The sequence below is a fragment of the Rhizobium sp. CF122 genome (assembly GCF_000282035.1).
Lineage (GTDB): Bacteria > Pseudomonadota > Alphaproteobacteria > Rhizobiales > Rhizobiaceae > Rhizobium.
Genome location: NZ_AKKA01000073.1, coordinates 1 through 54,567 on the forward strand (window position 1 = coordinate 1; position 54,567 = coordinate 54,567).

Sequence of the window (54,567 nt, forward strand, 5' to 3'; positions counted from 1 at the left end):
AAGGCATTCAGGGAGGAGTAGCGTATCGAACAGTGCAGACCTCGGAGACCGGGGTGGTGCCGACGATCGGGCACCTAGAGCGCTACCGCTGTCATCCGACTGTGGTTCGCAAGCGCGTGCGATGCGCATAATTTCAAATGGGAAGGAGTAGAATGGTGCCGCTTACGTGACTCGAACACGTGACCCCATCATTACGAATGATGTGCTCTACCGACTGAGCTAAAGCGGCAACTCTGTGGCCGAACGATGCGGCCCACGATTTGCATGGCGCTGATACAGGCATTGTTTGAAGATTTCAAGCGCCCTGTCATCTCTTCGGTAAAAAAGAAGGGCGCTGTGGAAATCTGCGGCCAGCCCCTAGAGCGACAGCCGCGTCCGGGCGGCTTTATACTCGGCCTCCAGCCGATCGACAAGCTTGCCGACGGGTTCGATCCCCTTGATGGCACCGATGCCTTGTCCGCTGCCCCAGATGTCCTTCCAGGCCTTGGCGCCGCCGACGGCCTGTTCGAAATCCATTTTCGAGGGATCCGCAACCGGCAGGTTGTCGGGGTCGAGGCCGACGGCCCTGACCGACGGCTTGAGATAATTGCCATGCACCCCGGTGAAGTAGTTAGAATAGACAATGTCGTTCGCCATGCCGTCGACAATCGCCTGCTTGTAGGCTTCCGAGGCGCGCGCCTCTTCGGTGGCGATGAAGGGAGTGCCTACATAGGCCATGTCGGCTCCCATCGCCTGCGCCGCGAGGATGGCGCCGCCATTGGCAATCGCGCCGGCAAGCAGCAGCGGCCCGTCGAACCATTCGCGGATTTCCTGGACAAGCGCAAAGGGCGAAAGCGTGCCGGCATGGCCGCCGGCACCGGCTGCGACGGCGATTAGCCCGTCAGCACCCTTGCGGATGGCCGAGTTCGCATGCCGGTTATTGATGACGTCGTGGAGCACGATCCCGCCGTAGGAATGCACGGCGGCGTTCACCTCCGGTACGGCGCCGAGCGACGAGATGACAACAGGCACCTTGTATTTGACGCAGAGCCTGAGATCGTGCTCCAGCCGTTTATTCGACATGTGGACGATCTGGTTGACAGCAAACGGGGCAGCCGGGCGTCCAGGGTTTGCGGTGTTGTGTGCGGCGAGATCCTCGGTGATCATGGCAAGCCATTCGTCGAGCTGGCTCTCCGGTCGCGCATTCAATGCCGGAAAGGCGCCGACGATTCCGGCCTTGCATTGCGCCAGCGTCAGCGCCGGGTGCGAAATGATGAAGAGCGGCGAGGCGACGACCGGCAATCTGAGATCTTGGGTCAGGATCGGGGGTAGGGCCATGGGACACCATAAGAATTGACGTTTACGAAAACGTCAATGTGATAGCAGAGACTTTGTCGGAGGAAAAGCTCGCTCTATCGATTCCACAAATATCGGCTATTCTTTGCAAGAACATAGGATGGCGTACGGCAACCCTGCGTTTTCCCCCGCCGATGCGGATTGCAGACATGGCGGAGGCTTGCGATTTGCCGTGGCAGCGGTTACCGCATTTACGAAGTGTTAAGGACAGGCCCAGTCTCAGAATAAAGGACCGGACGTGAGCGGATTAGAAACGGCTATCAGAACGGCGCTCAGCAATGCCGATCGCGACAATCCCGAAGTCCGTGCAAAGATTTACCAGTCCGCGCGTCAGGCTCTCGAAGCCGGTCTTCGCAAGCAGGACATCACCGACACGGAAGCGGTTGCCTATCACCGCCACCGGCTCGAAACGACGATTCACATGATCGAAGCGGAGGAGCGCGAGCGTCTTCATCCGCGCCAGGGACCGCCGGAGGTTCCTGTTCCACCCGTGGTGGAAATACACGAGCCTGTTGCCCATGTGGCAGCGGACGAGGCGACGAGCGTTTCGATCGGCGGAGAGACCCGCGAGCATTCGATCACGGACCCACGCTTCGACGACGAATCCAGCCTCGCTGGCGTCCATGCCGGCAGCGGTGATCATCTAGGCGTCGCGCCGGCTGCCGAGGCGCCGGTCGCGGAACGAAAGTCGGCCCAGATGGACTTCCGGCCGGAGCGCGCGGCCGTTCGCCGTAGACCTCGCAAGTTCTTCTCCCGGCTGCTGGTCGCCTGCGTGCTTCTCGCCTTCATCGGCATGGGGGCCTGGTGGGTGTACTCTTCGGGCTTGCTGAAGAGCGCCGCAGAGCGAGATACAAGCGTCGCCAATCCGCCGGCGAGTACCCAGCCGGAAGATTTCAATGGTGCCGACGACGGCAACGGCAATGCTGCCGCAGGTGGCAATGCGGCACCAGTTGCGATCGATCCTCAAAATTCGTTTTCTGCCGACTGGATCGAGGTTTTCACGCCGTCCGACGTGGATAAGATCAATGCCGGCCCACAATCTCAGATCCAGAAGGTCGCCGAAAACGATGGCCCGGCGGTGCGCCTGATCTCGCAGAGCAGCGGCGCCGACGGCAATGTCGGCATCAGCGTTCCGTCCGATGTGCTACAGCAACTGGCCGGCAAGTCCTCGACGATTGCCATCACGCTGCAATCCACCTCCGATGAGCCGACTCAGATTACGGTGGAATGCGATTTCCAGTCACTCGGCGACTGCTCCCGGCATCGCTTCTCCGTCACCCGGCAGAAGTCGGATGTGTTGCTTCAGGTCCGCTTCGATCGATCGCTGGCGCCGAACTCTGCCGGTAGTCTGATCATCAACAGCGACGTGGACGGCAAGGCGCGCGGCATCAACCTCTACGCCGTGCGGATCCTCCCGGGACAGTAGGCTATTTCAGGAAGCCGGGACCTGAACCGATGATCTTTTCGTCGAGCTTACCGACCGCATCTTTGTCCTTTCCGTCGTAGTCCATCGTTTTCAGCATGTGCCGAATGAGGTTCAGCCGGGCCCGGCGCTTGTCGTTGGCATGAATGACCGTCCATGGTGCGAATTCCGTATGGGTCTCCTTCAGCATCCGGTGGCGTTTCTCGCTATAGTCGCCCCATTTCGTCAGTGCCGCTATATCCATCGATGATAGTTTCCAGACTTTGAGCGGGTCGTGGCGTCGATCGTGGAAGCGCTTCAGCTGCATCTCGCGGCCGATATCGAGGTAGAACTTGAAGAAGAAGATACCCTCGTGGGCAATCACCTTCTCGAGCAGGGGCGCCTGGTTCAGGAAGTCTTCATACTGCTTGGGCGTGCAGAAGCCCATGACGGGCTCGACACCGGCGCGGTTGTACCAGGACCGGTCGAAGAGAACGAATTCTCCGGCTGTCGGGAACTGCGCGATGTAGCGCTGGAAATACCATTGCCCGGCTTCGCGCTCGGTAGGCTTGGTCAAGGCGACGACGCGGATAAGACGGGGATTCATGTGCGCTGACGAGGCGGAAATCGCACCGCCCTTGCCGGCCGCGTCTCGCCCCTCGAAAAGCGCCATGACGCGCTTGCCGGTGGCCTGCAGCCAGAACTGCACCTTCACTAGCTCGATCTGCAGCCTCTCCAGTTCCTCAAGGTATTCCTCTTCCTTGAGCTTTTTGTCGTAGGGATAGCCGCCGGATTGCAAAGCGGCCTCGTCAACCCAGTCCGGCAGCACGGGATCGTCGACATCGAAGACGCGCTTCTTTCCGCGGATGTCCAGTTCGACGGCTCTGCTCTCGACATCATCGGCCATGGCGTTCTCCCCGCTCTGAGTTTTGTTGAACACAGGCGACCATATTTCTCGTTAAAAATCAAATGTCTTGCAGTTTGCCGAAATTCCTGTGCGTTCCCATCATGGCTTTTGCGTCTGCTGGCTGCAGCCGAAAACTTCTGTCATGATTCACGGCTATCAGGCAGAGTTTGAAGATAGAAGTACGAGTCGAAATCGCGAGGGGCAGTTGCAAGACGAGACGCCATGGACACGAAGCCTGATTTTGCGCATTCGGCAGGAGTGCCCCGTCCTGCTCGTGGCGCTACTGATCGCACTGATCGCGCTTGCCGCAGGCGCGAACAAGTGGGTCGTGCTCGGTTTTCTGTTGCTGATGATCGTTACCGCTTTATGGCACTCGGTTCCGATCATCCGAGACGTCACGCCAGAACCTGTTCCCGAGACTATCGACCTCCCCGCCAGCCGCCTGGTCGAAGTTACCGCGACGCTAGCGGCGCTCGATATCCCGGTCATGGTGCTTTCCGATGATGCCTCGGTACTTTACCAGAACCATGCAGCCGAAAAGGCGTTTGGCGAGGCCACGATTGGTGCCCATATTTCCGCGCGCCTGCGCTCGCCTGGCGTCCTCGACATCATCAGTGAAACGATCGCGACCAATGCACCGAACCAGATCGAGCACTCCGAACGCCTGCCATCCGAGCGTGTTTACATCGTCCGCAGCGCGCCTGTGGATCTTGACGGGCAGCAGCCTGCTGATGAGCGTTTCTTCGTGGTTTCTTTTCGGGATATATCCGAAGTCCGCCGCATCGACCGCATGCGTTCCGACTTCGTCGCTAATGCCAGCCATGAGTTGCGCACGCCGCTTGCGTCCCTGCGCGGCTTTATCGAGACCATTCAGGGACCGGCAAAGAACGACGCGAAGGCGCAGGAGCGCTTTCTCGGCATCATGCTGGATCAGGCTACCCGCATGAGCCGCCTCGTGGACGACCTGCTGTCCCTTTCGAGGCTGGAACTGAAGTCTCATATCGCCCCGGACGAAAAAGTCGATCTGGTTCCTTTGCTCGGGCACGTCAGGGATTCGCTGGTGCCTCTTGCAAATGACGTCGGGGTCGAGATCGCTTTGCATCTTCCGCAGGGCAAAGCAGAGGTGCTTGGCGACCGTGATGAGCTGGTTCAGGTCTTTGAAAACCTCATAGAAAATGCCTGCAAATATGGGCAGGAGGGCAAGACCGTTGATGTCTTCCTTAAGAACGGTCAGGGCGAGCCGGTGGAAGTTACCGTGGTCGACAAGGGACCGGGCATTCCAGCCGAGCACGTGCCGCGCCTGACGGAGCGATTCTACCGCGTGAGCATCGAGGATAGCCGCTCGAAGAAGGGCACGGGGTTGGGCCTTGCTATCGTCAAGCACATCCTGACGCGACACCGGGCGCGCCTCATCGTCAAGTCGGAAGTCGGGAAGGGGACGAGCTTCACCGTGCGGTTTTGACATAAAACTGTAAACGTTTGCTATTGCAATAGAATTTTTATCAATAAATTCAGATCTTTAACCTGTCACAAATGTTTCGTCAAAATGACATAAAAGCTCTAGCCATCAGAGGCTAAAGAGAGCGGGCCGCTGACAGACGGCACCGCCAAGGGCCGCTCAAGGCCGCACTCAGACCGCTATATGCCCGGGAGATTGTTATGAACGCTTTTAAACTCACGGTCGCAGCACTTGCCGCTTCCGCCGCTTTCGCTGGCGCGGCCGTTGCTCGCGACCAGGTTCAGGTTGCTGGCTCGTCCACCGTCCTGCCTTACGCCAAGATCGTTGCCGAAACCTTCGGCGAAACCTTCAAGGACTTCAAGACGCCGGTCGTTGAATCCGGCGGCACGGGCGCTGGCCTCAAGGAATTCTGCAAGGGCGTCGGCCCTGATAGCATCGACGTTGCCAACGCTTCGCGTCCGATCAACGCCAAGGAACTGGACGCCTGCAAGGCAGCCGGCGTAACCGACATCCAGGAAGTCAAGATCGGTTACGACGGTATCGTCTTCGCAACCGACTCGTCCAACCCGGACGTTGCCTACGTCCCGGCCGACATCTACAAGGCTTTGGCCGCTCAGGTTGTCGTTGACGGCAAGCTCGTCAACAACCCGTACAAGAAGTGGTCGGAAGTTAATCCGAAGCTCCCGGCTGTTGACATCGCTGCCTACATCCCGGGCGAAAAGCACGGCACGCGCGAAGTCTTCGAACAGAACGTTCTCGCAGCAGGCTGCAAGGCCTCCGGCGCTCTCGACGTGATCGCCAAGGAAATCACCGACAAGGCTGCTCAGACCAAGGCTTGCGTCGCAGTCCGTAAGGACGGCGCTGCTGTCGACATCGACGGCGACTATCCGGAAACGCTGGCGCGCATCGCTGCCAACAAGACCGGCGTTGGCGTCTTCGGCCTTTCCTTCTATGAAAACAATGCTGACAAGCTGAAGGTTGCGAGCGTCAACGGTATCGTTCCGTCGACCGAAACCATCGCGAACGGCACGTACCCGGTTTCCCGTCCGCTGTTCTTTTACGTCAAGAAGGCACACCTCGGCGTCATCCCGGGTCTCAAGGAATACGTCAACTTCTTCGTTTCCGACCAGATGATCGGCCCCGACGGCCCGCTCGCTGAATACGGCCTCGTTGCTGCTCCGGACGCAGAGCGCGACGCGATCCGCAAGGGCGTTGAAGACGGCAAGACCATGTAATGACCTTTGCCGGCGCGATCACCAGATCGCGCCGGCATTGCCTTGTTCCGCCAGTTGGGGACGGGGTTTGAACTTCTCCAAGTTTGAGAGCCGGATCGGTCCGCCTGCCGTTTCCGCTTTTTGGGGTCAAAGGGCCTGGGGACCTTACGAATGAGCACATCCGTCATACTCCTGTGCCTCGTGGTGCTGGGCGCCGCTGCCTTTCTGGCAGCCCGCAGCCGCGCTACGGCACTTGTCAAAGGCAAGTCCTCTGCGTTGCATTCACGACCGGGTTACTATGGCGCCTATGCGGCGATCTGGACAATCCTGCCGGCACTGATCGTGCTGTGCGCCTGGTTGGCAATCAGCCCTTCGATCATTGAAGCCTCCGTCCGCGGATCGTTTCCGGACGACATCAAGGCGCAGCCCGCTGCGCAGCAGAATTTGAACTACGGCATGGTCAACGCCATTGCGCGCGGCTTGCCGCTGCTCGCTCCGGAGGAGATCAGCGGTGCTGCCAGCGATCCGGCTGGCCTCCAGGCAAAGCTTGCTGCGAAGGGTGTTCCGCTTGCTGGTCAGCCACAGCCCTACATGATCGATGCGGCGCAGATGCTTAACGCGGAATCCGGCTCCAGCCGCCTCGTCATGACGGCGCTGGTTCTCGTTCTTGCCGTTGCTGGCGCATTTTATGCGCTTCGCGAAGTCGCACCGCGGTTCCGTGCGCGAAACCGCGTCGAACGCGTCATGCTCTGGGGCCTGCTTCTGGCGTCGTCGATCGCCATTCTGACGACGATCGGTATCGTTCTGTCGATGCTGACGGAAGCCGCCCACTTCTTCGCGACCGTTCCTGCCGCAGACTTCTTCTTCGGAACGGTCTGGGATCCGCGCTTTGCCGGTGCCGGCAGCTCGTCCTTCGGGCAATTCGGCCTGATCCCGCTGTTGCTCGGCACGCTCTACATTGGCTTCGTGGCGATGCTCGTCGCGGTGCCGGTCGGCTTGTTCGCCGCGATCTACATGGCGGAGTATGCCGCTCCCAAGGTCCGCTCGATTGCAAAGCCGCTGCTCGAAGTTCTCGCCGGTATTCCGACGATCGTCTATGGCTTCTTCGCTCTTGTCACCGTCGGCCCCTTCCTCCGCGACCTTTCCTCGCAGGTCAACGGCCTCCTGACCGGCAACTATGCGAACTTCATTCAGGCGCAGAGCGTTCTGACCGCCGGTATCGTCATGGGCATCATGCTGATCCCGTATGTTTCGTCCCTGTCTGACGATATTATCACCGCAGTCCCGCGCGCCCTGCGGGATGGTTCGCTCGGTCTCGGCGCCACGCGCTCGGAAACGATCAAGAAGGTCGTGCTTCCCGCAGCGCTTCCCGGCATCGTCGGCGCGCTGCTGATGACCGCCTCGCGCGCCGTCGGCGAAACGATGATCGTCGTGCTTGCGGCAGGTGTTGCCGCCCGCATCCAGATCAACCCGTTCGAGCCGATGACGACGGTGACGGTCAAGATCGTCAACCAGCTGACTGGCGACCTCGAATTTACGTCGCCGCAGACGCTTGTTGCCTTTGCTTTGGGCATCACGCTGTTTTTCATCACGCTTTGCCTCAACATCTACGCGCTCTACATCGTGCGCAAATACCGGGAGCAGTACGAATGACGGATATTGTTTCTCCGGTTCAGGGTGTCGTTGTCTCCAAGGCACCCGAACGCCGCGATATCGGCCTCAAGCGCCGCTATGCCGCCGAACGCCGCTTCCGCGCCTATGGCGTCGCGGCAATCTCCTTCGGCCTGATCTTTCTGGCGATCCTGCTCACGAGCGTCATCAGCAAGGGCTACACGGCCTTCCAGCAGACGGCGATCACGCTGCCGATCGAGTTCAGCGAGAAGACGATCGACCCGAACAACAAGCGCGCCACCGATCCGTCGGTGCTGGTTGCCGCCAACTATCCCGTGCTCATCCGTGACGCGATGATCAAGGCGCTGAACCTCAATGCGTCGAGCCGTCCAGAGGTCCGTGACGCGACCGCGATGATTTCCAAGGGAGCGCCCATCCGGTTGCGCGACATGGTCATCGCCGATCCATCGCTGATCGGCAAGACGGTCAATGTGACGCTGCTTGCCGACGCCAACATCGACTCCGCCAACAAGGGTCAGATCGATCTGAAGGTGGACGAGAAGAACCGCAAGGTGAACGACAGGCAGGTTGGCTGGATGAACCGGCTGGCGGAAAGCGGGACGTTGCACAAGACGTTCAACACCGGGCTCTTCGTCAACGGCAACTCCAGCCGTCCCGAGGCCGCCGGTCTCGGCGTCGCCCTGATCGGCTCGCTTTACCTGATGTTGATCGTGCTCGTACTTTCGCTGCCGATCGGTGTTGCCGCTTCGATCTACCTCGAAGAATTTGCACCGAAGAACAAGCTAACGGACCTGATCGAGGTCAACATCAACAACCTCGCAGCCGTTCCCTCGATCGTCTATGGTCTGCTCGGCCTCGCCGTCTTCATCAACTTCGCCGGCCTGCCGCGTTCCGCATCGCTGGTCGGCGGTCTGGTGCTGACGCTGATGACCTTGCCGACGATTATCATCGCGACCCGCGCAGCGCTTCGCGCAGTGCCGCCGTCGATCCGGGCGGCTGCTCTCGGCCTCGGCGCTTCGAAGATGCAGATGGTGTTCCATCATGTGCTGCCGCTGGCCATGCCGGGTATTCTCACCGGCACGATCATCGGCCTGGCGCACGCGCTTGGCGAGACCGCACCGCTGCTCCTCATCGGCATGGTCGCCTTCGTGGCCAATGCACCGAGCACTCCGCTCGATCCGTCGACGGCTCTGCCGGTGCAGGTCTACATGTGGGCCAACGAAGCCGAGCGCGCCTTCGTCGAGCGTACCTCTGGCGCTATCATCGTCCTGCTCCTGTTCCTGATCGTCATGAACCTCGGAGCCATTCTCTTGCGTCGTCGCTTTGAGCGCCGCTGGTAAACGGAGTAGACATTATGAACATGTTGACGGAAGCAGCAGTTGAGAAGGCTCTGGATCAGAAGATGAATACCGTTCCCTATAAGATGATCGGCCAGGACGTCTCGGTTTACTACGGCGAGAAGCGCGCGCTCTTCGACGTGAAGCTGAACATTCGCGAAAACACGGTGACGGCGCTGATCGGCCCGTCAGGTTGCGGCAAGTCTACCTTCCTGCGCAGCCTGAATCGTATGAACGACACGATCGACGGTTGCCGCGTCACCGGCAAGATCACGCTCGATGGTGATGATATCTATGATCCTGACATCGACGTCGTGGAGCTCCGTGCCCGCGTCGGCATGGTGTTCCAGAAGCCGAACCCGTTCCCGAAGACGATCTACGAGAACGTCGCCTACGGCCCGCGCATCCACGGTCTCGCCAAGTCGAAGGCCGACATGGACCAGATCGTCGAACTCAGCCTGCAGCGCGCCGGCCTGTGGAACGAGGTGAAGGATCGCGTTCATGAAGCCGGCACTGGTCTTTCCGGAGGCCAGCAGCAGCGCCTTTGCATCGCCCGCGCTGTTGCGGTGAGCCCTGAAGTGATCCTGATGGACGAGCCATGCTCGGCACTCGATCCGATTGCGACGGCAAAGGTCGAGGAACTGATCCACGAGCTTCGCGAGAACTACACGATCGTCATCGTGACGCACTCGATGCAGCAGGCCGCCCGTGTTTCGCAGCGCACGGCCATGTTCCACCTCGGCAACCTCGTCGAAGAGAACGATACCGACAAGATGTTCACCAACCCGGACGATCCGCGCACCCAGGACTACATCATGGGTCGCTTCGGTTGATCGCCGGCGTCGGCAACCCTCACCATACTCAAGGATGAGCCCTATGGCATCGACACATATCTTTTCTGCCTACGACGACGATCTGAAATTCCTGTCCCGCCGTATTTCGGAAATGGGCGGCCTTGCCGAGCAGATGGTTTCGGATGCCGTTCGCGCTCTCGTCAACGGCGATACGGCCCTGGCCCAGAAGGTCATCTCCGACGACGTGATCCTTGACCACGCTGAACGCGAGATCGGGGACAAGGCGATCGTGACCATCGCCCGTCGCCAGCCGATGGCGGCCGACCTTCGCGAGATCATGGGTTCGATCCGCATTGCGGCCGATCTCGAGCGCGTCGGCGATCTCGGCAAGAACACCGCCAAGCGCGTCATCGCGGTCCAGAGCGCCGGCGTGCCGCGCAAGCTCGCCCGCGGCCTCGAGCACCTTTCCGAACTGGCGCTTGTCCAGCTCAAGGAAGTGCTCGACGTCTATACGAGCCGTGCTGCCGACAAGGCAAAGTCGATCCGTGAGCGCGACGAGGAAATCGACGCGATGTACACCTCGCTGTTCCGCGAGATGCTCACCTACATGATGGAAGATCCGCGCAACATCACCAGCTGCACGCATCTTCTGTTCTGCGCCAAGAACATCGAGCGTATCGGCGACCACGCCACCAACATTGCCGAAACCATCTATTACATGGCCACCGGCGCTCAGCCGGAAGGCGAACGTCCGAAGGACGATACCGCCAACACCGTCGGCGCCGTTACGGAATAATCGTTCCGCGACCGCGCCCCCAGGAGACCGAAACGAATGATACCAAAAGTAGCTGTCGTTGAAGATGAAGAAGCACTGAGCGTGCTTCTTCGCTATAACCTTGAGGCTGAAGGCTTTGAGGTCGACACAATCCTGCGCGGCGACGAGGCCGAGATCCGGCTGCAGGAACGCACGCCGGACCTTCTGATCCTCGATTGGATGCTGCCGGGCGTATCAGGCATCGAGCTCTGCCGTCGCCTGCGCATGCGGCCGGAAACGGAGCGCCTGCCGATCATCATGCTGACAGCCCGCGGCGAGGAGAGTGAGCGTGTTCGCGGCCTCTCCACCGGCGCCGACGACTACGTCGTCAAGCCGTTCTCGACGCCGGAGCTCGTCGCCCGCGTCAAGGCGATGCTTCGTCGTGCCAAGCCGGAGGTACTTTCCACGCTGCTGAAGTGCGGCGACATCGAGCTTGACCGCGAGACACACCGCGTTCATCGCAAGAGCCGCGAAGTCCGCCTCGGTCCGACCGAATTCCGGCTTCTCGAGTTCCTGATGGCATCCCCTGGCCGTGTCTTCTCGCGCTCCCAGCTGCTCGACGGCGTCTGGGGTCATGACATCTATGTCGACGAGCGTACCGTCGACGTTCATGTCGGGCGTCTGCGCAAGGCGCTGAACTTCTCCAACATGCAGGATGTCATCCGCACCGTTCGCGGTGCCGGCTATTCCATGGAAGCCTAAAGCTCTCCTGAGAGGCATCCACACCGTCCAACGAAAAACGGGCCCGCGAGGGCCCGTTTTCTTTGTTCCTTATCCGGCTTCCGGGTCAGGCGACCCGGTTGGCGGCCTTGCGGCGCTCGTTGACCGGCTGATAGGCCATGCGCTGGTGATAGGTGCAGTAAGGGGAGGAGTCTGGGGATTCGCAGCCGCAGAAGTGGAAGTCGTCCTTCAGCGGATCGCCGACCGGCCACTTGCAGGTGCGCTCGGTCAGTTCCGTCAGGCCGAGGCGGCGAGAAATCGGAACGACGACGTTTGCGGCCGGACGGTAGCTGATTTCCGCGATGGCATCGATTTCGATCTCTTCCTTGAGCATCGTCGCACCCTGCTGGCGGGTGACGGTGCGCGTGGTGACGCGAGATGCATAGTTCGGAGCGCGCGGCGCGGATGTCGTGCGCTTGGGCGTTCTGACAGTGGTCGTCGAGCCTCCGGCCTTGGCGCGGCCGGGCAAACTCAAACGGTGGACTTTGCCAATGACGGCGTTACGGCTTACACCGCCAAGTTGCGCTGCGATCTGGCTGGCGCTCAGGCCCTCGGACCACAGCTTCTTCAGTTTTTCAACGCGCTCGTCTGTCCAGTTCATGCCCCTGTCTCCGCCTTATTAGCGTTGGTGTAGGCAGAATCCCTCACCATTGCCCCGGACGTATCCGAGGCAAGAAACGCTTGCTCGATTTTGGTGACTAGTTCCGCCGCATGCAGTCTAGTAATTGAGTTTTAACCTAGTGTGAGGCTGACTCCGTGACAAGAGTCGGTTGAATCTCGGCGAATCGAATTTCAAGTTTTCCCCAACTTGCTGGGCGAGAGAGTCATTTCTGCAACATTAGTTGTTGATAGCTCCAGCGCCTCCGGATGGCGGCTTGACGCATGCAGGAAAACCTCAGTTTTGTTGACATTGCAGTGCGAAAAGTAAATAGTGCTGCTCGCCGCCGAAAGGCGGCATTTTTAATTTTCCGGACCCGCTTTCCTTAGCCGGAGTCCGGCCGCTTGTGGTCAATGACAGGAGATCGCGCCATGGCTGAAGCCGCGCTTTACGATACCTACTCTCGTGCCCCGCTGCGGTTCGAGCGAGGCGAGGGCGTATGGCTGATCACCGAAACGGGCGAGCGATATCTTGATTTCGGCGCAGGCGTTGCCGTCACCTCCGTCGGCCACGGCCATCCGCATGTGGTAGGCGCGCTGAAAGAGCAGGCCGACAAGGTCTGGCACCTGTCCAATATCTACGAGATCCCGGGTCAGGAAACGCTCGCGAAGCGGCTGACCGAGGCGACCTTCGCCGACAAGGTGTTCTTTACGAACTCCGGCGCAGAAGCCCTGGAATGCGCGATCAAGACCGCGCGCCGCTATCAGTTCTCAAAGGGCCATCCCGAGCGGTTTCATATCATCACCTTTGAAGGTGCCTTCCATGGTCGTACGCTGGCGACGATTGCTGCCGGTGGCCAAGAGAAGTACCTCGAAGGCTTCGGCCCGAAGGCGCCTGGCTTCGATCAGGTTCCGTTCGGCGATCTCGATGCCGTTCGCAGCGCCATCACCAGCGAGACGGCCGCGATCCTCATAGAGCCTGTTCAGGGCGAGGGTGGCGTCCGTGCGGCGGCCAACGAGTTCCTGAAGGCGCTTCGTGCGATCTGCGACGAGCACGGCTTGCTGCTGATCTTCGACGAAGTGCAGACCGGCATGGGTCGCACCGGCAGGCTCTTCGCACATGAATGGTCCGGCGCCACCCCCGACATCATGGCAGTCGCCAAGGGCATCGGCGGCGGCTTCCCGCTCGGCGCCTGCCTTGCCACGGCTGAGGCCGCTTCCGGCATGAAGGCTGGCACACATGGCTCCACCTATGGCGGCAATCCGCTTGCCATGGCTGTGGGCAGTGCCGTGCTCGACGTGATCCTCGCAGACGGCTTCCTGCAGCAAGTGCGCGACGTCTCGCTGGTTTTCCGTCAGGGCTTGGCCTCGCTCAAGGATCGCTATCCTGATATCATCGAGGACGTTCGCGGCGAGGGACTGCTGCTCGGCGTCAAGGCTGCCGTGCCGTCTTCCGAGCTGCTGCAGGCAATCCGTGACGCCCATCTGCTCGGTGTTCCCGCAGGCGACAACGTTATTCGTCTTCTGCCGCCTCTGGTCGTCACCGCTGACGAAGCCCGTGAGGGCCTTGCCCGCCTAGAACGCGCTGCCGAAAGCGTGCGCGCTTCGAAGGTCAAGAAGACGGCTTAATGGATAATGCCTGCCGGACGGCGGGCGTGATAGGTAAAGACAATGGCTTCCCCCAAACACTTCCTCGATCTCTCCGCCGTCGCGTCATCCGACCTGCGGCTCATCATGAATGACGCCATCTCCCGCAAGCAGGCCTTCAAGGCCGGGCAGGGTGACAAGCCGCTCGCCGGCAAAATGCTGGCGATGATCTTCGAGAAGCCCTCGACCCGTACCCGCGTGTCTTTCGATGTCGGCATGCGCCAGTTGGGCGGCGAGACGCTGTTCCTGTCGGGCACCGAAATGCAGCTTGGCCGTGCCGAGACCATCGGCGACACGGCGAAGGTACTCTCACGCTACGTCGATGCGATCATGATCCGCACCACCGATCATGCCCGCATGCTGGAGCTGGCCGAGCATGCGACCGTTCCCGTCATCAACGCGCTGACCGACGACACGCACCCCTGCCAGATCATGGCTGACATCATGACCTTCGAGGAGCATCGCGGACCCATCAAAGGCAAGACGATTGCCTGGACCGGTGACGGCAACAACGTGCTGCATTCGCTGGTCGAAGGGGCTGCCCGTTTCGGCTATCGTATGAATATGGCGGTCCCCCTTGGTTCCGAGCCAAAGGATCACTATCTGAACTGGGCCCGCAATGAGGGCGCCGAAGTCATGCTCTGCCATGATGCTGACCGTGCGGTCGCCGGCGTCGATTGCGTGGTGACCGATACCTGGGTCTCCATGAATCAGGAACATCGGGCCCGGGGTCACAACGTCTTCCAGCCTTATCAGGTCAATTCGGCTTTGATGGCGCAGGCCGGCAAGGATGCATTGTTCATGCATTGCCTGCCTGCCCATCGTGGCGAGGAAGTCACGGACGAGGTGATCGACGGCCCGCAATCCGTGGTCTTCGATGAAGCGGAAAACCGTCTTCACGCGCAGAAGTCGATTCTTGCTTGGTGCCTGGGCGCGATCTGAACCATACTGGACGCCACGTTTGGCCGGAAGGCTCGTTGGCCGCGCGAGCGGATGGACACTCTCGTCTGCCGCTCTCAGACTAGGAGAAGACTATGGCAGACCCTGCAGCCGCCCTCGGCGAGTTCAATTTCGCCGGCGATGATCACGTCGTTCCGTTTCAGGTCGAAGGCCTGGATGTGCGTGGTCGCGCCGTCCAGCTCGGGCCGATGCTGGACGCGATCCTTGAGCGTCATCGTTATCCCGCGCCTGTCGCGAGGCTTCTTGCCGAAGTCGTCGTGCTGACGGTGCTGCTCGGCACGTCGCTGAAATTTGACGGCAAGTTCACGGTGCAGACCAAAGGCGACGGCCCGGTGGACCTGCTCGTTTGCGATTTCTCGACGCCCGAGAACGTGCGTGCTTATGCGCGCTTCGACCAGGGCCTCCTCGACAAGGCCCTCGCCACCGGGCAGATCGAGCCTGAACAGCTGCTCGGCAAGGGCATGCTGGCGTTTACGATTGACCAGGGCAAATTCACCCAGCCCTATCAGGGCATCGTTGCGCTCGACGGGGCCACCCTCGAGGAGATTGCCGGCACCTATTTTCGCCAATCGGAGCAGATCCCGACGCGGGTGCGTCTTGCCGCTGCCGAGCTCTTCGACCGCGACGAAGCGGGCAAGCCGCGTCACCGCTGGCGGGCAGGGGGTCTCGTCGCCCAATTCCTGCCGGAAGCGCCGGAGCGCATGCGCCAGCCGGATCTTCACGGCGGCGACGGCGACACGGCCGGCGGTTCCCACAAGGAAGACGATGCCTGGATGGAAGCCCGCTCGCTCGTCGACACGATCGATGCCGACGAGTTGACGGATCCGCAGGTCGGCACCGAGAGGCTGCTCTACCGGCTGTTCCACGAGCGCGGCGTTCGCGTCTACGAACCGCGCGAGGTCTTCGATCGCTGCAGCTGTTCGCGCGAGAAGATCAAGGGCGTGCTGAAGGGCTTCTCTGCCGAAGAAATCGATGCCAGCCAGGAAGACGGCGCGATTTCGGTCACCTGCGAGTTCTGCTCGACGACCTATCGCTTCGAAGTGGAAGAGGTGGCCCTGGCTGCTGAGTGATCAGTTCAGGACTCTGAGCAGCCCTGGCGAATCCAGCGAGAAGGCGGGTATTGCGACATCGAAAAGCTCGCCTTCGTCGGTTTCCATCTGGTAGTGGCCGAACATCAGCCCTGATGGCGTATCCAGCGGGCAGCCCGAGGAATACTCATAGGTATCGCCCGGCGCAAGCCGCGGCTGTTCGCCGACAACGCCGGCGCCCGTCACCTCATCGACGATTCCGTTCTGGTCGGTGATGTTCCAGTAGCGGTTCACTAGCCGTACGGTCGTGTCGGAATTGTTGCTGATGACAATCTTGTAGCCCCAGACATAACGATCGTCCTCCGGATCGGATTGCTCCTCCAGATAAAAGGGTTCGACGACGACTTCAATGTCTCGTGTAAGGGCGCGGTACATGCCTACACCATAGTCAACATACGTTACCGGTATCTTATACGACGGCCGATCCGTCAATAAACCGATAGGCGATCACCTCCCTAATGCCTGCAATAGCAAGAGGTTTCGCGCGCTAAGCCCAATTTTAGCCCGTTTCGCGTGTGGCAGAAGCGCGTATGGCAGTCGGCCGGATCGGAGGGTGACCCGGCCGATATGGGCCGATCAGGCCTTCACTTTGGCGAGCGCCTGGGCGAAATCCTCGATCAGATCGTCCGTGTCCTCGATGCCGGCGGAGAGACGAACGGTGCCGCCGGAGATGCCGAGCTCAGCGCGTGCTTCGTCGGTCAGGTTCTTGTGCGTCGTCGTCGCCGGGTGCGTGATCAGGCTCTTGGCGTCGCCCAGATTGTTGGAGATCTTGACGATATCAAGCGCGTTCTGAAGCGCGAAGGCTGCTTCCTTGCCACCCTTCAGTTCGATGGCGACGAGCGTCGAGCCGCCCTTCATCTGCTTGGCGACTATGTCGGCCTGCGGATGGTCCTTACGGCCGGGATAGATGACCTTGGCGACCTTGGGCTGATCGGCCAGGAAGTCGGCGATCTTCGACGCATTTTCGGTCTGCTGCTTGACGCGTAGCGGCAACGTCTCCAGCCCCTTCAGCAGCGTCCAGGCTGTGAACGGCGACATCGCCGGGCCGGTGTGACGGTAGTAGTCCTGTAGGTTCTCGTTGATCCATTCCCGGTCGGACAGGATCACGCCGCCGAGGCTGCGGCCTTGCCCGTCGATGTGCTTGGTGGCCGAATAGACGACGATATGGGCGCCGAGTTCAAGCGGCTTCTGGAAAATCGGGGTCGCAAAGACGTTGTCGACGACGACCTTGGCGCCGATCTGGTTGGCGAGCTTCGCGACGCCGGCGATATCGATCACCTCGAGCGTCGGGTTGGTCGGGCTCTCCAGGAAGAACACCTTGGTGTTCGGGCGGATCGCCTTTTCCCAGTTCTCCAGATAGCGGCCGTCGACCAGCGTACACTCGACACCGTATTTCGGCGCCAGCGTCTCGACGACCCAGCGGCACGAGCCGAAGAGCGCGCGGGCGGCAACGATGTGGTCGCCGGCCTTCACCTGGCAGAGGATTGCGGCGGTAACGGCTGCCATGCCGGATGCCGTAGCGCGGGCTTCTTCGGCGCCTTCGAGTGCGCACATGCGCTTTTCGAACATGTCGTTTGTCGGGCTGCCATAACGGGCGTAGATATAGCCTTCTGTCTCGCCCTTGAAGCGTGCTTCTGCCGCTTCCGCGCTTTCATAGACGAAGCCCTGCGTGAGGTAGATTGCTTCGGAGGTCTCGCCATATTGCGAGCGCAGCGAACCGTCGTGGACGAGTTGGGTTGCCGGGCGCCAGGTCTTGCTCATGAATCACCACTTTCAAACAACAAAAAACCGGCCGCGAAAGCAGACCGGTTTTGCACCCGGTCCTTTTAGCCACTTGTTTAACGTGGCTGCAAGCCGACCGGCCAAATCACCACGGGATAAAGCTGCAATACTGCCGTTCTATGCTTGCGTCAATTCCTTGAGTTTGGTTTTGTTTGCGACAAATATGGATGGGGCATGATGGCTCGCGTAACAGGAATTTTGGCAGATCGTGCGATTGCCGCGCTCTTTGAGGCTGGGCGCCTCAGCTCCGAGCGTGATTTGGATCACGACCAGATCCAGCCGGCAAGCCTTGACCTCAGGCTCGGCGCCAAGGCTTTTCGCGTTCGCGCGAGCTTCATGCCAGGCCCATCCCATCTCGTATCCGACAAGCTCGATCGTCTGAGCCTTCACGTCGTCGACCTCTCCGAAGGTGCCGTGCTGGAAACCGGCTGCGTCTATATCGTTCCCTTGATGGAACGCCTCGACCTGCCGGCCGATATGTCGGCCTCGGCCAATCCGAAGAGCTCGACGGGACGACTGGATATCTTCACGCGCGTCATCACTGACTACGCCCAGGAGTTCGACAAGATCCCGACCGGCTATTCTGGTCCCCTCTATCTCGAGATCAGCCCACGCACTTTCCCGATCGTCGTGCGTCGCGGCTCGCGCCTGTCGCAGATCCGATTCCGTGTCGGTCACTCCTTGCTTGGCGAGCCCGAATTGCTGGCGCTGCACGATGCTGAAACGCTGGTTGCCAGCAAGCAGCCGAATGTATCGGGTGGCGGGATTGCCCTGTCGATCGACCTTGCCGGCGACAAGGACGGCCTGATCGGCTACCGCGGCAAGCACCACACCGCCGTCGTCGATGTCGACAAGAAAGCACAACACGACATCTATGACTTCTGGGAGCCGCTCTATAGCCGTGGCCGCAACGAACTGATCCTGGATCCGGACGAGTTTTACATCCTGGTCTCCCGCGAAGCCATCCATGTGCCACCGCATTATGCGGCCGAGATGACTCCTTTCGATCCGCTGGTCGGCGAATTCCGCGTGCACTATGCGGGCTTCTTCGACCCCGGCTTCGGCCATGCGCCTGCCGGCGGCCGCGGCAGCCGCGCCGTGCTCGAGGTCCGCAGCCATGAGGTCCCCTTCATCCTGGAGGACGGCCAGATCGTCGGCCGCCTGGTCTACGAACACATGCAGGAACACCCAGAAAGCCTCTACGGCTCCGGCCTCGGCTCCAATTATCAAGCCCAGGGCCTGAAGCTCTCGAAGCACTTCCGCATCTGAGCGTCCTGGCGTTCGCTATTATTCGGCCAGGGGTGGGGCAACGTTCCTGTTGCCGATTTGCAAGAGCGGTGTCCGACGTGTGATGAAGGGAGGCGGCCTGTAGGATCGTCTTGAGCCCTGCTGAGTTCGGGCCGTGACCGTGTGCTGTTCCAGATCGCCGACAAGGACCGATGGGCGCGCGAACATACGCTTCCAGAGTCCTCTTCCGGCCGCGAGCGGATACGCACGCCTTGGCATGACTTCCGGCATTTCACTGAAGATCCGCTGTACCATCTTCTGGCGAACCTCCTCCGGCGTTTTCTTGATTTCCCAGGCATCCCGCCGGTCCCTGATACCGACGATGGACACTGACACGCCTGATCGAGCCCTGTCCATCGCGGCCACCTGGCCGGCAACATCGAAGTCTGCGAACGGCGTAAAGATCAAAATATCGCCCAATCGCATTTCGGCGAAGGCGGCCTCATCCTGCATGGTTATCCTTGCCTTGTGGATCGATATTGTATCGAGGGTGCAAGCCGAGGATCTGCCGCGACTGGCAACATGCCCTTGGCGATCCAGGGGAAACTGGATGTCGTCCAGCGCTTCTCTCGGAAGTTCGATGCAGACGAGCAGTGATACGAAAGCGTAAACCATCACGACCATGCCCCATGCCACGCTGAAGCCGTCGAGGTCATTATAGGTTCCAAGCAACGGTCCATTCAGCATCCCAACAAAGGTCAGGACGATGACGCAAAGGAATGTCCCGGCAATCGGGTAAATGATTTCGACGCGCCCGCGGTCCTCACCCTTGGCCGTCACTTTGAAGGGGCGACCGAATGGATGAAGAAGCGCATGGAAGAGGGCGATGGTGATCGGCACGGCTGACACCATTTGCGACACTTCGGTAAAGAGCGGCAGGCTGCGTCCGCCCGAGACCCATGCGTGGAATGCCCACATGCCGGCGACCATCGGCAGCGCGTAGAGGAAGAAGGCCTCGGGCTCCATGCGGATGGCCGGCAGGCCGAGGAAGTAGTAGAGCAGCGGTGCTGCCATCAGCAGCAGGATGAATGGGCGGCAGAACCAGAAAAGCAGACCGTGGAAGTAGTGCATCCTCTGAACGAAGGTGAAGCCCTTGCCGAGGAAGGGGCCATCGCGAAGAAGCGCTACCTGGATTGTGCCAAGGCACCAGCGGCAGCGCTGCGTAATGTAGCCGGAGAGGCTTTCCGCCGATAGGCCGACGCTCAGGCGCTCGTTCAGCCAGCGTGTCTTCAGTCCCTTCTGAAGCAGGCGATAGGTCAAGTGGATATCCTCGGTTACCGTCTCCTGTGGCATGCCACCGATCATCGCCAAGGCGTCCCGACGGACGACGCACGACGTCCCGACACAGAAAGCGGCCCCCCAGCCATCCTTTGACGGCTGCATGACATCGAAGAAGATACGTTGGTCATCGACCCAAGCTTTCGAGGCCAAAAGGTTATGCTGGACAGGGTCGGCGTTGTAATAAAACTGCGGTGTCTGAATAAGGCCGATGTCCGTATTGATGAACTGGCCCACCGTACGGTTCAGAAGCGCACGCTGCGGCGCGAAATCCGCATCGAGAATCAGAATAAAGGGCGCGTTGGTCTCCTTCGCTGTTTGTCGTATGGCGTTGTTGATATTGCCGCCCTTGGCGCCGGCATTGTCCGCGCGCCTGAGATAGCGGACACCGACCTCGGCGCAGTAGTCCTCCAGCCAATCTCGCCGTCCGTCGTCCAGCACCCAGACCGTGAAATTGCTGTAGTCGATTGCCTTTGCCGCAAGAATTGTTCGCTCCAGAATCGATAGCTCTTCGTTGTAGGTGCAGATGAAAATGTCCACGGCAGGCTGTCGCGCAAGTCTTGCCAGCAGTGCCTCGCTGGCGTCGGCCGCGCCGTGATGGTCGGTTCGGCGGAAAAAGAAGACGATCGACAAGACCGTGTAGAAGATGACGACGAGCTCGAAGGACAGATAAATCCTTGGCCAGATGGCATAGGCGCTCCATTCGAAGTCCGGCAACGTTTTCGTGAGGCGAAAATATAGGTAGTTCGACAACATCACGATGAGGATCGAACCGAAGATAATCCGGTCGACACCGCGGCGACTGTCGAGAAGCCAGCTGCATCCCAGTATCAGCGCAATGGCCAACGCCGCGAACAGCATCGAATCTGACAGCGTGACTACTTCTGGGGACATGGGGACTCCTTGCCATTGGATGTCTGGCCCGCGCTGCCGACAAAGGGGTTGAGATCGAGCGCGGCAAGGATGGCCCAGCCCGTGGCGCCGATATGCGGCAAACGGTAATACTTGAAGTCGCCAGGCGCCGAGTTCGGCCCTACCTGAAGGCCGGTCGACAGCTGTTCGTTGACTGTCGCGTAGATCAGGTTGCCTGGCGTGAGCTGAGTTTCGATCGTCTTGAACAATGGCTCGGCCTTTGCCGGTTGGCCGGTAAGGCGAAGCACGAGTGCGGCCTGTGCCGTTCCTTCGAGCCAGATCCCGTCGCGGTCGCTATTGAAGTCGAAGCCGCCTTCTAGGCCGTGGTGGACTTCTGTCCACTCGATCACACGGCCGGCCTTGGCCTTGAAATCGGGAACGGCAATCAGCGGCCAAAGCTCTGCGTCGAGCCCCGACATAGCGATATTCGGAGCGTTGCTGTCCGGTGCGCTGCCAATAAAGAAGCGCCCTTCGCCTTCATTCCACATAGCCTTCAGAAACTGCAGGGCGCTGTCGCCACGATGTTGCCAGTCACCACCACTGTCGAGGCTGGCAAGCCAACTGTCCGCTGCATAGATGTCCAAGTTATGCTCGGTCGATTTCCACGTCATGCGCTCAGGCGCTGGCTCGTGACCGAAGTAGCCGCCGAAGTAGCCGACCTTGCGGGGATCTGCCGTGCTTCGATGAATCCAGTCCATGATCTTGCGGGCGGCGTCGAGATACGCCGGCTGGTCTGTTTCCTCAAAGGCCATCAGCAGCGCCAGCGCGCCCCAAGCGGTGCTGCCCGTCGCCGAGCCCACCTGGTAGCCGTCCTCGATCCAGGAGTTGCTGGTCGCATTCCAGTAACCTGGCAGCAACATCCCTTCCTTGCCCGGAATGACCGGTCCCGACCGATATGCGTTGCGAAGGCGTCCGTCGTGGTAGTAACGGTCGGTTTCCAGCGCGACCACAAGCGCGTCGGCAACCCGGCGCGCCTCCTTTTTTCGCTGGCAGCCGTAGAGGGCCATCAAGGCGACCGCATTGTCGTAGGTAAAGCCCGTATTTTCGAGAGCCGGGTGTAGCGCGGAGCCGCCGTTCGCGGGCTCGAAGCTACGAAAGATGAAAGGCTGTTCCGGCTCACCGCTCAATTGTGCGGCCAAGCCGTCACAAAGCGAGCAAGCCAACTGCCTGCGTTGTTCATCATCAGCCTCTGCGGAAGAGACGAAAAGCGCAGTGCCAACAAGTGCGAACGCAAGCACCGGCAAGTTTGGTATTGACCACTTCGCACGCTTCATTCCTGCCTCGCAATACAACGGTTGAGATCGGCGTGGTGTTATGGGGCTGCGGTCTGGGCGCTCGCAGCGCGTGGACGGACGGTCTTGTCGAATAGCGTCGAGGCGGAGAGGATATTGCCGGGGGAAAAGATCGTATTGACGGCTAACCTTGAATACCGGGCCACCCGCGAGACCATCGTCTCTCCGAGCGAAACGATCACGTCTTCGCCGACGTGGCATCCGAAGAATTTGTCATTGCTACGCTGCGCCGTCGTCGCCTCGTCCGCCGCCGGCTCATCCATCTTGACCAGTACGTAGACTTCGTGGCCTTCGGCTTCCGGGAATTTTGCAAAATACCGATTCTCGGGACCCGAATTGAAGTATCGAACGATCTTGTAGATGTGGGCGCTTCGCTTGACCCCCAGGCTGCGGAAATTGACCATCGCCGGCATGCCGATCTCAAGCGAAGTTACGTCACGGCTCCGATAGACGGCGGCAGCAAAAGCGTCATCGCAATCGAGCGATTTGGCGACCGGTTGTCCCTGCATGACGAAATCACCGAAGGACGCGTCCACGCTGACGATTTGGCCGTGGTGCTCGGCCACGACGTCTGCGGCGCCGGTCTTGCCGAGGCGCCCCTCTTCGCGTCCAATGAGGTTTTCGACCTGCAGCTTGCGCTCTGCCATCTGATTGATTTCGATGGTGTCTTCGGCGATATCGCCGGAAAGTTTCGACCGCTGCATCTCAAGCGTCAGAAGGTTGGCGGCAACGGTGCCCCCGGTGTAGATATCGCGGCTGACAAGCGATCGGACGATCTCGTTGCGGCGCAGTTCGCCTCTCGCTGCGTCGAGTTCATATTGGGCCGCATTCCGCTTCTGGCGCTGTGGCTCGATACTCGCTTCCGAGACGAGGCCCTTTTTCAGGAGCACCAGCTGCCGCTGCAGCAGCGCGTCCTGTTCGCTGAGGCGCGCCTCATAGGTCTGGACTGTGGATTTTGAATTGTCGGTCACCGCGGCTAGCTCACTGAGCACGCCGTCCTTCACGCTGGTGATCTGGGCTTTGACCTTCTCCAATTGCTCATTGCGCTCGGCAACAACGCTCGTCGTATTGTTGAGCTTCTCCGCCAAGTCGAGCTTCTCGAGCCGAAGCCCCGTCAACGACGTTTGGTCCTGATTGGGATTGGAAACCGTTGCCATCACGTCGCCGAGATTGACGACTTGCCCGACTTGCAGCGAAATCTTGTCTACCCTGCCATAGATTGGCGAGGCAATCATTTGTACGGGAGCGTTGACGACTGCGCGGGTCGAAACGATGAAAAACTGATTAGGGATCATCGCCATCGCGATGATGAAAACCAGCATAAACGCGAACGAGTAGCCGAGGGTTCGAGATACTAAAAGTATCCTGTGATCGCGTTGATCAATGCCTGCAGTTGCGTCCTTCATTTTCTTCAGTCCTGACATCGTCATGATTCAGATGAATTGAAGGGCGTTTCCAGAGTAACTTTTGTTTTGTCTGTGTTGGCGCTTATAACATTCAGGTTACTTGCGGTAAACGGTATCTTATTATGAAAAAGAAGTATTGATCCGCAGTTGCAGATGCACTCCGCGAACCGCGCGGAGGCTGCAAATATCTGAGATGCTTGTTGCTATCATTAGCGTTTGGCCGCTTGACAGCGGCGATCATCTGTAGAAAGTCTCGCTTTAGTGCGGGTGTAGCTCAATGGTAGAGCAGCAGCTTCCCAAGCTGAATACGAGGGTTCGATTCCCTTCACCCGCTCCAGTCACCCAGTCACGAGACTCGTGTCACCACCGCCGATTGATCAGGTTCCGGCGGGATGATTGTACATTTGCGCGACGATTTTCAGTCCTTTCTCATACTTGCCTGGGTCCGATCCAATCTTCTCGGCCTGCGCGAGATTGTCCTTGAGATCGGCGACCTTGACCGGACGGGCGAGCGCGTTTCTCAGGGCCCGCATGACGAACTCGTCATCACCTTCCTTGGGTCGTCTGGTCAGTGCGTCGATAGCCTCAATGACCGCCGAACTGAAACCTTCGTCCCGCAAGCGATCCAGAGTCCAACCAGGTCCTTTTTCGACAACGTCATGCAGGAACGCGACAACGCGCTCCTCTTCACCCTCGACAGCATCCGCCACTCGTTTGCAATGTAGGAAATACGGCCCGCCGGCTTTGTCGGTCTGTTCCGCGTGCGCCTTGAACGCGATCTTCACCGCATGCAGGAGGACTGCGGCCGGCTGATCGTCGTGTTCATTGATCCATTCTCGTTGGCCCGCGGTCATGCCTTCTTTCCTCCGAGCTAGCCGGAGCGTCATTTTTCTGACCGCTCCAGCAGAATTCGCGCCTCGTCAAAACGGCGCTTCCGGTCGCCGTCGGCCTCGTTCGGCAAATAGCACGTGCTGGATACGCATCACCTCACGAGGTGATGCGGCTTGTCGGTCTTGTCGAACTCGCATTCGAATGTGTCGGTCAGGTCGGCGGGCGCAGTACCTTGTCGAGTGCAATAGGTCATCCTCACGCCCGGCGGCTTCAGTTCCGGAAAGGACTGAACAGTTCCGACGGCAAGCTTCTCCATCATGAAAAGGCCTTGGGCGACTGATCGACAGGTTGCTTCAAGATCTGTCGACTGCGCGAATGCGGCGGCAGGAAACATGAGAAGCGAGGATCGAACTAGGCCGTTTCGCAAGTGCGTCGCCTCCGCCTGTTGATCGGGGAAGCCGGCAGATCGGACTCCTCCGCGCAATTAACGGTCGGAACATCCGAGAGTTCCTGTCGTTCCATTGTTTAGGACCAAAGTCCTTGTATCCTCGGACTGAGGTCCTAGAAGGGAACAGTCCATCTTCGTCGTCGAATGGGTGGCAAGGTTGCCGCGGGGTCAACCAGTCCTTCACTTGAGGGAGAGCTGGCAGGTGCTGTCTGGTTGATTGCTCCAGGAAAAGGCACCGCGTGGCAAAGGCGTTACATAGCCCTCACAATGGTTGCGGGGTTCTTTTGATCAAGAAAATTTGCCTTGCGAGCATCGCGCGATCAAGGTAGCCGGGCATTTGCAGGCCCTCCTCCAAGTTTAATGGATCCCCACAAAAATGAGTTCCAATTTACTTTATCGATTCATCGATTTATTTAGCGCGTCCAAATCCAAGTATCGTGATCATATTGTACCGTTCCCGATCGATTCGCAGATCATAATATCCCCGGCCATGCATGGGGAAATTGTCGGCTTCTATACGTCAAATTCGTTCTATGAGCATGAGGCCGCACGGATGGTAGCATCCGCCCAACGCCTTGGGTTGCCGGTTCACACAACTGCGGTGGACAGTACCGGCAGTTGGGTCCGCAACGCAGCGCTGAAGCCCACCTTTCTCCTCGAGGCGCGTAGGAACCATCGCGGCCCATTGCTTTATGTAGACGTGGACGCAGTGTTTCACCGAGATCCTTGGCCGGCTTTGGCGACCTACAACTACGATCTAGCGGTCTATCGAGAAGCGGACCGGTTGATTTCAGCAACCATCCTGCTGCATGACACTCCGGCGACGCTACGCCTGTTGGAAGTGTGGAAAGAACGGTGCGACCAGGATCCCGACATATGGGATCAAGTTGTCCTCCAAGAAATTCTTGATGACGATCGCGCAAGCGACAGCCCGCAATATCAGGTCGGCGAGCTTCCCTCTTCGTTTTGTTGGATCTTCGACCGGCTTTCAAACACAAAGGCCGATGCCGTTTATATCGAGCAACTGCAGGCAAGCCGGCAGGCCACGGCCCACGAGAAGAGGGGCCGCAACAAAAGGCTCGAGCGGCGCAAGGAACGCATCGCAACGATCGAAACGATCCTCGCGCCTTTGATGGATTCAAAAGCCAACGAACGGCCGAAGCTATAGCGCCGATCCTCGCTACATAAAGCGAGTGGCTCGGGGAGGAGCGTCGTTCCGTTCGTCGTAGCGCATGTGTCACTGCGGGAGCAGTGGGGCAAACTCACCGACGATGATCTTGATCAGATTGCCGGGAAGCACGATCAGTTGGAGGGCAAAATCCAGGAGCGCTGCGGCATCGCGCGCGGCGTGATATCGACGATTGGTACCGGCCATCAAACCTGGCATTGACGAGAGCAAGCCCGGAGAGACAGCTACTCCGGGCTTCACACAGCTAGCGTCCCTGTGGAAAGTCGATCTTCGTCATGAAGCCGTGATCGATCAGTTGCTGTGGCCCTTCATAGCGAATTGACTGATCGTAGCTGAAATCTATTTCCCCGTCGCGATGAAGCACATCCATCATCTTCTGGTAGTGTTCGGAAGAGTTGTAGTGCTGTTTTCCCTCAGCCGCCTCGGTGATCTTTGTCTTGTAATTGGTGAAGAACTTGAAATGCAAAATAACGCCCCAGACAGACGGGAAGTTGCGCCCATAAGGTAACGGCTGGTGGGGGCTGCTTCCGAAGAGGCATGTTCGGTCCCAGAAGATCAACGGATACTTGATAAGTTCGTTGCCCTCTCCGAACTTCCGCCCCCGCGGCCCGCCCTTGACACTGACGCCTCGCTTTTTGAGCGTTGAAACATAACTGTCGCCATCGAAGTAGCGCGAGAACTGCCACGGCTTGTCGATGGACGTAGACTTCGCGCCGACTTCACTCAGCTTGGGATACATATCCAACATCGGCGCCGCCATCCGCTTGAGATTTTGCGCTTCCAGCATGCGGATCAGGGCTGGTAATGGTTGGTTGAAACAATCGTCGTAGACGAGGAATTCATCGGAATCGACGTTCACATACCACCGATCGAGGCCATACTTGGAGAACAGGCCTTCCCTCCAATTTCGGCCCCGCCTTGCTTGGCCATATCTCACGGGCGAGGTCCAAACATCAACGTCCGGTTCATTCAAGAGAGCCTCTCTTGTACCGTCAGTCGAGACGTCGTCTACGCAGATGAACCGTGTCACGCCCAGTTGGCGATAGTGTTGAATGAATGCGTTAAGAAGAACAACATCGTTATGCGTGACGAAAATAAGAGGCACATCTGCTGACGTGAGCGACTTGACCTCGCGAACCGGCTGGATGGTCACATCAGCTCGATTGCGTCTCTCGCGGCGAGTTACCCGAAATGTGTCATAGTCCGTCCGGAGACGATCGAGGAAGGAGCGCGCAAGATCCGGCGCGCCGGAGGGAAATGGGTAGTTCATGAGAAAGACACAGGACTCCTAGAATATCCAAAGCAGCTTATAGCGCGTTTTCCGCCGTGCATCGTTCCAGCACATCCTGAAAAACTTCGCTTTCGTCAAAAGACCCGCCGGTGGCAGTTTGTCGACCAGGCGGTAGCAGCCAAGGGTGTATGTCAGTCGTTGGGAAAGCCTATCACGAAACCCCTTCGCCCCATACTTTTCCTCGGAACCCGATCCTTCCCTGAAGTCCAGGGTGGGGCCAGGGACATAGGCGACCAGATCGCGAACGACAAATTCCGACAGGACGTAGGAGGCGAAGCCCCAAGGATTGCCTAGTTCGTACCAACGCGCCATCAATATATCGACTGACCGCGATCTAAACATGCCGTAGATCCACTCGGACGGAAATGTCAGGTTGCGTGGTACGCGACCTTCTGCATACGACTCCTGAAACCTGAATATGTTGGCTGCTGGATTCTTCAGCTTGAAGCCTTTGGCGTTGAAGCTCTTTGTCGAGCAGGCGGCGAGCAACTTTGCGTCGTCGGCGTCGAGAGCCTCGACCAGCTTTCCCAGGAAATCCCGAGAGGAAAGATCGTCGGCGGCCCGAAGGCAAAAATACTCTGCGGCTTCAGCGCCGAGCTTCACGGCCTTGGCGAAATTGGCCTCGGCACTCAGATGGGTTGCGTTTGATATGACGGAAAAGCGCGCATCTTCCTCGCAGAAGCGCTGCGCCACATGTAATGTCTCATCCGTCGAGCAATTGTTGAGGATCATGGCGCGGAAATCACCGAAGTCCTGATCCGCAACGGACTGCAAACTCTCCCGCAGGGTCGTAGCACCGTTGTAGACTGGAAACATCACCATAACTCTAGCATGCATCGGCATAACACCATGATAGATACAAAAAAGACGCCGACACCGCGAGGGACCGGTTCCTGGGTCTAAAACTGCCGCTGATTTACCCCCTTGCCACGGAAATGCAACGACCCACGTCGGCAGCCTGCTTGTTTGCCTGGAGAATTAGGAGAGATGTCCCTAAGAGGTAGGCTCGAAGGAAACTGCGTAGTTGACAATTTTCTAATAAACATAGTTAATTTTTAACTATTCTCCGATATCACGGGAACGCAGACGACCCCTTGGTCGTTGTCGGCATGATCAGGAGGCAGCATGCTTTTGAAGATTTTCACGGCAAAGCGCGAAATCCGGGACAATGGCGATACCGGCACCTATGCGGATGGCTACCATGCGCCGGAAGTGGCCCTTACGTCGGCGCGCGATGACGATCGTGCATCCTATGAGCGCGATTATGGTCGCGGCCGCAAGGTCGAACAGATCCCGCTCGGGTTTGCCTGAGTTCTGTTTTTTGAATGGCCGCTCGGCGCGCGTTTGCGCGCCCTGCAGTGAAGCCATGGCCTACTGCTTGAAGTCAGAAGCGATAATTGAAGAAGGGCGGCAATGAGCCGCCCTTGTGTTTTCATCATTTTGGTTGGATCAGAATTCCGTCCAGTCGGGGTCGTCGCTCGCGCCGGACGGCGCACTGCCAGTGCCGAAGGCGCTTGCAAGCTTCTGCCCAAGTGCCCGGGCTGGCGAGTTGGAGGCGCGTGTGACACCCGGAGTGGCGATGCGGACCGGCGCCTTTCTGGCTGCGATCGGCGGCGCGGCCGGGCGCGGCGCTGAATGGATCGGCAGCGGCGCCGCGGCAACGGTCGCGCTGAAGCCGCCGGTGTCGGTGAGCTTGAACTGGTCGAGCAGATTGTTCAGCGTCGCCGCTTCCGCCGCGAGTTTGTGGCTCGCAGCCGTGCTTTCCTCCACCATGGCCGCATTCTTCTGCGTTCCCTGGTCCATCGTGTTCACGGCCGTGTTGATCTCGTGCAAGCCGGTCGATTGCTCGCGAGCCGCCTCCGCGATCGCGTCGACGTGCTGGTTGATCTCCTGGACTTCATAAACGATGGCATCGAGCGCCTTACCGGTTTCGCCGACAAGCGACACGCCCGTCTGGACATGATCGCCCGACGTCGTGATCAGCGACTTGATCTCCCTGGCGGCGTTGGCCGAGCGCTGTGCGAGTTCGCGCACCTCCTGGGCAACGACGGCAAAGCCCTTGCCGGCTTCACCGGCGCGGGCCGCCTCGACCCCGGCGTTAAGTGCGAGAAGGTTCGTCTGGAAGGCGATGTCGTCGATGACGCCGATGATGTTGCCGATCTCCGCGGAGGACTGCTCGATCTGCTGCATGGCGTTGACTGCCTTGCGCACGACCTGACCGGACTTTTCGGCACCCGCGCGCGTGCGTGCCACGAGCCCGCGTGCTTCCTCGGCGCGTCTGGCGGCATCCTTCACCGTGGTGGTGATCTCCTCGAGTGCGGCGGCCGTCTCCTCGACGGAGGCTGCCTGCTGCTCTGTGCGCTTTGAAAGCTCGTCTGCCGAGGCGCGGATTTCGCTGGCGCCAGCGGTGATGGCGCGGGCGTTGGCGCCGACAGTCTGCATGGTGTCGTTCAGCCGCAGGACAGAGTTGTTGAAGTCTTGCCTGAGGGTGTCGAGGTCGCCGACGAAAGCCATGTCGATCCGTGATGCGAGGTCGCCGGCGGCCAGCCGGCGCAAGCCGTCGCCAAGTGCGCCGACAGCGCGTGAGAGGTCTGCGGTCTCGGTTGCGCGCTGCGCTTCCCGTTCGCGGCGCTCGCTGTCGCTGAGATTGCGGTTCGTTTCGGCCTCGCCCTCGAGCCGGATACGTTCGACGGCGTTGTCGCGGAAGACGGCAACGGCGCCGGCCATCTGGCCGACTTCGTCGCGGCGATCGAGGCCGTCTACGGCGCTCTGCGTATCACCCCGCGCCAGCTGTGTCATCCGGTCACGCAGACGGGCCATCGGGGCAGTGATCCCCGCTTGAGCGACCCATACAGCAAGGCCGAGCGCGCCTAGTATGGCCAGGCTGATCAGCGCGAAGCAGAGAGTGATGCGCTGGTTGACAGTAGCGGACAGCGCGTCGCCGCCATCGTTCAGCAATGCCATCAGCGCATCATTGTTGGCGATCATCTTCGGAGTGACCATGTTCAGCTTGGCGTTGAGCATGCTGGCCGCAAGCTGCGCGCCCGCGCTGTCCTTTGCCTTGGCGAGGTCGACGACCTTGCTGGAAAGCGCCTCCATCTCACCAATGCCGACTAGGATGTCATCGATCGCTTGCTTGCGGCTCGGAACCAAGGCTGCCGCTTGTTCGAGGCGATCGCGCGCCTGCGGCATCTTGCTTGGCGTTGCAACTGCGGTATCGAAGGCTGGCGTGTCCGGCTTGAGGCCGGCGATCAGCGTCACCTGAAGCACGGCTGCGTTTGCCGAAGCGCTGGCGCGTGATGCCAGCATGGCGGCCAGCGCCTCGTGGTCGATGAAGGCGCTGTAGGTGGCGTCGGCGCCACGGAATTCGGTGATGACGTAAACGAGGCCCCCGAGCGCGATCGCCCCGAGAAGCGCGGCGACGGATATGATCTTCGTCCGGATTTTGAGGTTCTTCAGCATGGATATGTCCAGTCGCTTGATCCGGCCGATGGCGGGCCGGCTATGGAAGAATTTTGAGAGGCAGGGCATGTTGCAGGATACGGGATGCCCAAAAGGCTCGACATGCGCATCATGCAATCGGCCCGCGAGCCGGCGTCGTCCCGGCGAATAGAATGGGACATTGCTTAATGCGCTCCTAACGCTTGCGGCCTGTCCCCGGAAAAAGGCTTTCTAGGCAGCTCGAGCAGGGCACGCCATGCTGCGACTGATATCATCAGCCAATAGAGTGGGACATAGATCCAGCGCCAGCCGATGTTGCGCTTTTCCTCACGCAGCATCACGACCCTGCCAAGTAGCAGAAAGAGCCCGTAGCTTGCTGCCATATTGCTAAGATCGAGGAGGAAGAGCGCGCCTTCATTGCGCCCGGCGGGTGGAAAGCCGAGCGCCAGATAGCCGGCGCTCTTGACCAGAAGCATGATCAGCCAGGGATGGGTGAGCGAGGCAGCATGCCTCCGATCAGCAACTGGAACATCAGGAAGCCACCCGCACCCATCTCGCGCAGGAGACGCGCTAGCTCGCGCATCATCACCAGCCATGGGTGTCGTGACGATGATGCTGTCGGCCAGTCCTGGCTTCGTCTCGAACGCCTGCGAGCGCGCGGCGGGCCTCCGGCACAATCGCCAGCATGCCCTTGCTGATGTAGTTCAGCCGGACGCAGCGAGCCCGCAGGAGCTGGCTGTCGAGTGCCTTTTCGTCGTTGATGAGGGAACTGAAACGGAAGGCGAAGCCCGCGCGCCAGCGACGCATAGTCGCTGTCGGTATCGATGGAGCCGCTTGCAAGGAGCTCCTGCTCGATGCTCGTGCCATTGTGACGGACGACCTGCATTGCGTGGGCGACTTTCGGCTGCCGAGTTGCAGCAAAACCTCTGCTTCCTGCTGGTAGGGATCCGTGGCCGCGCGCGCTGGTGGCGGCGCGTCATGGCGTATAGAACGATCATCCAAGAGCGCGCGGCTTTCGATCCCGCCCGGCGCATATTCCCCGATACGCATAACTCTGATACACCGTTTCCAGAATGGCAGTGCATGCTTGTCCCCGAGGCCGATCATAATGGTGCAATTTAAACTGGCATCCCCAAATCTTAAGGGGCTAAGCAGCTTTTGGCTGTCTCTGGTTGTGTTTTTTTGCCCGTTCTCGTTGCTTGCCCAACAGGTGACGCCAAACTTGCCGCTGCTTTTCGATTCCAGGGAGCGGCTTGCAAAGCCGGATCTTTCGTCGCTCGTACGGCTGCGGTTCCTGACGACGATCGATTTTCCGCCGTTCAACTTTACGGATCAGAATGGCAAGCTTGGCGGTTTCAACATCGATCTTGCCCGCGAGATCTGCAACGAACTGGAGATCGCAAGCAAATGCCAGATCCAGGCGCTGCCGTTTGTTGATTTGAATGCTGCGCTCGCCGCCTCGCAAGGCGATGCCGTCATCGCCGGCATTGCGGTCAGCGAAGAGTTGCGGCGGCAATTCGCGTTTTCGCGGCCTTATCTGATGTTGCCCGCTCGCTTTGTTCGAAACCTGAAGGCTCCCATCAAGGGTGGAGATGCGAGCGCTTTGACCGAGCATTCAGTCGGCATCGTCAAGGCGACGGCGCACGAGGCCATGCTGGCGGCCTATTTCCCGAAGGTGAAGGCCGTACCGTTCGACAGCAAGGACGCCCTTCTTGCGGCACTGAAGGACGGCAAGGTGGAGGCCGCCTTCGCGGATTCTCTCCAGCTTTCCTTCTGGGTTTCGTCACAGGCTTCGGCGAAGTGCTGCGCTCTGTTCGACGGGCCCTATCTCTCCGAGCAGTTTCTCGGCGAGGGCATGACGATCATGCTGCGCCAAAAAGACGATGTTCTGACCGCAGCGCTGGACCACGCGCTTGCGGCGTTATCGCGCAATGGCCGCCTGCAGGAAATCTATCTGCGCTATTTCCCGTACGGCTTGTACTAGCGCGCCGCGCTCTTTCAGATTCGCCGCGCTTTAGTTTTTGTTTTTGCGCATGTCTTTATCCCGAAACCGGTTACCACTTTCGGGAGACATGCGTTAGCCCTTGCGAAAGCGGGCGATCGCGCTGCGCTCGATAGCGGCGCAAGTCAGCTTGTCAAGGCCGAGGCGGTCACGCAGCAGGCTGAGCAGGCGCAATTCTTCCGCCTTAACCGAGAGATCGGCGGAGGCGACTTCGACCGCGAGCGCATAGGCTGTGTCGTAGAGGCGCGAGGGCAGCGTGTCCTTGACGGTTTCGAGCACGATGTCGAGGCCCTCGGACCCGGCCAGCAGCGCTGCGCAGTCGCGCGCAACAGAAATCAGCTTCTCGTCATCGAAATCACGAAAAACCGGCAGGAAGCCGATCAGTTGGCCGATGCGCTCCATCTCGCGATCGTTCATTGTGCTGTCGACGGCGGATGCCATCACCATCACGTAGATCAATGCGTCATGGGCGGAAAGCGGCTTGTTCATATCTCGATGTTCCCTCTGAAACGAGCCCAGAGTCTAGGAACTGCCCGGCGACATTACAAGCCGTCAGGCGGCAGATCGGACGGCAGATTCTCAGGTGTGCCGGTTTCCGCGATGCTGCGAGGGTCATCTCCATAGATGCCTTTGCCTGTCCGCCTTGCCGTCTCGCCGGCGTCGGCAAGCGCTGATCCGCTGTCTGCCTCTGCCCAGCCATTTTCAACGAGCCACTGCGAAATGTCCTGCGTGCCGATCCTGCAGGCGGCGGTGACCGTGCCGGTCCACTCGGCGCTGTCGAGATCGCAGCGCACAGTTCTGAGGCGCAGAAACAGCCGCACATTGGTTTTTGCCAGCATCCCGCATGGCCACTCCCGGCCTTTGCTGTCGGTACATGTCTTGTCCGCCGGTGTGGGATTGATGTCGGCAAGCTGCAGGCGGCGGTCGCCAAACGCGAGGACGCCGGCGCTTTCCGCGACCGGGCGAACGAGGTTCACGCCCTTGTCTTCGGGAATTTTTGCCGGTTGCTCTGGCTCCGCTGCCGCGATGCGCTCAAGCGGCTTGCCGTCGATGGCTGCTGGGTAGAATTGGCTGGCGTCGTCGACAGGCCGCGCATTCATGCTGGCTTCGGGATTTGTGATCCGTTGAGCAACGGGGGCGGCGGGCGGCGCAGTGAGTGCCGTCGGCGCGGCCGTCTCCTCCGGATCAATGGCCGTACGGAGCCGCTGTCCACCGGCCGCGATCAGGCCCGCGACAATTCCGATCCCTGCAACAGCTGTGAGAATTGCCGCGGGAGGCATGGAATATCTTCCTACTGGCTGGCCCAGATGATGCGGGCGATCCAATCCACGTCGGAAAGTTCGATCGTCCGGTTCGGATGCTCGGGGTTGAGCGACATCAATTCGATCGATCGAGGGCTCTGACGCAACAGCAACTTGGCCATCACTTCGCCCTCGCGTGTCTTGACGACGACGCGGTCGTTGCGGCGAACCTGCGCGCCCGGCTCGACGATCAGCACGTCGCCGTCGCGGTAGAGCGGCATCATGCTTTCGCCCTGGACTTCAAGCGCATAGACGCCTGCTTTCTGGGATGGTGCCGCGGGAAACTCCACGACGTCCCAGCCTTGCCCGGCCGGAAAGCCGCCGTCATCGAAGAAGCCGCCGGCGCCGGCCTGCGCAAAGCCGAGCAGCGGGATCGAGCTGCCCTGCGGCGGGAAGGTGCCATCCGGAAGGCTGGAAAAGCTGCCTGTCGGGCGCATGAAGGTCAGAAATTGCTCCATGCTGGCGCCCGTTGCATCCAGCACCTTGGCAATCGATTCCGTCGACGGCCAGCGCAATCGCCCATCGGCAGACAGTCGCTTGGACTTGTTGAAGGAGGTCGGATCGAGCCCCGCGCGTCGGGCAAGGCCCGATGGCGTCAGGTCATGCCGTTCGGCAAGCCTGTCGATCGCTCCCCAGATCTGCTCGTGTGACAGCATGTCGCCTGATTCCTGAGCGCGTGCGCCATCCTTCAACGGCAAAATATTAACCGCAAGCCCAGCGGGAGTAAAGAGAAGAAAGGAATAAAATCCTGTCTCGGTCTCAGGCGACCATGGCCATGTTGATCTTGCCGAGTTGGATCACCGCTTGCGTGCGGCTATCAACATTGAGCTTGAGCAGGATGGCCGAGACATGCGCCTTGATCGTCGCCTCCGAGACGCCGAGCTCATAGGCGATCTGCTTGTTGAGGAGGCCTTCCGCCAGCATCGTCAGCACGCGGCTCTGTTGCGGTGTCAGCGTATGCAACCGGTGGATCAGGTCGGCGACGTCAGGGTCCTGTTCCTGCCCGTCACTGTAGCTCTCCGGTGTGGCGATATCGCCGGCGAGAACGGTCTGGATGCCGCGGCGAATGTCCTCGATCCCCGAGGATTTGGAGATGAAGCCGGATGCGCCGAGTTCCAGTGCGCGGCGGATCGTGGTCGTGTCGTCTGTTGCGGAGATGATGACGATCGGCAGTCCGGCAAATTCGGAGCGCAGCGCCATCAGGCCGGAGAAGCCGCTGACGCCAGGCATCGACAGATCGAGCAGCATCAGGTCCGCTTCAGGGTGCTTCCCAGCGGCTATCCGTGCAGCGGCAAAATCGCCGGCTTCGACGATCTCAGGATGGCCTTCCATGCCGATCACCGCCTGGCGAAGCGCATCCCGGAAAAGCGGATGGTCGTCGGCGATGATGATTGTTTGTTCCTGCATCGATGGCTCCCTCCCAAGAGATCGATCGCCACGTCATGCCTCGTGCTCCCACGATACATGCCGCCATTCTGATATGACTATACCAAATCATGTCTTTTGCGGAAGGGCGTTACGCTCCTCTTCGCTTTGGAATTCCTTGACTATCCCCATGAAGCTGCGCATCCAGCGCTCCATGATGCCGATCGAGCGGTCGATTTCCGCGTCTGAGGGCAGGGCCTTGTTGACGATGCTTTTGTTCTCCAGCGCCGTGACGCGGGCCGAAAGCCGGTCAAGCTCCTGTTCATAAGCGGCGCGCTCATCGGCAGCCATTCGGCAGACGAGAGTGCCGTCCTTCTCCTCGCAGAGTGACATGGCGCCGGTCTGTCGGTCGAGGCGTACGAAGTGCTCGCCGCTGCGCTCCAGTTGGAAGCGGGACGTTTCGGCTTCGGTCGCGTGGACGCCGAGCGGCAGAAGAAGCGCGAAAAGGCCGAGTGCGATATGTCTCATGGTTTCCTCCGGAAATTTCGGTGGCCGCCGCATTTTTTACGGCGAGGCGTGGACATCGCCGTCGCTTTGCGGCAAAGCCCGGGAAAGACCAGCCAATCTGAGGCCATCATGACCCTGACACCCACGCTTTACAAGATCGTGACGGAAACGCTCTGGCAGGAGGCGAGGGCAGCCGGCATCTTCCGGGGCGCCGCGATCGACCTCACGGACGGCTATATCCACTTCTCGACGGCCGCCCAGGTCAGGCAGACGGCGGCACTCTATTTCGTCGGCCAGACGGGACTTCTGCTCGTGGCCGTCGATGGCAGAGAGTTGGGCGACAAGCTCGTTTTCGAACCTTCACGCGGCGGCGATCTCTTCCCGCATCTCTATGCCGATCTGCCGTTCTCAGCCGTTCTATGGGAAAAGCCGCTGCCGCTCGATGCCGCCGGCCAGCATATCTTTCCGGACCTTCAGCCATGATCGATCTCTTCAAGCAAGCAGCCCGCAAGGGTCTCTTCCTTTTGGATCCGGAGACCGCGCACGGCATGTCAATTGCCGCGTTGAAGGCAGGTGCCGTTCCAGCCTGCCGGATCGCCCCCGATCCGCGCCTGCGGCAGAGCGTTGCCGGGCTGGATTTCGCCAACCCGATCGGTATGGCCGCCGGCTATGACAAGAATGCCGAGGTGCCGGAAGCGCTGCTGAAGATCGGCTTCGGCTTTACCGAGATCGGCACCGTGACGCCGAAGCCACAGCCCGGCAATCCGCGCCCGCGCATCTTCCGGCTGGTCGAGGATGAAGCAGTCATCAATCGCCTCGGCTTCAACAACGAAGGCCACGACGCAGCCTTCGCGCGCCTGTCGGCCATCCGCGGCAACGGTATGATCGGCGTCAACATAGGCGCCAACAAGGACAGCGAGGACCGCATCGGCGATTATGTCCTCGGTATCCGCCGTTTCTATTCTGTTGCGCGCTATTTCACCGCCAACATTTCCTCGCCGAACACGCCGGGCCTGCGCGATCTGCAGGCGCGCGAAAGCCTTGCCGCGCTGCTGTCGGCGGTGCTTGCCGCCCGCGATGCCGAAGCAGAAAAGGCAGGCAGAAAGATCCCGGTCTTCCTGAAGATTGCTCCCGACCTTACGGCCGAGGGCCTGGACGACATCGCCACAGAGGCGCTGTCGCACGCGCTGGACGGTCTGATCGTTTCGAACACCACGCTTTCCCGCGACGGCCTTAGGGATCAGCGCCAGGCGAAGGAAGCGGGTGGGCTTTCCGGCAAGCCGCTGTTCGACAAATCGACCGTCGTTCTGGCAAAGATGCGCAAGCGCGTCGGCCCGGCTCTGCCGATCATCGGCGTCGGCGGCGTCTCATCGGCCGAAACGGCGCTCGAAAAGATCAAGGCCGGTGCCGATCTCGTGCAGCTCTATTCCTGCATGGTTTACGAAGGGCCGGGCCTGCCGGGCACCATCGTTCGCGGTCTCTCGAAACTGCTCGATCGCGAGCAGGTGAGATCGATCCGCGATCTCAGGGATGCGAGGACGGATTACTGGGCGGCGCGGAACGTTTGATCGGCCCGGGGCCGGACGAGCATCGCCAGGAAGACACCGCGAAACAGCAGGAAGCCGTTCATCGCCAGCCATAGGCCGTGGTTGCTAAACAGCGGCACGAAGACAGCCAGGGCCATGAGATAGCCGGCAAACGACATCAGCATCCGGTTGCGCATGTCGGTCGACCATGTGGCGCCGATGAACACGCCATCCATCAGGAAGGCCAGCGCACCGGTGAGCCCGGTGACGGCGGCCCAGGGCAGGTAGGTTTCGGCCGCCTGCTGCACCTCCGGCGATGTGGTCAGCACGGAGATCAGCCAGGGACCGGCCAGCAGGAAGAACACCGAGATTATACCGGCAAGCCCGAAGGACCAGAGCGCCGTCAGCTTCAGGCCGCGGTCGAAGGCCGGCCGGTAGCGCGCACCGATCGCTCGCCCGGTGATCTGTTCGGCCGCGTTGGCAAGCCCGTCGAGATAGTATCCGGAGAGCAAAAAGAAGTTCATCAGTACGGCGTTGGCAGCAAGCGTCACCGCCCCGAAGCTCGTGCCGATCCTTGTCATGACAGTGAAAGCGGCCAGCAGCACAAAAGTGCGGATCAGGATGTCGCGGTTCAGCGCGAAGAGTTCGGCCAACCGGTGCCGCGAGAAGATTTCCGCACGCGTCGGCCGGTCCGTGCGATCGAAGCCGCTGAGGACGATCAACAGGCCCACGACGGCACCGGCCGTCTCGCCGACCATCGTGCCCCAGGCGACGCCCGCCACGCCCCAGTCGAGCCAGAGACCAAGGAAGATCGCAGGCACGATGTTGATGCCGTTGATGATCGTCTGCAGCAGAAGACCGACGCTGCCCTGGCCGCGGCCGAGCACGAAGCCGAGGATCGCATAATTGGCGAGTGCCGCCGGCCCGGCAAGGATGCGGATGGAGAAATAGGTGCTGGTCGCGGCGGCGACGGCGCTCTCCGGTCCCATCAGTTTCAGCCCCGCTGCGAGAAGCAGCGGCGAAAGACAGAGAAGCCCCACGCCGCAGCCGAGCGCCGAGATCAGCGCTCGCCAGAAAACGCCTTGTTGAGCATGCCGGTCACGCCGGCCGAAGGCCTGCGCCGTCAGACCGGTAGTAGAGGCACGCAGAAAGTTGAAGCTGCCGAGAATCAGGTCGAAGAGCATGGCGCCGATCGCCAGCCCCGCCAGAGCGTCCGGCTGGCCCATGTGCCCAACGACGCCGGTGCCGACGAGGCCGAGCAGCGGCGTGGTGATGAAGCCGAGCGTCATTGGGATCGCGATCGACAGCACCAACCGGTGCGTCACGTCGAATGCCAGCCTGTTCTCGTGACCGTGCGTATCCATGTCTGCCTCTGAGAGGCGAGGCAGAATCGCCTCAGCCGGAAAGCACCATGGCCCAGTAGGGGACGTTTCTGGAAGCGGAATTGCGCGCCACTGCAACGCCCAAGCCATTATAGCGACCGAGCATGTTTTCCAAGTGGTGCGGAGAGTTGATCCAGGCGGTTACGACTGATGGCACCGATTGCTGCCCGGCTGCGATGTTTTCCGCGGCCGGCATCTGCACGCCGCTTGCCTTGACGCGCGGTGCGAAGCCGTCGCCGATGCCCATCACGTGTTTCATCCTGCCGGCAGACGCCATGCGCTTTGCCTGAAACATCGCCGCATCCTTAGCCGCGGAATCTGCCGAAAGCGGCGGCAAGCCGCTCTTGGCGCGCAACTGGTTGACGAGCGGCAATGCGTCCGCCGTCTCGTCCTGGCCGTCTGATGGGTTGGAGGATAGCTGGGGCGCGGTGGTACAGCTCGCAATACCGGCAACCAATACGAGGCCGGACATGTGCAGCAGGCCGCGCCGTGAGAGAATGAGAGAGGTCATGTTACCGCCGATAGCTGAAGAGACGGATGAGAAGGAAGACGGGAATGACAACTGTTGCGCCGAGCAGCAGATAGTCGCCAACGCGTCCAAGAGCGGAGAAGCCGCGATGCCAGACTTCCAGAACGAAATTGCGGAAGCCATAGATGAAGTCGAGCGGCGCCCAGCCGAACACGGCCATGATGAAGCCGACGATCAGCGATACGACCAAAAGCTTGACCAATGTACGGCCGACGGAATCGCCGAGAAACTTGTTCACCTGATCGGACATGCGCCATCTCCTGTTTATCCCTGAAATACGGGCGCGAATCGTCGCTCGCAAGCCTTTTTCAGATCTGGCGCCTCCGCCTCTGAAATAGGACTTGAGTTTTTTTGTGGCCGCCGCCAAATGCGGACCGATCACAACAGGTCTTCACCATGCAGCCCAACCAGCTCACTTCAGGCGACGTCATCGCCGATCGCCGCGCCGATTACGCCAAGATGCTCGACGAAGGCGGCGAGCCGGATGCGGCCGCCGAATTGATGGAGCAGGCGCTGGAGCTTGCGCCGCGCTGGGCGGCCGGCTGGTATCGGCTCGCGGGTTACCGTGAGAAGGCAGGCGACAAGGTCGGCGCGATCGAAGCCTACCGGCAGACCTTGGAGGTCAGTCCGGACGATATCTTCGGCGCCGAACTCAAGCTCGCTTTGTTTGGCGATGTCGAGACGCCGGACCAGCCGCCGAGCAGCTATGTCGAGCGGCTGTTCGACGACTATGCGGATCGTTTCGAGACCTCGCTCGTGGAAAAACTGGATTATAGCGTCCCGGCCAAGCTTGCGGCACTCGTTGCCACAACCGGCAGGCAGTATAAGCTCGCCGTTGATCTCGGTTGCGGCACTGGCTTGCTGGGACCGGAGATCCGCGATCGCGTTGCGCGTCTCGAGGGCTTCGACCTGTCGCAGAACATGCTTGCCAAGGCGGCCGACAAGCATGTCTACGATCACCTGGCACAGGCCGACCTGTCGCTGGTGCCGGATGCGACGGGTCTCTTTGCCGAAAGCGCGATGCATCGTGCCGACCTCGTCACTGCGGCGGATGTGCTGATGTACCTCGGCAATCTCGAGAGCGTGTTCAAGGTTGTTTCAGCGCTTGTTGTACCGGGCGCCGATTTCGCTTTTTCGGTCGAGGATGCCGCAGGGAGAGATGGCTTCCATCTCGCGCCGTCGCTGCGCTACGCCCATTCCGAAAGCTACGTCCGCGCCCTCTGCGCCCGCTATGGTCTTGATGTCAGCGCCGTCAGCAAGACGGCCATTCGCAAAGATGGCGCAAACGTTATTTCAGGCATTCTGTTCCTTACGCGCAAGGCGGCATAGCGGAACGATTCTTGCGAAGTGATTATAGGTCAGCATTGCTTACGTATTTCACTTGATTGCAGTGCAAAATCGCCTGATAATCCTACGCAATTCGCCGCAGCACGGGGGCGCTCGCAAGAGCCCGAAAACGCCCGGCATCATTCATTATCACTTTTGTCCCGCTCTGATCTCTCCAAGTGCGCTGGACTCGTTTGCCGTTTGGGGATCACAATGGCACAACTTTTCAATGCTCTCGGCTTCTGGAACACCAGCGCCACCCGCCATACCCTCATCGAAGATGTTCAAGGCATTTTCTCCGGCAGCCTCATTGCGGCGCTCGGGCTCTATATGCTGGCCAGCGCGGGTCTGCTGACCGGCAGCACGGCCGGCATCGCGTTCCTGCTCCACTATGCCTTCGGGGTAAACTTCGGCCTCGCCTTCTTCCTGCTCAACCTGCCGTTCTTCTATCTGTCCTGGACACGCCTCGGTATGGCCTTCACGGTAAAGACCTTCATTGCCATCGGCCTGACATCCCTCATGACCAGCCTGCAGCCGAAGGTCATGGCCATTTCCGCCATCCACCCGGCCTGGGCAGCCCTTCTCGGTGGTCTTTTGCTGGGGTTCGGCCTTCTGGCGCTCTATCGCCACCGCGCCAGTCTCGGTGGCGTCGGCATTCTCGGCATCTACGTGCAGGAGCGCTTCGGCATCCGCGCCGGCCTCGTACAGATGGCGATCGACCTCTGCGTGCTGGCCGCTGCTTTCTTCGTCGCCACCCCGCCCGTGGTCTTCTATTCGGTTCTCGGCGCGGTGGTGCTGAACCTTTTCGTGGCGATCAACCACCGGGCCGATCGCTATATCGCGCTCTAAACACGCCCCCTCTCCCCGTCGGACGGGAAGAGGGGAAACGCGATTGTCATGCAGCCTGTGCTGGCTTGTCGATCGGGTGCTGCGAGCGGAAGCCGACGGCTAGCCGGTTCCACACATTGATCGTGCCGATTGCGAGCGTGATCTTGGTGATCTCTTCTTCGGTGAAGTGGGTCTTCAGGGCTTCGAAGTCGGCGTCCGGTGCACCGGTTTCGGCGATGCGAGTAACGGCGTCGACCCAGCCGAGGAGGGCGCGTTCCTTGGCGTCATAGACCGGCGATTCCCGCCACACGCACATCAGGTTGATCCACTGTTCGCTCAGCCCGTCGTGCCGGGATTCCTTCACATGCATGTCGACGCAGTAGGCGCAGCCGTTGATCTGCGAGGCGCGCAGCTTGATCAGATGGATGAAACGGCGCTCGAGGCCGGATGTCTGAACATACTGCTCGAGGGCGGCAACGGCCTTGTAAGCGTCCGGCGAAGCCTTTGCGAAATTGAAACGTGCTTGCATGCTCATTCTCCTTTTGGGTTGGGCGGCTCAGCGAGCCGCTCTGCGTTCATTCATTTCAAGGAAGGCGCAGCCGCGGGCGGCAATGCCGCCGTCGTCATCAGCAGCGAGCTGCGCCATGATGTCGGCGATGCTGGTCTTGGCGAGTTCGGCGCGGTAGACGCGCTCGGCCCTCAGCATCGCCGCGCTGATCTGGCATGGCTTCGTGAAGTAGCGCGCCGGCAACTGGTTCGGTCCGCGCTGGCGGATCTCGCTGCAACGGAACGCCGGCTCCGGCCCTTCGACCGCGAGGACGATATCGAGGAGGCTGATCTCTTCCGTCGGCTTCGCCAGCCTGTATCCGCCTTTCGGCCCGGGAACCGTGCTCACGATGCCGGCACCCGAAAGCGCCTGCAGGTGCTTCAGAAGATAGCTCGTCGAGACGCCATGGAATTCCGCCAGCGCGGCGGCTGAAAGCACGCCGCCTTCTGACAGACCGGCCAGCATCGCGACGCTGTGTATCGCCTGCTCGACGCCATCACCCAGTTTCATCGCACCATCCCCTCAATTCGTGGATAAAAAATATCCATGATTATCAGTGATGTCAAGCAGGCATATGCGAGGGATCGAATAGAAAGGGCGTTGCACACGTCTGGGGTTGTGAAGCGGCAAGGATTCGCTAAAGTCGAAGTTGTTGGGCAAAAACAATTCCAATAAGGGAACAGCAATGAGAAAGACGATTTTCCTGACGGCCGCTGCCTGGCTTGCAGCGACGCACCTCGCATCTGCCGAGGATACGATCCGCATCGCAACGGAGGGCGCCTATCCTCCCTTCAACTACGTCGAATCCGACGGCAGCCTGAAGGGTCTCGACGTCGACATGGCCAATGCGCTCTGCGAGGAGATGAAGGCCAAGTGCACGATCGTCGCGCAGGATTGGGACGGCATCATCCCCGGGCTTCTGGCCAAGAAGTATGATGCCATCATTGCGTCGATGAGCATCACTGATGAGCGCAAGAAGCAGATCGACTTCACGAACAAGTACTACACCACGCCGCTCGCGGTCGCCGTGCCGAAGGACAGCGCGCTGAAGGGCGTCAGCGTCGAGGACATGAAGGGCAAGGTCGTCGGTGCGCAGGGGTCGACCACGCAGGCCGACTACGCCAACGACGTCTACGCCAAGGGCGGCGCCGAGGCGAAGATGTACCCGACGCAGGATGAAGCCGTGGCCGACCTGCAGAACGGCCGCATGGATGCGCTGATCTCCGACAAGTTCGTGGTGGTCGACTGGCTGAACAAGGCCGGCAAGGATTGCTGCAAGCTGCTCGGCGACGTGCCGGGCACGGAAACGCAGGCCGGTATCGGCATCCGCCAGGGCGAGACCGAGCTGAAGGAGCGCTTCAACAAGGCGATCGACGCGCTCGTCGCCAGCGGCAAGTACAAGGAAATCACCAAGAAGTACTTCCCCTTCGATATCTACTGATCGCTTGCCGATCCAATCGCGCGGAGGCCGCAAGCCTCCGCGCCCTTTGACCAAGTCCATCCGATGAAAACAGATATCCTCGTTCTCGGTGCCGGCATCGTCGGCGTCAGTGCGGCCATTCATTTGCAGGATCGCGGCCGCTCCGTCGTGCTTGCCGATCGCGGCGAGCCGGGCGGCGGCACCAGCTACGGCAATGCCGGGCTGATCGAGCGCTCCTCCGTCGTTCCCTATGCCTTCCCGCGGCAGCTCGGCGCGATTGCCAAGTATGCGCTGAACGGCTCATCGGACGTCCGTTACGATCCCGCCTTCCTGCCGCGCATAGCCGCATGGCTGGCACGCTACTGGTGGCATTCCTCGCCGACCAATCTGGAGAAGGCGACACGGGCGCTTCTGCCGTTGATCGAGGCCAGCGTTTCCGAGCACGACAAGCTGATTGGCCGCGCCGGCGCTTCAGATCTCATCCGCGAACGCGGCTGGGTGTCGTTCTTCAAGAGTCCGCGCCGCTTCGAGGCTGCTCGTGCGGAGGCCGCAAGCCTCTCCGCACATGGTTTGACGATCCGCATTCTTGATGGAAGCGAGTTTCTGGCGCTGGAGCCTGCCTTCGCCGCGAACAGCACTCGCATCGCCGGCGGCGTGCACTGGCTTGATCCGAAGACGGTGACCGACCCGCAAGCGCTGACGGCGGCCTATGCGAACCTCTTTACGACGGCCGGCGGCAAGATGGTCCGCGCGGATGCCTCCGCACTGCGGGAAGAGACGAGTGGCTGGTCGATCACCACGGCCGAAGGCGAGATCATCGAAGCTGGCGAGGTTGTCGTCGCCCTTGGCCCGCAATCCGGCCTGATCTTCCGCAAGCTCGGCTATCCCTTGCCACTGGCGGTCAAGCGCGGCTACCACCGCCACTATGCGCAGCGCGAAGGCCAGCCGCTCGGCCACTCCGTCGTCGACGAGGAGGCCGGCTACGTGCTGGCGCCGATGGCGCGCGGCATCCGGCTGACGACAGGCATCGAATTCGCTGCGCCCGATGCGCCGCCAAATACCATCCAGCTAAGCCGCGACGAGGCTCATGCGCGCGCGCTGTTCCCGCTCGGCGAGCCGGTAGAAGCGACGCCTTGGCTCGGCCTGCGTCCCTGCCTGCCTGACATGCGGCCGGTGATCGGCCCAGCGCCACGCCATCGCGGCCTTTGGTTCAATTTCGGCCACGCCCATCACGGCTTGACGCTCGGCCCCGCCAGCGGCCGACTGCTGGCAGAGCAGATGGCAGGCAACGACACCTTCGCCGATCCCAAGCCCTTCCATCCGCATCGCTTCCTCTAGATCAGGATGATCTTAGGATGATCTGGCCTAAGATCTGAATCCTGATTTGCTTCAAAGACATAGAGCGGGTATTTCGGCCGCAAACCGCTTACACTTTTCGACATCCTGCTCTAGATCCGCCATTCTATTTCGGCGGTCGGTGCACTACCTTTAGCGCCGTGGACCAGATCGATTCCGAAGCCCGCGCTGCCCTGCCTCCGCCTTTCACCCGCTGGTTCGCGGACAAGGGATGGTGCCCGCGTGCCCATCAGCTGGAATTGCTGTCCCGCGCCGAGGCCGGGGAAAGCACACTACTGATCGCGCCGACCGGTGCCGGCAAGACGCTTGCCGGCTTCCTCCCCTCGCTGACCGACCTGACCCGCCGGGGCAGGATCCCGCCCGGCTCCGCCTTCACCGGCGTTCACACGCTCTACCTCTCTCCGCTCAAGGCGCTTGCCGTCGATATCGAGCGGAACCTGATGAAGCCGGTAGGGGAGATGGGGCTGCCGGTGACGGTCGAGAACCGCACCGGCGACACACCTGTTGCCAAGCGCCAGCGCCAGAAACTGAACCCGCCCGATATTCTTCTGACGACGCCCGAGCAGGTGGCCTTGCTGCTTGCCAATCGCGAGGCGGAGCGCTTCTTCAAGGACCTGAAATATGTCATCTTCGACGAGCTGCACTCGCTCGTCACGTCCAAGCGCGGCCACATGCTCTCGCTTGGCCTTGCCCGCCTGCGCCGGCTTGCGCCCGCTCTGCAGACGATCGGCCTTTCGGCCACGGTCTCCGAGCCGATGGACCTGCAGAAATGGCTGGTCGCGCAGCGGGAAGGCGAGGACCATCACGCCGGATTGGTGATCGTCGAAGGCGGCGCCAAGCCCGACATTTCAATTCTTTCCACCGAAGAGCACATCCCCTGGTCGGGCCATTCGGCGAAATACGCGATCCCCGATGTCTACCGGCAGCTTCTCGAACACCGCACGACACTGCTCTTCGTCAACACCCGGTCGCAGGCCGAAATGCTGTTTCAGGAGCTCTGGACGGTGAACGAGGAGAACCTGCCGATCGCACTGCATCACGGTTCCCTCGATGTCGCCCAGCGGCGAAGGGTGGAAGCGGCGATGGCGGCCAACCGGCTGCGCGCCGTCGTCGCCACCTCCACGCTCGACCTCGGCATCGACTGGGGCGATGTCGATCTCGTCGTCCATGTCGGCGCGCCGAAGGGCGCCTCGCGGCTTGCCCAGCGCATCGGCCGCGCCAACCACCGCATGGACGAGCCCTCGAAGGCGATCCTCGTTCCCGCCAATCGCTTCGAGGTGATGGAGTGCCAGGCCGCGCTCGACGCGAACTATATCGGCGCGCAGGACACGCCGCCGGTCGGCAAGGGCGCGCTTGACGCACTCGCGCAGCATGTGCTCGGCATGGCCTGCGCCGAGCCGTTCGACATGCTGGAACTCTACGATGAGATCAAGAGCGCTTCGCCATACGCCGATCTTTCCTGGGAGACCTTCGAACGCGTGGTCGATTTCGTCGCGACTGGCGGCTATGCGCTGCGCACCTATGAGCGCTATGCCCGCATCCGCAAGACGAAGGAAGGCCGCTGGCGTGTTTCCAATCCGCAGGTCGCCCAGCAATACCGGCTGAACCTCGGCACGATCGTCGAAAGCCCGATGCTCAATCTGCGCATGGTCAAGCGTGGCGAAGGCGGTAGGCTCGGCCGCGGCGGCGCGACGCTGGGCAAGGTCGAGGAATACTTCCTCGAGCAGCTCTCGCCCGGCGACACCTTCATCTTCGCCGGCAAGGTGCTCCGCTTCGAGGGCATCCGCGAGAACGAGGCGCTCGCCTCGCAGGCCTTCTCGATGGATCCGAAGATCCCGTCCTATGCCGGCGGCAAGTTTCCGCTTTCCACCTATCTGGCGGACCAGGTGCGCTCGATGATCGCCGACCCGGACCGTTGGCGCCGCCTGCCGGACCAGGTGCGCGACTGGCTGGCGATCCAGCAGGAAAAGTCGATGCTGCCGAAGCGCGACGAGTTGCTGATCGAGACGTTCCCGCGCGGCAGCCGATGCTACATGGTCATCTACCCCTTCGAGGGGCGGCTGGCGCACCAGACGCTCGGCATGCTGCTGACGCGGCGGCTCGAGCGGGCCGGCGCCAAGCCTCTCGGCTTCGTTGCAACCGACTATTCGCTCGGCATATGGGGCTTCGAGGATATGGGGGTGATGATCCGCAACGGCCGGCTCAGCCTCGCCGACCTCTTCGACGAAGACATGCTGGGCGACGATCTTGAGAGCTGGCTCGCCGAATCTTTCCTCTTGAAGCGCACCTTCCGCAATTGCGCCGTGATTGCAGGCTTGATCGAGCGCCGTCACCCGGGAAAGGAAAAGACCGGACGGCAGGTGACGGTCTCGGCCGATCTGATCTACGATGTGCTGAGAACCCACGAGCCGGATCACATTCTGCTGCAGGCGACGCGGCATGATGCGGCGAGCGGCCTTTTGGATATTTCTCGGCTTGGCGATATGCTGAGGCGAATCAAGGGCCACATCACGCATCGTGCGCTCGACCATATCTCGCCGCTGGCGGTGCCCGTCATGCTGGAGATCGGCAAGGAACCGGTGCATGGCGAGGCGCACGACGCGGTTCTGGCGGAAGCCGCCGACGACCTGATCGCTGAGGCACTGGGATCCTCCTCCGCTTGCGGAGAAGCATGAGCTGCTTGTGTTTGGATCCTCGGGTCAAGCCCGAGGATCCAAACACAAGCAATCAAACATAAGGACGAGTGGGCGACGCCGAGAAGCGCCGCCCACACACTGGAAAGATACGAGACGTGATGAACCGCCTGGCGCTCGCGTGCGAACTGAACGGACTGGCAGCGCTACCGGGCGTCGAGACATCCGTGCATGGCGTTGCTGCCGTTTGTGATCCGCTCGGCGCGCTCTATATGCCCGATGCTGGCATCCTCGTCGTTTCCGACCTGCACCTCGAGAAGGGCGCGGCCTTTGCCCGTCGCGGGATGCTGCTTCCGCCCTATGACACGCTGGCGACGCTGACGGTTCTCTCTGCCGTCATCAGCCGCTACGATCCGAAGCTGGTTGTGTCGCTCGGCGACAATTTCCACGACCGCGTCGGCTCGGCGCATCTGCCCCAGGCGTTCCGCAGCCTGATATCAAAAATGGCGCGCGGCCGCGAATGGATTTGGATCAACGGCAACCATGATCCCGACGGCACCGTCGATTTGCCGGGCACGTCCGCCGATGAAATGCATTACGGCGGCCTCACCTTCCGCCACGAGCCGAAAAGCGGGCTTCAGAACGGCGAGATCGCCGGACACCTGCATCCCGCCGCGACCGTCCGCCGCCGCGAGAAATCGGTCCGCCGCCCGTGTTTCGCCACCGACGGTGCCCGCTTGCTGATGCCCGCCTTCGGCATCATGACCGGCGGCCTCGACCTTCGCCACAAGGCGATGAAAGGGCTGTTCGATCAGACCTCGCTGATTGCCCACCTTCTCGGCCGCGACCGGATCTACTCCGTCAGGTTTGGCAACCTCGTGGGGTGAGCCCCTAGGCGGCACGGGTCGCTCCAACCATCGTCGCTTTAGTCACCGAAATAGTAGAGGGGCTGGCGCGTCAGTTCGCCTTGGCCGACATGGCCATAGACATCTTTTCCCAGGATCCAGAACGAAATGGCCTGGGTTTTCATGCAGAAAATATAGTCGCCGGAGATCCAGTGCTCTGCCTTGTTGCCGGAGAGCGGATAAAGATATTCGCCAACCTCATACATGACGGCCCGATGCGAGCTGTAATCGTATATGTAGCGCTCCGCCGCCATTAATTCTCCCGATTCTATTTCGGAAAGAATCCCATGGCGGCGAATGTATTGTCAAACAATACTGCCGCTGTATGCCGATCACCCCAATTTTGTTTCGCTCCTTGGCGTTGTATATCGTTTTTACTAGGTTTCTTCGTTTCCTTCGAAGCGATCAATTGCACTCCTGCAATTGCCGCTGATACGTGGCCGCCATGTTGGCAAAGCGTTGCGCCGTCTTCTGCAGTTGCGCATTCGAGCGCCAGTCGCCGCGCATGTAGCCTTTCGGGCCGGAATAATAGGCGAGGTACAGACCGTAGGCATCGTTCTGAGGGATGCCGGTCACCTGGCTGTTTTGCGAGTGATACCAGCCGATGAAGTCAATCGCGTCGGCGAAGTTGGTGCGGCGGGCAGCCCAACTTCCTGTAGCCGATTGATAGTGGTCCCATGTGCCGTCAAGTGCTTGCGAATAGCCGTAGGCCGTCGATGGCCGTGTCCATGGAATGAAGCCGAACAGCTTGGTGCGCGGCGGTCGCGCATATGGCTGGAAGCCGGATTCGGTATACATCGTCGCCATCAGGATCGGAACCGGAACACCATATTTACGCTCCGTCTTTTCTGCTGCGCGCTGCCAGCTCGTGAACATCCCGTCGCGCTGCTCGAAGACGGCGCAGATGTTTCGGGTCTGTCGGGGGGCCGTGGCGCAGCCGGCTACAAGTGCCAGCAGCACGAGGGCGGGGAGGGCACGGATACGCATTACAGGGAACCTCTCGTTACCGAGAGATTACTAACTCGTAAATATTAACGAGGGGTTTTTAGTCGAATGTGAGTTGCGTGCCAGCGCGTGTCGTGTCTTTTCCGCGGGGCGAGCGCTCCCCGTTGCGCTTGGCCGCAGGGCATTTATTCTAAGAGTGCCAGCGGTTCGTGGGGTATTGAATGTCGGCACTGCCTTTCTCGAAGATCTCTTCGTCGTTCAATGCGCTGCTGACTGCGATTGGGCTTCTGGCGGTGGCCGTGCTCACGACGCCCGATCTCGCTGCAGAGAGCAGGCTCGGGGTCGAAGCCGCGCTCGCTGCAATCTGGGTCGTCTATGTCCTGCAACTGAGCGGCACGCTTTTTGCGCGGCGTCGCAGTCGCGTATCGGGTGGGAACGCCGCCCTCGTGATCGACCTGCTTGCTGTTTTCGTCCCCATGGCGGCCTTCCTATTCGTCGCCTCGCGCGATCGAAGCCTGTATTGCGCCATCTGGCTTCTCAAGCCGCTGCGGGATTCGACCTTCTTCAGGCTAATGGCAAAGGTGGTTGCAAACGAATCCCGCAATCTGCTTGGCGTGACGTCGGTCTTCGGCATCGTTCTCTTCGGCGCGGCGCTGGCCGGATATGTCATCGAGCGCGATGTCCAGCCGGATAGGTTCGGCAGCATTCCGCAGGCGATGTGGTGGGCGGTCGTGACGCTGTCGACGACCGGCTATGGCGACGAGATCCCGCAAAGCCTGGCAGGCCGGATATTGGCTGGATTGGTGATGATGAGCGGCATCGGTATTTTTGCGCTTTGGGCCGGCATCCTCGCCACTGGTTTCTACGAAGAGGTCCGTCGCCAGGACTTCGTTCGCAACTGGCAGCTGGTCGCGGCGGTACCCCTGTTTAAGAAGCTTGGTTCGGCAGCGCTGATCGAAATCGTGCGGGCGCTGCGGCCGCGTATCGTGCCCGCGGGTGCAGTGATCTGCCGCAAGGGCGATGTTGGCGATCAGATGTTCTTCATCGTCGAGGGGCGGGTAAGCGTGGCGACACCCGACCATCCGGTGGAACTTGGTGCCGGAAGCTTTTTCGGCGAGATGGCATTGATCAGTGGCGAACCGCGCTCAGCGACGGTCAGCGCTGCAACCGAAGTGTCGCTGCTGTCGCTCTATGCCGTGGACTTTCAGATGCTGTCGAGCAGCAGTCCGGAAATTGCCGAGACCATCCGCAAGACGGCACTCGAGCGACGAGGCGAGCTGCCGAAGGAATGATCAAGCCTGGTATGGCTGCGGAATTGCCGCAGCCATCGACGGTCACGCCCTGACCGGTTCATAGCGCAGGATCACCGCGCCCCTCTTGGTCGTCGTGCTATCGAGCAGTTTCAGTGGAAGCTGCTGGCTGGCCGGCTTGAAATGCGGATTGCCGCCGCCGAGGATAACGGGGACAAGGCAGATGCGGATCTCATCCACCAGCCCCTCCTTCAGGAGCGAATCCGCGAGCTTGGCACTGCCGAAGATGAAGATTGTCTTGCCCGCTTCACTCTTCAGCTTCTTCAGTTCTGCGACAGGGTCGCTGACGACGCGCGTGTTGTTCCAGTCGGCCGCCGTCATCGTCCTCGATACGGCAATCTTGGCGATGCCGTTCATGTATGCCTTGATTTTCTCCTCGCTCTCGGCTGTCGGCCAATAGGCGGCCATACCTTCATATGTCTTGCGGCCGAAGACGAGCAGGTCGCCTTCCTCGCCAAACTGCTCGGCATAGCGCTCCAGCTCCGGACCCCAGGCAAGATTGTGGAAGTCGATATCCCACGGTTTCGTGCCTTCGAAATAGCCATCAAGCGTCATCAGATTCCAAACGATAAGCTTTCTCATCTCTCGTCCTCCTCAAAACTGGTTGCGATTAACAATCGGTTGAAAGCTAGATTGACTGATGGCAAAATGCAAGCAGTTTTTTGGGAGAACCTTATGGACGATGCTCACCGCTCCGGCTGCCCGATCAATCTGACGCTGGAGGTGCTCGGCGATCGCTGGAGCCTGATCGTCATCCGCGACATCATGTTCGGCAGTCGGCGCCACTTCCGCGAGCTGCTGCAGAATTCGGAGGAGCGGATTGCCTCGAACATTCTGGCCGACCGCCTGCGCCGCTTGGTCGACAGGGGATTGCTGACGCGTGCGGACGATCCGACGCACAAGCAAAAGGCAATCTACAGTCTGACTGAAATGGCGATCCAGCTGGTGCCGATCTTCGCCCATATGGGGGCCTGGGGCCGCAGATATCTTCCGGTTTCGGAGGAGCTCTCCATTCGCGCCGAGCTTCTGGAGACCGGAGGTGAAAAGCTCTGGGAGGAATTCATGGACGAGTTGCGCGCCAAACATCTCGGCAAGAAGTTGCCTCCGGAAACGCCGTCCGTACTCGCACGCCTGACCCAAGCCTATCTCGATCTTGTCGCCCGAAAGGCGAAATCGGCCTGATCAATCCTTGCGAAACACCACGCTGGCACCCCAGCCTGTGATGAGCGCGAGGAAGACGGAGAGCAGGCCATAGGCGATCGGCTGCGCATGCGCCGCGTCCGTAATCATCTGCTCGATCCCTGTCTTGATTACGCGCAGCGGAACCGACTTCTCGGTGAGGAAGCTGCCACTCTTGAAGAGATAGGCGCGCACGGTATGCACGCCGTTCGGAATATTTGCCGGCAACCGCAGGCTTGCCTTGAAAAGGCTGGAGCTGACGAAACGCACGCCGCTTGGATCGCGATCGTAGAGGCCGCCGCTTTCCTGCAGCCGGCGAAAGGCTTGCCGGAATTCGCCGAGATTGCTGGCATTGCCGACGAAGCCGACCGGCGTCAGCGGAATGTGATCGATGCCGATCCCCCTGTCCGTGAGGTCAAGCGGCGTGGTGATGTCGTCAAGCATGCGCGAGCTCGACATCGAATAGGAGTGCGGCACCGCTTCGAAGGTCATCGACCGCGTATTGACCCAGATGCCGAACACCCGCTCCTTCCGGCGCACGGTCGCGTCTTCGCGCGGGCCCTCAAGAACGACGACCACATCATACTGGCCGATCGCCAAAAGCAGGCTGTCGGTGTTGGTCACGGCTCCAAAGATCGTCAGGTCTGCGCCGCGAAAATCCGAAGTGATGGCGATTTCGCTGGTGGACGTGCCGATTTCAAGCCCTTCGGCGGTCGCCTGCGTGGCTTGGCCCGGGAGCAGCATTTGCGCGGTCGCGATAGCAGGCAGCGTCGTGGCGCAAAATAGCAGAGCGGCGAGGAAGCGGTGCATCAATTCGCTCCCATGACCACGGAGTAGACATCCGCTGGCGTTACGACCAGCGCAACGGCAAGGCGAAGGCCGACGGCGAGTACGAGAAGCCCGAGCAGCGCACGCAGCTGCTCGCCACGCAGCTTCTGTCCAACGCGCACGCCATACTGGGCGCCGATCACGCCGGCAATCATCAGGATAAAGGCGAGCACGATATCGACCGAGAAGTTGGTGGCGGCCTGCACGACCGTCGTATAGGCGGTCACGAAAATGATCTGGAACAGCGACGTACCGACGACCACATTGGTCGGGATGCGCAGGAGATAGATCATCGCCGGCACCATGATGAAGCCGCCGCCGACGCCCATGACCGACGTCAGGATGCCGATGCCGAAGCCGAGCGTGACGACAGGGATCACGCTCAGAAAGATCTTCGATTTCTTGAACCGCATCTTGAGGGGCAGCTTGTGCACCCAATGGTGATGGCCGGGGCGTCGCGGCGTTGGTGGCACGTTCTTTGCCGCGCGACGCATGGCATTGACGCTCTCGAGCAGCATGAGCCCGCCGACCGTGCCGAGGAAGATGACGTAGAGCAGCGAGATGATGAGATCGAGCTGGCCGATCTGTCTGAGCAGCGAAAAGATCCAGATGCCGACGGTCGCGCCGGAGAGGCCGCCAACGAGTAGCACGGTTCCAAGCTTCACATCGAGCGTTCCACGCCGGAAGTGTGTGATGGCGCCCGAGATGGAGGAGGCGACGACCTGGTTGGCGCCGGTGGCGACGGCTACGACCGGCGGAATGTTATAGAAGATCAGGAGCGGCGTGATCAGGAAGCCGCCGCCGACACCGAACATTCCGGAGAGAAAGCCGACGGCCGCCCCCATACCGAGAATGATGAAGATGTTCACCGACAATTCTGCGATAGGCAGATAGATTGTCACAGCAGACCCCGATCTATGAACTGCCCCCACAGGCAGGCGTTCTTACATCCCGTTCGAATGGCGCATCATACGGTGAAATCGTTGCCAGAGGATTTCGATACGCGACGTGCAATCCGTCCGATAGCGTGATCACTCTCGAATATTCAGGCTTTTTTTGGGTTTTATGGCAGACCTTTAGAGGGCGAGCCTCACAGGATCCATCGTTATGCTCGAGCCGTCGCGGTTGAATGCGACGCACCCGCCGACTAGGGTCGACACGGCATGATCTGGGGGATTCGCGTGAAGGCAGGATTGGTTCGTTGCTTGTTGGCTGCTTGGGTCCTGCAGCCGATTGCGGCAAAGGCGGAATGGCAGCCGGTTGAACAGGTGCAGACCTATGCGGTGACTGGCAGCTCCGGCGCAGCGCTCTACGATTCGATCGGCGAGCACGCTCCCGAGCTTGGCGGCAGTCGCGCGGTGGCGCATACGACGTTCAAGCTGACCTGGACGAGAAAATACGAGCGCCGTGGCGATGCCTGCGTCCTGGCTGTGGCGCGGCCGAAGCTGATCATCACCTATACGCTGCCGAAGCCCACCACAAAACTTCCTATGGCCACTCAGGCAAGCTGGGCCACCTTCGTTGCCGGCATCGAAACGCATGAGCGGGTGCATGGGGACTACATCAAGGAAATGGTCAGGGATATCGAGGCGATGAGCGTAGGGCTGTCCGCCGA

The 54,567-nt window shown here is 60.5% G+C and carries 56 protein-coding genes, 2 tRNA genes, 1 pseudogene and 1 riboswitch (1 of these 60 only partly in view); of the genes and pseudogenes, 28 read left to right on the forward strand and 31 right to left on the reverse strand.

Going from position 1 to position 54,567, the window contains the following annotated elements:
• Window positions 1-153 precede the first annotated feature (153 nt).
• Together PMI09_RS16090 and PMI09_RS16095 are read right to left on the reverse strand one after the other, a co-directional pair.
• Window positions 154-229: transfer RNA gene (locus PMI09_RS16090), tRNA-Thr, on the reverse strand.
• A 128-nt stretch (window positions 230-357) separates the two neighbouring features.
• On the reverse strand, window positions 358-1,317 hold the full coding sequence (locus PMI09_RS16095; RefSeq protein ID WP_007796198.1) for an NAD(P)H-dependent flavin oxidoreductase: 960 nt from the start codon (window positions 1,315-1,317) through the stop codon (window positions 358-360).
• A gap of 256 nt (window positions 1,318-1,573) precedes the next feature.
• Here PMI09_RS16095 and PMI09_RS16100 point away from each other — a divergent pair, with 256 nt between their 5' ends.
• Window positions 1,574-2,761 carry a hypothetical protein gene (locus tag PMI09_RS16100; RefSeq protein WP_007796199.1) on the forward strand — a complete coding sequence of 396 codons (1,188 nt, stop codon included), beginning with the start codon at window positions 1,574-1,576 and terminating at the stop codon, window positions 2,759-2,761.
• Between the two features lies 1 nt (window position 2,762).
• Here PMI09_RS16100 and ppk2 read toward each other — a convergent pair whose 3' ends face one another.
• Window positions 2,763-3,644 (reverse strand): polyphosphate kinase 2, encoded by an 882-nt coding sequence (ppk2, locus tag PMI09_RS16105; protein WP_007796202.1) that lies wholly within the window; start codon window positions 3,642-3,644, stop codon window positions 2,763-2,765.
• Window positions 3,645-3,882: 238 nt separating this feature from the next.
• Between ppk2 and phoR the strand changes: the two genes are divergently transcribed.
• From phoR to phoB, 7 genes are all read left to right on the forward strand, one after another.
• The gene (gene phoR / locus PMI09_RS16110) at window positions 3,883-5,106 is read left to right on the forward strand and encodes a phosphate regulon sensor histidine kinase PhoR (protein WP_037083346.1); all 1,224 of its coding nucleotides are present in this window, start codon (window positions 3,883-3,885) and stop codon (window positions 5,104-5,106) included.
• Window positions 5,107-5,303: 197 nt separating this feature from the next.
• Complete coding sequence (locus PMI09_RS16115; protein WP_007796207.1) at window positions 5,304-6,338, forward strand: substrate-binding domain-containing protein; 1,035 nt, start codon at window positions 5,304-5,306, stop codon at window positions 6,336-6,338.
• 150 nt (window positions 6,339-6,488) lie between these two features.
• Window positions 6,489-7,970, forward strand: a complete 1,482-nt coding sequence (pstC, locus tag PMI09_RS16120; RefSeq protein ID WP_007796211.1) for a phosphate ABC transporter permease subunit PstC — start codon at window positions 6,489-6,491, stop codon at window positions 7,968-7,970.
• The gene (gene pstA / locus PMI09_RS16125) at window positions 7,967-9,289 is read left to right on the forward strand and encodes a phosphate ABC transporter permease PstA (RefSeq protein WP_007796214.1); all 1,323 of its coding nucleotides are present in this window, start codon (window positions 7,967-7,969) and stop codon (window positions 9,287-9,289) included. The genes pstC and pstA overlap by 4 nt, the downstream gene beginning before the upstream one ends.
• A 14-nt stretch (window positions 9,290-9,303) precedes the next feature.
• On the forward strand, window positions 9,304-10,119 hold the full coding sequence (gene pstB / locus PMI09_RS16130) for a phosphate ABC transporter ATP-binding protein PstB (RefSeq protein ID WP_007796217.1): 816 nt from the start codon (window positions 9,304-9,306) through the stop codon (window positions 10,117-10,119).
• Window positions 10,120-10,162: 43 nt separating this feature from the next.
• Window positions 10,163-10,876: a phosphate signaling complex protein PhoU gene (phoU, locus tag PMI09_RS16135; RefSeq protein WP_007796220.1), complete on the forward strand. Its 714-nt coding sequence runs from the start codon at window positions 10,163-10,165 to the stop codon at window positions 10,874-10,876.
• 36 nt (window positions 10,877-10,912) lie between these two features.
• A complete protein-coding gene (gene phoB / locus PMI09_RS16140; RefSeq protein ID WP_007529789.1) occupies window positions 10,913-11,596 on the forward strand; it encodes a phosphate regulon transcriptional regulator PhoB in 684 nt (227 codons plus the stop codon).
• Between the two features lie 85 nt (window positions 11,597-11,681).
• Here the strand turns inward: phoB and PMI09_RS16145 are convergent, their stop codons facing one another.
• Complete coding sequence (locus PMI09_RS16145) at window positions 11,682-12,215, reverse strand: GcrA family cell cycle regulator (protein ID WP_007796222.1); 534 nt, start codon at window positions 12,213-12,215, stop codon at window positions 11,682-11,684.
• A 428-nt stretch (window positions 12,216-12,643) separates the two neighbouring features.
• Between PMI09_RS16145 and PMI09_RS16150 the strand changes: the two genes are divergently transcribed.
• The 3 genes from PMI09_RS16150 (at window position 12,644) to PMI09_RS16160 (ending at window position 15,888) form a co-directional block, all read left to right on the forward strand.
• The gene (locus PMI09_RS16150) at window positions 12,644-13,840 is read left to right on the forward strand and encodes an aspartate aminotransferase family protein (RefSeq protein ID WP_007796223.1); all 1,197 of its coding nucleotides are present in this window, start codon (window positions 12,644-12,646) and stop codon (window positions 13,838-13,840) included.
• Window positions 13,841-13,882: 42 nt separating this feature from the next.
• Window positions 13,883-14,800 carry an ornithine carbamoyltransferase gene (gene argF / locus PMI09_RS16155; RefSeq protein ID WP_007796225.1) on the forward strand — a complete coding sequence of 306 codons (918 nt, stop codon included), beginning with the start codon at window positions 13,883-13,885 and terminating at the stop codon, window positions 14,798-14,800.
• Between the two features lie 92 nt (window positions 14,801-14,892).
• Window positions 14,893-15,888, forward strand: coding sequence for an Hsp33 family molecular chaperone (locus PMI09_RS16160; RefSeq protein WP_007796227.1), 996 nt, complete (start codon window positions 14,893-14,895; stop codon window positions 15,886-15,888).
• Here the strand turns inward: PMI09_RS16160 and apaG are convergent, their stop codons facing one another.
• Both apaG and PMI09_RS16170 read right to left on the reverse strand, forming a co-directional pair.
• Complete coding sequence (gene apaG, locus PMI09_RS16165; protein WP_007796230.1) at window positions 15,889-16,281, reverse strand: Co2+/Mg2+ efflux protein ApaG; 393 nt, start codon at window positions 16,279-16,281, stop codon at window positions 15,889-15,891. It abuts the gene before it with no gap.
• Window positions 16,282-16,482: 201 nt separating this feature from the next.
• Window positions 16,483-17,667: an O-succinylhomoserine sulfhydrylase gene (locus PMI09_RS16170; protein ID WP_007796235.1), complete on the reverse strand. Its 1,185-nt coding sequence runs from the start codon at window positions 17,665-17,667 to the stop codon at window positions 16,483-16,485.
• 44 nt (window positions 17,668-17,711) lie between these two features.
• Window positions 17,712-17,790, reverse strand: a riboswitch (SAM riboswitch).
• 72 nt (window positions 17,791-17,862) lie between these two features.
• Between PMI09_RS16170 and PMI09_RS16175 the strand changes: the two genes are divergently transcribed.
• Complete coding sequence (locus tag PMI09_RS16175; protein WP_007796236.1) at window positions 17,863-18,957, forward strand: 2'-deoxycytidine 5'-triphosphate deaminase; 1,095 nt, start codon at window positions 17,863-17,865, stop codon at window positions 18,955-18,957.
• A gap of 18 nt (window positions 18,958-18,975) precedes the next feature.
• Here PMI09_RS16175 and PMI09_RS16180 read toward each other — a convergent pair whose 3' ends face one another.
• Genes PMI09_RS16180 through PMI09_RS16190 form a run of 3 tightly spaced genes read right to left on the reverse strand, consistent with a single transcriptional unit; the run spans window position 18,976 to window position 23,863 of the window.
• On the reverse strand, window positions 18,976-21,147 hold the full coding sequence (locus PMI09_RS16180; RefSeq protein ID WP_007796240.1) for a glycosyltransferase family 2 protein: 2,172 nt from the start codon (window positions 21,145-21,147) through the stop codon (window positions 18,976-18,978).
• Window positions 21,132-22,439, reverse strand: a complete 1,308-nt coding sequence (locus tag PMI09_RS16185) for a hypothetical protein (RefSeq protein ID WP_007796242.1) — start codon at window positions 22,437-22,439, stop codon at window positions 21,132-21,134. The genes PMI09_RS16180 and PMI09_RS16185 overlap by 16 nt, the downstream gene beginning before the upstream one ends.
• Window positions 22,440-22,477: 38 nt before the next feature.
• On the reverse strand, window positions 22,478-23,863 hold the full coding sequence (locus tag PMI09_RS16190; RefSeq protein WP_007796244.1) for an HlyD family secretion protein: 1,386 nt from the start codon (window positions 23,861-23,863) through the stop codon (window positions 22,478-22,480).
• Between the two features lie 263 nt (window positions 23,864-24,126).
• Here PMI09_RS16190 and PMI09_RS16195 point away from each other — a divergent pair.
• Window positions 24,127-24,200 (forward strand) — tRNA-Gly (locus PMI09_RS16195).
• Between the two features lie 40 nt (window positions 24,201-24,240).
• On the opposite strand, the gene PMI09_RS16200 is transcribed toward PMI09_RS16195, so the two are convergent.
• Both PMI09_RS16200 and PMI09_RS32665 read right to left on the reverse strand, forming a co-directional pair.
• A complete protein-coding gene (locus PMI09_RS16200) occupies window positions 24,241-24,717 on the reverse strand; it encodes an HD domain-containing protein (protein ID WP_007796246.1) in 477 nt (158 codons plus the stop codon).
• A 128-nt stretch (window positions 24,718-24,845) separates the two neighbouring features.
• Entirely contained in the window at window positions 24,846-25,013 is a 168-nt protein-coding gene (locus PMI09_RS32665) for a hypothetical protein (protein WP_007796248.1), read from the reverse strand.
• 505 nt (window positions 25,014-25,518) lie between these two features.
• Here PMI09_RS32665 and PMI09_RS16210 point away from each other — a divergent pair.
• A complete protein-coding gene (locus tag PMI09_RS16210) occupies window positions 25,519-26,310 on the forward strand; it encodes a putative nucleotide-diphospho-sugar transferase (RefSeq protein WP_007796249.1) in 792 nt (263 codons plus the stop codon).
• A 66-nt stretch (window positions 26,311-26,376) separates the two neighbouring features.
• Window positions 26,377-26,532, forward strand: a pseudogene (locus PMI09_RS30475) (CsbD family protein).
• 43 nt (window positions 26,533-26,575) lie between these two features.
• Here PMI09_RS30475 and PMI09_RS16215 read toward each other — a convergent pair.
• Both PMI09_RS16215 and PMI09_RS16220 read right to left on the reverse strand, forming a co-directional pair.
• The gene (locus PMI09_RS16215) at window positions 26,576-27,601 is read right to left on the reverse strand and encodes a glycosyltransferase family 2 protein (protein WP_007796253.1); all 1,026 of its coding nucleotides are present in this window, start codon (window positions 27,599-27,601) and stop codon (window positions 26,576-26,578) included.
• Between the two features lie 18 nt (window positions 27,602-27,619).
• Window positions 27,620-28,438, reverse strand: coding sequence for a glycosyltransferase family 2 protein (locus tag PMI09_RS16220; protein ID WP_007796255.1), 819 nt, complete (start codon window positions 28,436-28,438; stop codon window positions 27,620-27,622).
• Between the two features lie 309 nt (window positions 28,439-28,747).
• On the opposite strand from PMI09_RS16220, the gene PMI09_RS16225 reads away from it, so the two are divergent.
• Complete coding sequence (locus tag PMI09_RS16225) at window positions 28,748-28,933, forward strand: hypothetical protein (protein ID WP_007796256.1); 186 nt, start codon at window positions 28,748-28,750, stop codon at window positions 28,931-28,933.
• A gap of 138 nt (window positions 28,934-29,071) precedes the next feature.
• Here the strand turns inward: PMI09_RS16225 and PMI09_RS16230 are convergent, their stop codons facing one another.
• The 3 genes from PMI09_RS16230 to PMI09_RS31390 all read right to left on the reverse strand — a co-directional run bounded on the left by PMI09_RS16230 (window position 29,072) and on the right by PMI09_RS31390 (window position 31,870).
• Window positions 29,072-31,084 carry a methyl-accepting chemotaxis protein gene (locus tag PMI09_RS16230; RefSeq protein WP_007796257.1) on the reverse strand — a complete coding sequence of 671 codons (2,013 nt, stop codon included), beginning with the start codon at window positions 31,082-31,084 and terminating at the stop codon, window positions 29,072-29,074.
• 164 nt (window positions 31,085-31,248) lie between these two features.
• On the reverse strand, window positions 31,249-31,539 hold the full coding sequence (locus tag PMI09_RS16235) for a hypothetical protein (protein WP_007796258.1): 291 nt from the start codon (window positions 31,537-31,539) through the stop codon (window positions 31,249-31,251).
• A 109-nt stretch (window positions 31,540-31,648) separates the two neighbouring features.
• Window positions 31,649-31,870 (reverse strand): hypothetical protein, encoded by a 222-nt coding sequence (locus tag PMI09_RS31390; RefSeq protein ID WP_157213382.1) that lies wholly within the window; start codon window positions 31,868-31,870, stop codon window positions 31,649-31,651.
• A gap of 301 nt (window positions 31,871-32,171) precedes the next feature.
• Between PMI09_RS31390 and PMI09_RS16245 the strand changes: the two genes are divergently transcribed.
• Window positions 32,172-33,047, forward strand: a complete 876-nt coding sequence (locus PMI09_RS16245; RefSeq protein ID WP_007796264.1) for a transporter substrate-binding domain-containing protein — start codon at window positions 32,172-32,174, stop codon at window positions 33,045-33,047.
• Between the two features lie 93 nt (window positions 33,048-33,140).
• Here the strand turns inward: PMI09_RS16245 and PMI09_RS16250 are convergent, their stop codons facing one another.
• The 5 genes from PMI09_RS16250 to PMI09_RS16270 form a co-directional block, all read right to left on the reverse strand.
• Window positions 33,141-33,554, reverse strand: a complete 414-nt coding sequence (locus PMI09_RS16250) for a tellurite resistance TerB family protein (protein WP_007796267.1) — start codon at window positions 33,552-33,554, stop codon at window positions 33,141-33,143.
• A 53-nt stretch (window positions 33,555-33,607) separates the two neighbouring features.
• Window positions 33,608-34,345, reverse strand: a complete 738-nt coding sequence (locus PMI09_RS16255) for a thermonuclease family protein (protein ID WP_007796271.1) — start codon at window positions 34,343-34,345, stop codon at window positions 33,608-33,610.
• A gap of 11 nt (window positions 34,346-34,356) precedes the next feature.
• Window positions 34,357-35,022 (reverse strand): S24 family peptidase, encoded by a 666-nt coding sequence (locus tag PMI09_RS16260; RefSeq protein WP_007796274.1) that lies wholly within the window; start codon window positions 35,020-35,022, stop codon window positions 34,357-34,359.
• Window positions 35,023-35,125: 103 nt separating this feature from the next.
• On the reverse strand, window positions 35,126-35,773 hold the full coding sequence (locus PMI09_RS16265; protein ID WP_007796276.1) for a response regulator: 648 nt from the start codon (window positions 35,771-35,773) through the stop codon (window positions 35,126-35,128).
• Window positions 35,774-35,860: 87 nt separating this feature from the next.
• Entirely contained in the window at window positions 35,861-36,259 is a 399-nt protein-coding gene (locus PMI09_RS16270) for a hypothetical protein (RefSeq protein WP_007796280.1), read from the reverse strand.
• Between the two features lie 108 nt (window positions 36,260-36,367).
• Between PMI09_RS16270 and PMI09_RS16275 the strand changes: the two genes are divergently transcribed.
• A complete protein-coding gene (locus PMI09_RS16275; RefSeq protein WP_007796283.1) occupies window positions 36,368-36,721 on the forward strand; it encodes a DUF952 domain-containing protein in 354 nt (117 codons plus the stop codon).
• Window positions 36,718-37,806, forward strand: coding sequence for a quinone-dependent dihydroorotate dehydrogenase (locus PMI09_RS16280; protein WP_007796286.1), 1,089 nt, complete (start codon window positions 36,718-36,720; stop codon window positions 37,804-37,806). The genes PMI09_RS16275 and PMI09_RS16280 overlap by 4 nt, the downstream gene beginning before the upstream one ends.
• Here PMI09_RS16280 and PMI09_RS16285 read toward each other — a convergent pair.
• Genes PMI09_RS16285 through PMI09_RS16295 form a run of 3 tightly spaced genes read right to left on the reverse strand, consistent with a single transcriptional unit; the run spans window position 37,782 to window position 39,925 of the window.
• Window positions 37,782-39,128: an MATE family efflux transporter gene (locus tag PMI09_RS16285; protein ID WP_007796290.1), complete on the reverse strand. Its 1,347-nt coding sequence runs from the start codon at window positions 39,126-39,128 to the stop codon at window positions 37,782-37,784. The two genes, PMI09_RS16280 and PMI09_RS16285, sit on opposite strands and share 25 nt — an antisense overlap.
• A gap of 31 nt (window positions 39,129-39,159) precedes the next feature.
• Window positions 39,160-39,657: a CAP domain-containing protein gene (locus PMI09_RS16290; RefSeq protein WP_007796295.1), complete on the reverse strand. Its 498-nt coding sequence runs from the start codon at window positions 39,655-39,657 to the stop codon at window positions 39,160-39,162.
• A 1-nt stretch (window position 39,658) separates the two neighbouring features.
• Window positions 39,659-39,925, reverse strand: coding sequence for a DUF6460 domain-containing protein (locus PMI09_RS16295; RefSeq protein ID WP_007796296.1), 267 nt, complete (start codon window positions 39,923-39,925; stop codon window positions 39,659-39,661).
• Window positions 39,926-40,071: 146 nt separating this feature from the next.
• On the opposite strand from PMI09_RS16295, the gene PMI09_RS16300 reads away from it, so the two are divergent.
• Together PMI09_RS16300 and PMI09_RS16305 are read left to right on the forward strand one after the other, a co-directional pair.
• Window positions 40,072-41,004, forward strand: a complete 933-nt coding sequence (locus tag PMI09_RS16300; protein WP_007796301.1) for a methyltransferase — start codon at window positions 40,072-40,074, stop codon at window positions 41,002-41,004.
• Between the two features lie 210 nt (window positions 41,005-41,214).
• Window positions 41,215-41,850, forward strand: a complete 636-nt coding sequence (locus tag PMI09_RS16305) for a YitT family protein (protein ID WP_007796304.1) — start codon at window positions 41,215-41,217, stop codon at window positions 41,848-41,850.
• 46 nt (window positions 41,851-41,896) lie between these two features.
• Here the strand turns inward: PMI09_RS16305 and PMI09_RS16310 are convergent, their stop codons facing one another.
• Window positions 41,897-42,358 (reverse strand): carboxymuconolactone decarboxylase family protein, encoded by a 462-nt coding sequence (locus PMI09_RS16310; RefSeq protein WP_007796307.1) that lies wholly within the window; start codon window positions 42,356-42,358, stop codon window positions 41,897-41,899.
• A 27-nt stretch (window positions 42,359-42,385) separates the two neighbouring features.
• Window positions 42,386-42,886 carry an RrF2 family transcriptional regulator gene (locus tag PMI09_RS16315; protein WP_007796310.1) on the reverse strand — a complete coding sequence of 167 codons (501 nt, stop codon included), beginning with the start codon at window positions 42,884-42,886 and terminating at the stop codon, window positions 42,386-42,388.
• Between the two features lie 175 nt (window positions 42,887-43,061).
• On the opposite strand from PMI09_RS16315, the gene PMI09_RS16320 reads away from it, so the two are divergent.
• From PMI09_RS16320 to pdeM, 4 genes are all read left to right on the forward strand, one after another.
• On the forward strand, window positions 43,062-43,817 hold the full coding sequence (locus PMI09_RS16320) for an ABC transporter substrate-binding protein (protein ID WP_007796314.1): 756 nt from the start codon (window positions 43,062-43,064) through the stop codon (window positions 43,815-43,817).
• A 63-nt stretch (window positions 43,818-43,880) separates the two neighbouring features.
• Window positions 43,881-45,134, forward strand: coding sequence for an NAD(P)/FAD-dependent oxidoreductase (locus tag PMI09_RS16325; protein ID WP_007796317.1), 1,254 nt, complete (start codon window positions 43,881-43,883; stop codon window positions 45,132-45,134).
• Window positions 45,135-45,292: 158 nt separating this feature from the next.
• The gene (locus PMI09_RS16330; protein ID WP_007796321.1) at window positions 45,293-47,827 is read left to right on the forward strand and encodes a ligase-associated DNA damage response DEXH box helicase; all 2,535 of its coding nucleotides are present in this window, start codon (window positions 45,293-45,295) and stop codon (window positions 47,825-47,827) included.
• A 119-nt stretch (window positions 47,828-47,946) separates the two neighbouring features.
• The gene (gene pdeM, locus PMI09_RS16335) at window positions 47,947-48,672 is read left to right on the forward strand and encodes a ligase-associated DNA damage response endonuclease PdeM (protein ID WP_007796324.1); all 726 of its coding nucleotides are present in this window, start codon (window positions 47,947-47,949) and stop codon (window positions 48,670-48,672) included.
• A 38-nt stretch (window positions 48,673-48,710) separates the two neighbouring features.
• On the opposite strand, the gene PMI09_RS16340 is transcribed toward pdeM, so the two are convergent.
• A complete protein-coding gene (locus PMI09_RS16340) occupies window positions 48,711-48,944 on the reverse strand; it encodes a hypothetical protein (protein ID WP_007796327.1) in 234 nt (77 codons plus the stop codon).
• Between the two features lie 151 nt (window positions 48,945-49,095).
• The gene (locus PMI09_RS16345) at window positions 49,096-49,677 is read right to left on the reverse strand and encodes a transglycosylase SLT domain-containing protein (RefSeq protein ID WP_007796329.1); all 582 of its coding nucleotides are present in this window, start codon (window positions 49,675-49,677) and stop codon (window positions 49,096-49,098) included.
• A 179-nt stretch (window positions 49,678-49,856) separates the two neighbouring features.
• Here PMI09_RS16345 and PMI09_RS16350 point away from each other — a divergent pair, with 179 nt between their 5' ends.
• Window positions 49,857-50,927, forward strand: coding sequence for a cyclic nucleotide-gated ion channel (locus PMI09_RS16350; RefSeq protein ID WP_007796330.1), 1,071 nt, complete (start codon window positions 49,857-49,859; stop codon window positions 50,925-50,927).
• 42 nt (window positions 50,928-50,969) lie between these two features.
• On the opposite strand, the gene PMI09_RS16355 is transcribed toward PMI09_RS16350, so the two are convergent.
• Window positions 50,970-51,527 (reverse strand): dihydrofolate reductase family protein, encoded by a 558-nt coding sequence (locus tag PMI09_RS16355; RefSeq protein WP_007796332.1) that lies wholly within the window; start codon window positions 51,525-51,527, stop codon window positions 50,970-50,972.
• 93 nt (window positions 51,528-51,620) lie between these two features.
• Between PMI09_RS16355 and PMI09_RS16360 the strand changes: the two genes are divergently transcribed.
• Entirely contained in the window at window positions 51,621-52,127 is a 507-nt protein-coding gene (locus PMI09_RS16360; RefSeq protein WP_007796335.1) for a winged helix-turn-helix transcriptional regulator, read from the forward strand.
• Here the strand turns inward: PMI09_RS16360 and PMI09_RS16365 are convergent, their stop codons facing one another.
• Both PMI09_RS16365 and PMI09_RS16370 read right to left on the reverse strand, forming a co-directional pair.
• Entirely contained in the window at window positions 52,128-52,934 is an 807-nt protein-coding gene (locus PMI09_RS16365; RefSeq protein WP_007796338.1) for a TIGR02186 family protein, read from the reverse strand.
• Window positions 52,934-53,854 (reverse strand): sulfite exporter TauE/SafE family protein, encoded by a 921-nt coding sequence (locus PMI09_RS16370; protein ID WP_007796342.1) that lies wholly within the window; start codon window positions 53,852-53,854, stop codon window positions 52,934-52,936. The genes PMI09_RS16365 and PMI09_RS16370 overlap by 1 nt, the downstream gene beginning before the upstream one ends.
• A 261-nt stretch (window positions 53,855-54,115) precedes the next feature.
• On the opposite strand from PMI09_RS16370, the gene PMI09_RS16375 reads away from it, so the two are divergent.
• Window positions 54,116-54,567: the 5' portion of a DUF922 domain-containing Zn-dependent protease gene (locus PMI09_RS16375; protein WP_007796344.1), read on the forward strand. The gene runs 160 nt beyond the window's last position; only the first 452 of its 612 coding nucleotides appear in the window; it begins with the start codon at window positions 54,116-54,118; its stop codon lies off the right edge, out of view.

Bases quoted from the DNA above. Each gene is read 5' to 3' on its own strand.
- PMI09_RS32665 (WP_007796248.1), bottom strand. From the start codon at position 25,013: ATGATGGAGAAGCTTGCCGTCGGAACTGTTCAGTCCTTTCCGGAACTG.
- PMI09_RS16150 (WP_007796223.1), top strand. From the start codon at position 12,644: ATGGCTGAAGCCGCGCTTTACGATACCTACTCTCGTGCCCCGCTGCGG.
- phoB (WP_007529789.1), top strand. From the start codon at position 10,913: ATGATACCAAAAGTAGCTGTCGTTGAAGATGAAGAAGCACTGAGCGTG.
- PMI09_RS16255 (WP_007796271.1), bottom strand. From the start codon at position 34,345: ATGCCTCCCGCGGCAATTCTCACAGCTGTTGCAGGGATCGGAATTGTC.
- PMI09_RS16190 (WP_007796244.1), bottom strand. From the start codon at position 23,863: ATGAAGGACGCAACTGCAGGCATTGATCAACGCGATCACAGGATACTT.
- PMI09_RS16320 (WP_007796314.1), top strand. From the start codon at position 43,062: ATGAGAAAGACGATTTTCCTGACGGCCGCTGCCTGGCTTGCAGCGACG.
- phoU (WP_007796220.1), top strand. From the start codon at position 10,163: ATGGCATCGACACATATCTTTTCTGCCTACGACGACGATCTGAAATTC.
- PMI09_RS16115 (WP_007796207.1), top strand. From the start codon at position 5,304: ATGAACGCTTTTAAACTCACGGTCGCAGCACTTGCCGCTTCCGCCGCT.
- PMI09_RS16285 (WP_007796290.1), bottom strand. From the start codon at position 39,128: ATGGATACGCACGGTCACGAGAACAGGCTGGCATTCGACGTGACGCAC.
- PMI09_RS16340 (WP_007796327.1), bottom strand. From the start codon at position 48,944: ATGGCGGCGGAGCGCTACATATACGATTACAGCTCGCATCGGGCCGTC.
- PMI09_RS16095 (WP_007796198.1), bottom strand. From the start codon at position 1,317: ATGGCCCTACCCCCGATCCTGACCCAAGATCTCAGATTGCCGGTCGTC.
- PMI09_RS16270 (WP_007796280.1), bottom strand. From the start codon at position 36,259: ATGAGACATATCGCACTCGGCCTTTTCGCGCTTCTTCTGCCGCTCGGC.
- PMI09_RS16355 (WP_007796332.1), bottom strand. From the start codon at position 51,527: ATGAGAAAGCTTATCGTTTGGAATCTGATGACGCTTGATGGCTATTTC.
- PMI09_RS16275 (WP_007796283.1), top strand. From the start codon at position 36,368: ATGACCCTGACACCCACGCTTTACAAGATCGTGACGGAAACGCTCTGG.
- PMI09_RS16295 (WP_007796296.1), bottom strand. From the start codon at position 39,925: ATGTCCGATCAGGTGAACAAGTTTCTCGGCGATTCCGTCGGCCGTACA.
- PMI09_RS16265 (WP_007796276.1), bottom strand. From the start codon at position 35,773: ATGCAGGAACAAACAATCATCATCGCCGACGACCATCCGCTTTTCCGG.
- PMI09_RS16230 (WP_007796257.1), bottom strand. From the start codon at position 31,084: ATGCTGAAGAACCTCAAAATCCGGACGAAGATCATATCCGTCGCCGCG.
- PMI09_RS16225 (WP_007796256.1), top strand. From the start codon at position 28,748: ATGCTTTTGAAGATTTTCACGGCAAAGCGCGAAATCCGGGACAATGGC.
- PMI09_RS16210 (WP_007796249.1), top strand. From the start codon at position 25,519: ATGAGTTCCAATTTACTTTATCGATTCATCGATTTATTTAGCGCGTCC.
- PMI09_RS16245 (WP_007796264.1), top strand. From the start codon at position 32,172: ATGGTGCAATTTAAACTGGCATCCCCAAATCTTAAGGGGCTAAGCAGC.
- PMI09_RS16305 (WP_007796304.1), top strand. From the start codon at position 41,215: ATGGCACAACTTTTCAATGCTCTCGGCTTCTGGAACACCAGCGCCACC.
- PMI09_RS16170 (WP_007796235.1), bottom strand. From the start codon at position 17,667: ATGAGCAAGACCTGGCGCCCGGCAACCCAACTCGTCCACGACGGTTCG.
- PMI09_RS16180 (WP_007796240.1), bottom strand. From the start codon at position 21,147: ATGTCCCCAGAAGTAGTCACGCTGTCAGATTCGATGCTGTTCGCGGCG.
- PMI09_RS16250 (WP_007796267.1), bottom strand. From the start codon at position 33,554: ATGAACAAGCCGCTTTCCGCCCATGACGCATTGATCTACGTGATGGTG.
- PMI09_RS16365 (WP_007796338.1), bottom strand. From the start codon at position 52,934: ATGCACCGCTTCCTCGCCGCTCTGCTATTTTGCGCCACGACGCTGCCT.
- PMI09_RS16215 (WP_007796253.1), bottom strand. From the start codon at position 27,601: ATGAACTACCCATTTCCCTCCGGCGCGCCGGATCTTGCGCGCTCCTTC.
- PMI09_RS31390 (WP_157213382.1), bottom strand. From the start codon at position 31,870: ATGCGTCGCTGGCGCGCGGGCTTCGCCTTCCGTTTCAGTTCCCTCATC.
- PMI09_RS16145 (WP_007796222.1), bottom strand. From the start codon at position 12,215: ATGAACTGGACAGACGAGCGCGTTGAAAAACTGAAGAAGCTGTGGTCC.
- PMI09_RS16310 (WP_007796307.1), bottom strand. From the start codon at position 42,358: ATGCAAGCACGTTTCAATTTCGCAAAGGCTTCGCCGGACGCTTACAAG.
- PMI09_RS16300 (WP_007796301.1), top strand. From the start codon at position 40,072: ATGCAGCCCAACCAGCTCACTTCAGGCGACGTCATCGCCGATCGCCGC.
- pstB (WP_007796217.1), top strand. From the start codon at position 9,304: ATGAACATGTTGACGGAAGCAGCAGTTGAGAAGGCTCTGGATCAGAAG.
- PMI09_RS16235 (WP_007796258.1), bottom strand. From the start codon at position 31,539: ATGCTTCTGGTCAAGAGCGCCGGCTATCTGGCGCTCGGCTTTCCACCC.
- pdeM (WP_007796324.1), top strand. From the start codon at position 47,947: ATGAACCGCCTGGCGCTCGCGTGCGAACTGAACGGACTGGCAGCGCTA.
- PMI09_RS16280 (WP_007796286.1), top strand. From the start codon at position 36,718: ATGATCGATCTCTTCAAGCAAGCAGCCCGCAAGGGTCTCTTCCTTTTG.
- ppk2 (WP_007796202.1), bottom strand. From the start codon at position 3,644: ATGGCCGATGATGTCGAGAGCAGAGCCGTCGAACTGGACATCCGCGGA.
- PMI09_RS16360 (WP_007796335.1), top strand. From the start codon at position 51,621: ATGGACGATGCTCACCGCTCCGGCTGCCCGATCAATCTGACGCTGGAG.
- PMI09_RS16345 (WP_007796329.1), bottom strand. From the start codon at position 49,677: ATGCGTATCCGTGCCCTCCCCGCCCTCGTGCTGCTGGCACTTGTAGCC.
- PMI09_RS16220 (WP_007796255.1), bottom strand. From the start codon at position 28,438: ATGTTTCCAGTCTACAACGGTGCTACGACCCTGCGGGAGAGTTTGCAG.
- PMI09_RS16325 (WP_007796317.1), top strand. From the start codon at position 43,881: ATGAAAACAGATATCCTCGTTCTCGGTGCCGGCATCGTCGGCGTCAGT.
- PMI09_RS16260 (WP_007796274.1), bottom strand. From the start codon at position 35,022: ATGCTGTCACACGAGCAGATCTGGGGAGCGATCGACAGGCTTGCCGAA.
- pstC (WP_007796211.1), top strand. From the start codon at position 6,489: ATGAGCACATCCGTCATACTCCTGTGCCTCGTGGTGCTGGGCGCCGCT.
- PMI09_RS16160 (WP_007796227.1), top strand. From the start codon at position 14,893: ATGGCAGACCCTGCAGCCGCCCTCGGCGAGTTCAATTTCGCCGGCGAT.
- PMI09_RS16290 (WP_007796295.1), bottom strand. From the start codon at position 39,657: ATGACCTCTCTCATTCTCTCACGGCGCGGCCTGCTGCACATGTCCGGC.
- pstA (WP_007796214.1), top strand. From the start codon at position 7,967: ATGACGGATATTGTTTCTCCGGTTCAGGGTGTCGTTGTCTCCAAGGCA.
- apaG (WP_007796230.1), bottom strand. From the start codon at position 16,281: ATGTACCGCGCCCTTACACGAGACATTGAAGTCGTCGTCGAACCCTTT.
- PMI09_RS16185 (WP_007796242.1), bottom strand. From the start codon at position 22,439: ATGAAGCGTGCGAAGTGGTCAATACCAAACTTGCCGGTGCTTGCGTTC.
- PMI09_RS16200 (WP_007796246.1), bottom strand. From the start codon at position 24,717: ATGACCGCGGGCCAACGAGAATGGATCAATGAACACGACGATCAGCCG.
- PMI09_RS16350 (WP_007796330.1), top strand. From the start codon at position 49,857: ATGTCGGCACTGCCTTTCTCGAAGATCTCTTCGTCGTTCAATGCGCTG.
- PMI09_RS16175 (WP_007796236.1), top strand. From the start codon at position 17,863: ATGATGGCTCGCGTAACAGGAATTTTGGCAGATCGTGCGATTGCCGCG.
- PMI09_RS16315 (WP_007796310.1), bottom strand. From the start codon at position 42,886: ATGAAACTGGGTGATGGCGTCGAGCAGGCGATACACAGCGTCGCGATG.
- argF (WP_007796225.1), top strand. From the start codon at position 13,883: ATGGCTTCCCCCAAACACTTCCTCGATCTCTCCGCCGTCGCGTCATCC.